Source organism: Pseudomonas typographi, from assembly GCF_014694385.1.
Lineage (GTDB): Bacteria > Pseudomonadota > Gammaproteobacteria > Pseudomonadales > Pseudomonadaceae > Aquipseudomonas > Aquipseudomonas typographi.
In genome coordinates, this window is record NZ_JAAOCA010000008.1 from 108,191 (window position 1) to 164,616 (window position 56,426).

A 56,426-nucleotide genomic window follows, 5' to 3' on the forward strand; every position below is an offset into this window, starting at 1 on the left:
CGACAAGGCCTACGGCACCCAGCGGCTTACCCTGGTGCCCGGCAAGTGAGCTAAATGGCGTACACCCTCGACCTGTTCGCCGCTGAGCCCACCACGCCCGGCGAACGCCAAGCCTTGGGCAACCAGGCTTGGCTGCTGCGCGGCTTTGCGCTGCCCTGGGCCGAACAACTGCTGCCGGCCCTATTGCAGGTTCGCCAACAGGCGCCACTGCGCCATCTGGTGACCCCGGGCGGCTTCACCATGTCGGTGGGCATGACTAACTGCGGCCCGTTGGGCTGGACCAGCGACCGCCGCGGTTACCGCTACAGCCCCGTAGACCCGAACACCGGCCGGGCATGGCCGGCGATGCCAGGCGCCTTCCTGGCACTGGCCCAAGCAGCGGCCCGTGAAGCCGGCTTCGAGGGCTTTGCGCCGGATGCCTGCTTGGTCAACCACTACCGTCCCGGCAGCCGCCTGACCTTGCACCAAGACCGCGACGAACATGACCTGAGTGCGCCGATCGTATCGGTTTCGCTGGGGCTGCCGGCAGTGTTCCAGTGGGGTGGGTTGGCCCGTGGCGATCGCACGGTGAAAGTACCGCTGCAACATGGCGACGTGGTGGTATGGGGCGGCGAGGACCGCCTGCGCTACCACGGGGTGCTGCCGCTGAAGGAAGGCGAACATCCGCGGTTGGGGCCACGGCGGGTCAACCTCACGTTTCGCCAGGCAGGCGCCCCGCGCTGAAACGCGGCGTTTATCACAGCGGCCCGGCGCTGCCTAGCACCCGCGCCGCTGCAGGCGGATGCCTCCGGTGCCAGCGTGCTGGCGCGACCAGCCGCATTATGCAACCCCTAACAGGGCCAAGCGCGGCTATGCGATTGCGCGCTGGATGGAATTCGCAGGTTTTTGGGTAATCCACTCTACACGCGCTACCCATACATACGCTTTTGTGGAGGTGAAAAATGGCACACGCTATCAGCGCCGCAGACCTGGGCATCAACCTGGGATCCGGCGGCGAAAAGGCGCTGTTCAAATGGTTGATCGCCAGTTTGCTGATGGGCAAACGCATCCAGGCGGGGATTGCCGCCGAGGCCTATCACGTGATCGTTGATAAACACGCGGTCGACACCCCGCGCAAACTCAGCCAGCGCTCGCACCGTGAGTTGGTCGGCATGCTCGGCGAGGGCCACTATAGCCGCTACGACGAGTCCACTGCCGAACGCTTGTCTTCGCTGGCCGCCAAGCTCAACAGCGACTACGCCGGCAAAGTCACCAGCATCCGCGAGGCCAGCAGCGACCTGGGCGAGTTCAAACAACGGCTGCAGGCGTTCGACGGCATCGGCCCCAAGACCGTGGAAATCTTCATGCGCGACGCTGAGAAGGCCCTGTAGTGGGCCCACTCGGTCAGGCGTATGTGGGCTGTGCCGGTTGGAGCCTGCCCCGCGAACATTGGCCAGCCTTTGCCGCCACCGGCACGCACCTGCAACGCTATGCCACCAGGCTTAACGCCGTGGAAGTGAACAGCTCGTTCTACCGCGCGCATAGGCCGCAAACCTATGGGCGTTGGGCGAGCTCCACGCCGCCCGGTTTTCGCTTTTCAGTGAAGATGCCCAAATTGATCACCCATGTTCAGCGGTTGGTGGCGTGCGAGGATTTGCTCGATGCGTTTTTCAGCGAATGCTCGGCGTTGGGTGCCCACCTAGGCTGCGTACTGGTCCAGCTACCGCCTTCTTTGATGTACCAGCCAGACGTGGCGAATGCGTTCTTCAGCCTGTTGCGGCGGCGCTTCAGCGGTGGAGTGGTGATTGAGCCCCGCCATGAGTCCTGGGTTCAAGCGCAGGCGATGCTGGTCGATGCACAAATTGGCCAAGTCGCGGCGGACCCCTCCCGGATCAGCTCCGACGCCAGCCCCGCTGGCTGGCCAGGGCTGCGCTATTGGCGGCTGCATGGCTCGCCGAAGACGTACTACAGCGCGTATTCACCTGAGCGGCTCCAACGTTTCGCTCACGATACCCAACAGGCCCTGGAAGCCGGCATACCGACCTGGTGTATTTTCGATAACACCGCCGCCGGCGCGGCCTTGCCCGATGCGCTCAGCTTTCAAGCCATGCTTCGATAAGCGCCGCTTTGCCCACACGTTTGCCCCTCAGCTTTTTTAAACTTCCTCTGGCCATGTGCACTCTCATTTGTAGCCACCTTACCGGAGAATGAACATGCAAAAGCCTGGTTGGATATTGCCATGGGGTGCCCTGCTGGCGGGCGCGATAGCCACCGCACCGTTGTTTGCCCAGGCAGACGACATAAAGCCCAGCGACTGCAAAAGCGACCAAGTGTGGATAAAATTCCTGGACAACGCGAAGTGCTACGGCAAGGGCGACAAGGTACCCGACTCCAATTCCCGTGGTGAAGTGGCCTTACGCGATTGGAAAGCGAAGCAACTGCCGCCCCCGGAGGATAACGCCCAGTGGGTGGCCTCAGGCGACCACTACTTGATGATCAACCGCGAGAACGCCACCCTCATCGAAATCCGCGACAAGCAGGGCCAAGAAGTTAAATAAAGTGCCCACACCGGCTCGATAGCGGCATTGCCGAGCCGGCCGGCCAACGCCAGCCAAAACACTGCTACAACGGTTCATGGGCCGTTCACTGTTGCACCTGAAAACATGCCTACATCCAGGCGGTGTTGCGGCCGCCCTACTGAGCGCTGGGGCGTATGTGCCCGTATTTCTCCAACCGCGCCCTGACGATATTACGGCTGATCCCCAGCAGGCGGCCGGTCTGCAACTGGTTGCCGTCGCAGTACGAATAGGCCGTTCGGTATAACGCCGCCTCGATAAAATCGTGAAGGTCCGGCAGGTTTTGTTCGTACAGCGCGAGCAATGCGGCGTCGAGGCTATGCAGGGCGCTGCCCGCGCCAGGGGCCGCCAGTTCGTGCCGCGCGGGGGCCGAGGGCAGCTCAACCAAATGCAAATCCACCGGCTGCACTCGCTGGTCACGGCAGACCAGTAGTGCATGGTGGATAGCGTTCTCCAATTCACGAATGTTGCCCGGCCACTGATGGGCGATAAGCGTGCGCTCGGCTTCGGCGCTCAGTAGCGCGTGCTGGTAGCCCTGGCGCCGGCAGTGCTCCTCCAGGAAGAACCGTGCCAACGGCAGGATGTCACCTGGTCGATCGCGCAACGGTGGTAGGCGAATGGTCGCCACGTGCAGGCGGTAGAACAAGTCTTCACGAAAGTTGCCGGCCACTACTGCGTCAGCAAGGTTCACGTTGGTGGCGGCGACCAGCCGAACATCGATGGCGGTGGGCTGCCGCGCACCCAGGCGAACCACCTCGCGCTCCTGCAGCACCCGTAACAGCTTGACCTGCAAATTCAGCGGCAGGTCACCGATTTCATCAAGGAACAGCGTTCCGCCATTGGCCGCTTCGAACCACCCCTGCTTACTGGCAAAAGCCCCGGTGAAAGCACCCTTCTCATGGCCGAACAACTCGCTCTCAACCAAGGTTTCCGGCAGTGCCCCGCAATTGACCGCCACGAACGGCGCCTTGCCGCGCCGGCTCAGGGCGTGGATATGCCGTGCGACCAGCTCCTTGCCGGTTCCCGTCTCGCCCATGATCAAGGCATTGGCCTCACTGGGGGCCAGCCGCTCGATGCGGTTGAGCAGCTCGCGTGAACGAGGGTCTTCGAATACCAACGCCGAAGCACGCAGTGACTTGTTCAGGTCACGGGCGTTGGGGTGGGAAAGCAACGACATGGCGGCGGTCCTCGATATCAGTGCGCTGATCCTGCCCTATTCAGCGTGTTAACAAAAAATTATGAATAGTAATTTGTTTATTCGATTTTAATTTTTCAGTGCCGGGGCCGGGTGCTTTGCTGCGCCAGCACCACGGCAGCAGCAATCGCTGCTGCCGTGGCAGGCACCCGGCGCCGCCGGCCCCAACAAAAAGCCTTTAATTACAATTAGTTATAATATTTCTTCAAAACGGTACGGTTGTTGCCATCCACCTTGGCGCATTTCCAGCGAAATGCCACCGATGCGCAGCGCATCGCTCACCATTCGCTTGCGCCCCCCATTTGGGGCGCGTGATGTTCACCAGGGGGAAACATGTACACACACACCGCATTGGCCACCGCGGTAGCCTTGGCGCTGGGTAGCTGGAGCAGCCTCGCGGCGGCCGACACCCAGGCCGGCCAAGCGCAGAGCAGCGACGCCCAGGCCGACGGGCCCGCCACCGGCGATTACCTGCCCAAGGTCACGGTAACCGCGCAAAAGCGCGAGGAAACCGCACAGGAGATACCGTCGGCCATCTCGGTGCTCAGCGGCGATAAGGTCCGCGACGACGCCTTGCAATCCGCCAACGAAATAACGCGGTACATTCCCAACGCCTCGGCCGGCACCACCGAAGCCCATGGCCGGCCGCGCTGGTGGATCCGCGGGCTGGGCACGGGCGACCAAGGCGCCAACACCGTCAGCCCGGTGGGCATCTATGTTGATGACGTGTACATCGCCAACATCAGCGCCACTGCTTTCCCGCTGTTCGACCTGGAACGGGTCGAGGTGCTACGGGGCCCGCAAGGCACGCTCTGGGGCAAGAACACCACCGGTGGTGCGATCAACTTCATTTCACGCAAACCGACCTTCGACCCCTCGGGCTATTTCAAGATTGGCGCGGGTAACTACAACGACCGTGTAGTCGAAGGGGCCGCCAGTGATGCGTTAGTCGACGACCGCCTGGCCGCCCGAGTGTCGTTCCACCACGAGGCGCGCGACGGTTACAACGAAAACATAGCCGACAACGACGACCGCGGCGGCCTGGAAGACGACGCCGTGCGCCTGCAGTTTTTGGCGAACATCAACGATAACTTACAGGCCAACCTCAACCTGCATGCACGCAGTTATCACGACACCGCCGGCTACAGCACGGTCAGTTACGGCCTGCAACCGAACGGTAACAACCAATTCGGTTACCACATCGACCCGAAACAAGGCAAAGTCAACTTCAACTCCAAATACGAAAGCGACGTCGACCAGGCCGGTACCAGCCTGAACCTGGATTGGCAATTGGGCGACCTGACCCTCACCTCCATTACCGCGTTCGAACACTTCACCCGCGACGGCTTCAGCGACGGCGACAACACACCGCAAGAATTGCAACGCAGCTACTCCTATGCCGATAGCCGCCAATGGTCGCAGGAAATACGCCTCGCTTCGGCAAAGGCCGACCGGCTGAGTTGGGTAGTGGGGTTCCACTACTTTAACGAAGACCTGCATTCCACGGGGGTGAACGCAGCACTGGCCAACCCCTACATCACACCGTATTACAACAACCTGAGCTATGACCAACGTACCGAAAGCTATGCGCTGTTCGGCAGCAGTACGTTTCACTTCACTGACGCCTTCAGCGTGACCGCCGGGCTGCGCTGGACCCGGGAAACCAAGGACATCGACCTGAGCCGCCTGCAAAACAGCGGCGCGGCAAACTTCACCGGTTCCGACTGGTGGAAGACCAGCAGCGTAGGCTCAGCATTGGCGGTCAATGCCGTGCAGGATGAACGCAATACCTGGAGCGACTGGACCTACGACCTCACCCCGGAATACCGGCTCTCGGATAACGCCCGGGTGTACTTTCGCTACGCCTACGGTTTCCGCTCCGGCGGCTATAACACCGGCGCCACCAACCAGGCCACGGTTGCCACGGTGGACCCGGAGTTTCTCACCGCCTACGAGTTGGGCCTGAAGTCCGAATGGTTCGACGGCAGGCTCAACGCCAACGCCGCCGTGTTCTATTACGACTACAAAGACATCCAGCTCAACATCGTCAGCGCGGTAGACAACCAGACCGTGTCGCGGCTGGCCAACGGCGCCAAAGGCGAGGTCTACGGCGGCGAATTCGAAATCGAAGCGATCCCGGTACAGAACCTGCACCTGACCGCCTCGCTAGGGTTGCTGCACACCGAGTTCACCGATTACACCTCGGGCAGCAACGATTACTCCGGCAATAAGTTCGTCCGAGCACCCAGCGTTTCGGCGGTCATCGGCGCCGACTACCGCATCCCTCTCGCCGTCGGCGGCGCGCTGGTACTGGGCACGGACTGGGACACCCGTAGCCGGCAGTATTTCTTCTCCAACGACCAGAGCGCCAGCATGCGCACGGGCGGGTACACCCTCGGCAACGCACGGGTGACCTACGAGCTGCCGGGCGACGCCACCCATGTGACGCTGTACGCGAACAACGTCACCGATAAGGAATATCGCAGCCACACCCTGCCAGGCGGCTACCAGACCGCCGGGGTGATGTACGGCGACCCTCGCACCTTCGGCGTGTCAGTGACTACCGACTTCTAAAATGCCCTGGAGAACAGTATGGCTTTAATACCCTTTTGGCGCCCGTGCCGCGCGTTGCTCGCCGCCCTGCTTGGGCTGGCCGGCATGGCCCAGGCCGCCGAGCAGCCCACCACGGTGCGCATTGCCACGGTCGCCTACACCAACGCGGGCCAGGTCACCTTCAACGGCCCGGCGTATATCATGGACCGCGACAAGTGGCTGGAGCAGCAACTGGGCGAACGTGGTATCCGCCTGGAATGGGTGCCAGCAGCCACCGCCTCGGTGGGCACGTTCGTCAACGAACAGTTCGCCAACCAGCGCATCGACTTCGCCTTTTACGGCGACTTGCCGTCGATCATCGCTAACGCCTCTGGCGTTTCCACACGGCTGATCGCGCCGGGCGGCGTGGGTAACAATGTTTACCTGGTAGTGCCGCCCAACTCACCTGCCCAGAGCCTGGCCGACCTCAAGGGCAAACGCATCGCCCTGCACCGCGGCCGGCCGTGGGAGTTGTCCTTCGCCAAGCTGGTGGCCGCCAGTGGCTTGTCGTTCAGTGATTTCCATATCCTGAACCTCAACCCGCAGGCCGGCGCGGCCGCGCTCAGTGCGGGCCGGGTCGACGCATTCTTTACCCTCAGCGATGCCTACCTGCTCGAAGACAAACAAGTTGGCAAAATCATCTGGTCGAGCAAGCAGGCGCCAGCCGACTGGAAAATGCGCGCCGAGCTGTGGGGCAGCGACGGCTTCGTCAGGCACTACCCCGAACTGACGCAGTTAGTAGTCGATGCTTACCTCAAGGCCGCCGCTTGGGCAGCACAAGACGCCAACCAGGCCACCTACCTGCAATGGCAAACCCAATCTGGCCAGCCATTGAGCGTGCTGCAGCGTGAGGTACAGGGAGAAAGTTGGGCGGCGCATTTCAGCCCGCTGTTCGACACCGCGCTCAAGCAGCACTATGCCGACGGCATCGCCTATAGCCTGAAGGCAGGCCTGATTCGCCAGCCCGTAGACGTGAATGCATTGCTGGCGCCCGAGTTCGTTGAACACGGGTTGAAAAACCTGGGCTTAGAGGCTGTTTGGCAACCGCCAGCGCAACCTAGATAGCGCCTGCCCATACAAACACCCGCACGCGGGTGTTTGTTTTTTCTGCGCACTTATTTCGGCCATAAAGTTATGCACTTTTATTAAGACGGCGTATCGATACTTGCCATTGCTTCCCTGGCAGCAGCACAAACGCAACCCAGTGTCGCCACATCAGCAATATCCCTTAAAAGAGGCGGCCAGCACCTTTATTTTGGCCACTTAAGTATTGGTACAGTCGTTGCTTTAGCACTTTAGGCGCAACTTACTACTTGAGAAAAACGAAATGAAACTGCCCAACGGGCTACACCTGGCACCGCTTGCCATCGCAATATCCAGCGCACTTTTACTGCACCCCAACATTGCCCTGGCCGACACGTCCAATATAGGCACCACCCTCGACACCGTGGTGGTGAATGGCCAAGACCCTAACAGCGCCAGCGTTGGCGATACCCACAAGGAAAAGGCGCCTGCCTCTAAGGCAACCCTGACCAAGGCGCAATTGGAAAAGTTCGCCGCGCTCGACAGCCCTGTGAGCGGCGCACTGAAGTATATGCCCGGGGTCCACGCCAGCGGCGGCGATAATAGCGGGGTGACCGAAGGCGGTTTGAACATCCGTGGTTTTTCCCAAGACCAGATCGGTTTCACCCGCGATGGCGTACCGCTGAATGACCCGCAGTTCCTGACGCCTCATGCTGACTTTTTTGGCGACCCGGAAAACTACCAGTCGGTGCAGGTGTTTTACGGCGGTGCTTCGATCAACGCACCCACCCTCACGGCCAGCGGCGGCAGCGTACAAATCCAGTCCGTGGCGCCCACTCGCGAAGCGGGCGTGTTGCTCAAGCAGAACGTCGGCAGCAACAACCTGCTGCGTACCTTCGCCCGGGTCAACACCGGCGAATACAACGGCCTCTCAGCCTGGTTCTCGACCTCACGCACCACCGCCGACTTATGGGATGACAGCGACGGTGAACTGTCGTCGAACCGCTACGAAGGCAACCTGCAGTACGAATGGGGCAACGGCAACCGCCTCAATGCGATTTTTTCCAGTTTTCTGATGCGCAGCAACAGCTACAAATACCCCACACTGGCCGAGTACCGCGCCGGCCATTATGACAGCGGCTACCCCCAAGCCAGCTACCCCACCGCCGGCGGTACCGCCGGGGTGGCCGACAGCACCACCCCTGGCAGCAGCGCGGCCGCTTCGCGGGCAGACTTCAAGATCCAGACCTACGCCCTCAACGGCCTGTTCAACCTCAGTGATAACGTCCAGTTAAAGGTCAACCCCTACTTCGTGCGCGTGGCCGATGGCACCGCAGCGGCGTCGGTAGTGTCGGTGTCCGAAGCCAGTACCGGCAGCGACCTCAACGGCGACGGCGACACCCTCGACCCGAGCGTCACCGGTGCCCTGAGCGTGTACCCCACGCAGTACCGGATCGGCGGCTCCAATACCCTGGACATCACCCTGAATGACGCCCACACCTTGCAGTTGGGGCTGTGGACCGATTACACCCACGCCGATAACCAGATGCCGGTGATCCAGATCAAGGGCAACGGCAAGCCCGCCAGCATCGATGGCAGCCACCCCCTACGCGATGGCAACGGCAATACTGTTTACTTCACCAACCAAAGGAACCAGATCACGACGCAAAAGCTGTGGCTGCAGGACACCTGGGACATCCGCCCGGACCTCACCCTCACCGCGGGGCTGGCATGGCAACATACCCGCCTTGAAGGTGACGATCGCCTCAGCGGCTTTGGCGACAGCGCTGACTACCACCACGTGCTGCCCAGCCTGAGCTTGGCCTACCAGCTCAATGCACAGCAACAGCTGTACTACAACACCACCTCCAACATGCGGGTACCGGCGGTGGCATCGGTGTACGGGCGCAGCGACGGTAGTGCCAAGCAAAAACCCGAGCAAACCTGGAACCAAGAAATCGGCTGGCGCTACACCACCGACGCGCTGCTGCTTAACGCCGCCCTGTTCTACGACCGCTTCAAGAACCGCCAAGCGGCGTATGAAGCGGTCAGCGGGGTAACGTCTTATCTCAACGCCGGCGATGTAACCAGCCGCGGCCTTGAGCTCGCGCTCAATGGCCTGTTGCCTGGGCACTTCAATTATTTCGGTTCCTGGACCTGGCTGCGCGCGACCCAGCGCGACGACTACAGCGCCGCGGGCGCCAGCCAGAACACCGCTGGCAAGCAACTGTACGACTCCCCGCGCCAACTGTTCACCGCCGGCCTCGGCTACGACGACCAGGTGTTCTATGCCAACTTCCTGGGCCGCTATACCGGCAGTTTCTATGGTGATTTGGCCAACAACGAGCGCATTGGCGGCTATACGGTGTTCGACCTGAACCTGGGCTACCGCTTCAAGCATTGGGGCGGGGCGCTGAAGCAGACCACCGTATCGCTCAACCTGAACAACGCCTTCGACAAGCAGTACCTCGCCGGCGTGAACTCCGGCGCGGTATCGGCCAACCCCGATGACAGCGCGTTCTACAGCGCGCCCAAATATTACCGCGGCGCCCCACGCTCGTTGGTGGCCGGCATTGCCGTCGAATTCTGACCCCTCACCCGCCATGCCGGCAGCCGTGCCGCCAGGAGCTTCCATGCCCGATACACCCTATGACTTTATTATCGTTGGCGGGGGCAGTGCCGGCTGTGTATTGGCCAACCGCCTCAGCGCCGCCCCGCAGCTGCGGGTGCTGCTCATCGAGGCGGGGCCCGATACACCGCCTGGCGCCACGCCCGCGGAGATCCTTGATGGCCATGACCCGTTTCGCCTGCGCCTGCAGATGCGCGAGCGTTACTTCTGGCCGGGGCTGAACGTACAGCACGGCGACCACTCGGACCCGGCACAGCGGCCTGTGCGCTTTCTAGAGCAGGCGCGCGTGCTCGGCGGCGGCTCGAGCGTCAACGTGCTGGTAGCCAACCGCGGCCTACCGCGCGACTACGACCAGTGGGCGGCCCTGGGTGCCGAAGGCTGGGCGTGGGAGCAGGTGCTGCCGTACTTTCGCAAGCTCGAACGCGACACCGATTACCGCGGGCCCCTGCACGGCCACGCCGGGCCCATACCCATTAGCCGCCCGCGCAGCGAGCATTGGAGCGCCTTTACCCAATCGGTGGTGGCCGCGTTGCAAGCTCAAGGCTTGCGCAATATCGGCGATCAGAACGGCGTGTTCGAGGATGGCTACTTCCCGCCGGCATTGAATGTGGAGCACGGCCAGCGCGTGTCGAGCGCACGCGGTTACCTCGACGAAGCGACCCGCGCCCGGCCCAACCTGCAGATCTGGACCGACAGCCAGGTGCTCGGTTTGCTCCATGAAGGTACGAAGGTCACCGGCGTACGCCTGCGCCGCGAGGGCCAGGTGCTCAGCGTGCGTGCGCGGCAAACCGTGCTGGCCGCCGGCGCCTTGCACTCACCGGCACTGCTGCTGCGCAGCGGCATTGGCCCTGCGGCGCATCTGCACGACCTCGGCATCGAGGTGCTCGCAGACCGCCCCGGGGTGGGCCGCAACCTCTATGAACACACCTCTATCGGCACAGTGGCACGCTTGAGCGACAGTGCCCGCGAGGAGGCACGCAACCCCCACGGCGGGAGCGCCCATCAACTGGGGATTCGCCTGTCTTCCGGGGTGGACCCGGCCACGCCGTCCGACCTGTACCTGGCGGTGGGGGCCGATGCCGAGCGCGACGTCGCCAGTGCATTGGTGTGGATCAACAAGCCAAGCTCCCGCGGCCACCTGCAGTTGCGAGACAGCGACCCCGACAGCCCCGTGCAGGTCGACTTCAAGTTGTTGTCAGATCCCCGCGACCTACAGCGGCTCCGTGCAGCGCTGGAGACCATCCAACACCTGTTCGCCCATCCGCGCCTGGCACGCCATCAGTTGCAACTGACGCTGACCCCATTCGCGGTCCCCCAGGGCGATGGCCCGGCGTTAACCGCGCTGCTCGCCGACGAGGCTGCCCTGGAAGGCTACCTGCGCACCCAGGTGGGGGGCGTTTGGCACCCCAGCGGCAGTTGCCGGATCGGCCGCGCCAGCGACCCGCTGGCGGTGGTCGACAGCGCGGGCCGCGTGCATGGCGTCAGTGGGCTGCGGGTGGTCGATGCCTCGATCATGCCGGTGATCCCCACCGCCAACACCAACCTGCCAACCCTGATGCTCGCCGAAAAAATCGCCGACGCCATCCTGGCCGACGCTTGAGGAGCCTACCGATGCCCGCTTATGAACTGTTGATCGATGGCCAGTTGCACCCTGCGGAACATTATCTTGACGTGTACGACCCCGCCAGCGAGGCGTGGCTGGGGCGGGCCGCGCTAGCCAGCCCAGAGCAGGTCGAACAGGCCGTGGCCGCCGCGCACGCCGCCCAAGCGAGTTGGGCCGAAGACCCCGCGCTACGCCGCCACAGCTCGGCCCGGGCCGCCGCCCTGGTACGCGAGCACGCCGAGGCGCTGGCCGAGCTGGTGACCCGCGAACAAGGCAGGCCACTGCGTTTCACCACCCAGGAAGTGGCCGGGGTGGCCGCCACCTTCGACCATTACGCGGCGCTTGAGGTGCCGGCGGCAGAGGTGCTGCAAGAAGATGCCGAGCGTGTGGTGCGTGTGGTGCGCAAGCCCTTGGGCGTGGTGGCGGCGATCACCCCCTGGAACGTGCCGTTGATCCTCCTGGTACTAAAGATCGCGCCCGCGCTGCACGCCGGTAACACCGTGGTGGCCAAGCCCTCCGAACACACACCGCTGTCGACGCTGCTGCTGGCCAGCCTGCTCAAAGATGCATTCCCTGCCGGGGTGCTGAACGTCATTGCCGGTGCCGGCGAGGTGGGTGAACAACTGGTGCGCCAGCCCCAGGTGCGCCACATCACCTTCACCGGCAGCGTGGCCACGGGCAAACGCCTGTACGGCCAGGCCGCCGCCGACCTCAAGCGGCTCACCCTGGAACTGGGCGGCAACGACCCGGCGCTGGTACTCGACGATGCCCAGGTCCCGGCCATCGCCGAAGCGTTGTTCTGGGGCGCGTTCTGGAACAGCGGCCAGGTGTGCTTCGCGATCAAGCGCGTGTATGTGCATCAAAGCCTGTTCGAGCCGCTGCTGCAGGCGCTGGTGGAACGCGCCGAGCGGACCGAGATCGGCCACGGCCTGAACCCAAACAGCGAACTGGGTCCGTTGACCACCGCCGCGCAGTTGCAACGCGTCGAAGCGCTGGTCGAAGACGCCCGCCGGCAGGGTGCCGAGGTTCACACCGGCGGCAGGCGGCTGGCCCGCCCGGGCTTTTTCTACCCGCCCACGCTGGTCAGCGGCGTCAACGCGGGGGTGGCATTGGTAGATGAAGAACAGTTTGGCCCGGTACTGCCGATTATTCCCTTCACCGACCTCGAAGACGCCATCGCCCAGGCCAATGCCAGCCCCTATGGGCTGGGCGCGTCGGTCTGGACCAGCGATCCGGCCCGTGGCGAAGCCGTCGCGGCGCGCTTGGCCAGTGGCCTGGCCTGGGTCAACCAGCACCTGCACATCCACCCGGGCGCGCCCAAGGGCGGGCAAAAATGGAGTGGCCTGGGTTACGAAGGCGGCGCACGCGGTTACGACGCCTTTAGCGAACTGCAAGTTGTGAACACCTTACGGCGTTGACGCCGCACTCACTCATCGACTCGAGGAACACCCCATGCGTGCCGGAAGCTGGCCATCGATAGCGCTCACATTGACCTTCGCCGTGCTGGTTGCGGCGTGCCATGGCAAGACCATCCTGTTGGTCGCCGACATCGCCCGCGATTTTGCGGTCAGCCCCGCCGAAGCCAGTTGGGTGGTCTCGGCGGTCGCATTGGTCGCCGCCCTGGCCTCGCCCTTGGTGAATTGGGGCGTGGCGCGCCTGGGCGAACGCCGCGCCATTGCCGCCGGTTTGGTGCTGGCAGCCGCCTGCAGCGCCCTGGCCAGCCGCAGCACTGCATTCGGCACACTGTTGGCGCTGCGTGTGGTAGAAGGCGCGGGCTACATCAGCGTGGTGTTAGCCGCCCTGGCCCTGCTGGTGCATACCACCGAAGGGCCGCGGCGTACCACCGCCCTGGCCTTCTGGTCAGTGGCCTCGCCGTTGGGCGGGGCGATTGCGATTTTCGCCGTTGCGCCCTACGTGAACGGTGGCCCGGGCGCCTGGCGCATCGCCTTCAGTGGGCATGCCGTGGTGTTGCTGCTGTTGCTCTTGGCCACGCCTTGGCTGCCGGCCCGGAACCTGGTCGCACCGCGCGAGCGCAAACCGCTGGCGCAGGTGTTCGCGCTGTACACCGAGCCGTCCTTGGTGCGCCTGGCACTGGCGCTGGGTGCGCCGCTGACGGTGGCGTTGGGGCTAGTCACGCTCACCCCGGCGTACTTCATCAACACGTTGGGGGTTGCCCCGGCCACGATTGGCTTGATCTCCACGGTGGGCATCCTGAGCAGCGTGCTGGCGGGCCTGCTGGCCGGTTTCATACTCAACCTGCGCCGTGTGGGGCCGGTGGCGGTGGTGGGCGGCGCGGTGCTTGGGGTGGCCCTGGAGGTACTGACGTTCGTGCCTGGCGTCGGGGCGAACCTGGCGGTGGCGGCGAAAATCGGCCAGGGCTTCTTCGGCAGCTTCGTCATTGCCTGGATCTTCACCCGCATCCCGCAGATGAGCCGGCACGGGGACGTGATGGGCGCCGGTGGCATTGCCGAACAGGCCCTATACCTGTCGATGTTCCTCGGCCCGGTGCTGCTGTTCCCGCTGTTCACACTGCCGTCGCGCCTGCCATTGCTGGCCGTGCTGGTGGTGGCCGGCCTGCTGCCCTTGCTGCTGGTGCCGCTGGGGCTGCGTAAAGCGGTACAAACGCCAACGCAAGCGCCCAGCCAGGCCTGAACAGTACGAAGCCCTGCAAGGAGGGCTTCGTGTCAGCGACCGCGCAGGTTATGCGGCTGCCTCCAGCAACTTTTGGCCCTCGGCCCACAGCCCGGTCATCTTCCATTGCTGCTCCAGCACGCCGGGGCCAAATTCCTTGGAACCGCCCAAGGGTTCGGCCAGGCCTTGGAAATAAGCGCCCTCCTCGATCAGCAGGATCAACTTGGCCACCTGCAGGATGCTGTGCCCCCAGAATGTCGCGCCGCCGTTGGCCTCCAGAATGGCTGGCGTGTGGGGGTTCTCCTGGATGCGCTCGACGATGAAATGCTGCTCTGGCTGGCGACGGTCTACGTACAGCGGCAGTTCACGGGCCAGGGTCACCCGTTGCGAGGCGGCGTAACGGATGGGCAGTACCCGATGGGCGCTGGCCCAGCCGCCCAGGTAGGGGGTGTGCACATGGCTGACGATATTAACCTGCGAGCATTGCTGGAAAACGGCCGCGTAGCGCTGGCCGTTCCCTCCCGCCTTACGGCCGCTGAGCGGGGAGCCATTGTCGGCGGTTTCGTCCAGCACCACCTCGCCGCTGTAGCTGGCGACAACAGCGCCAATGGTCGTGTCCTCGGCCCAGGGGCTCGGCGCGTGAAGTGCCAGCACCAGGTCGGTGTCGGGCACCCGCACGTAGGCTTGGAAGGTGTTGGTGGCGGTCAAGGTGCGGGTGTTGCTGAGCACGCTGAAGGCCTTGGCGAAATCGCGTTTGGCCTGGTCAACCTGGGCAAGCAGCGTAGGGGTAAGGCGGCTGGTCATGCGGCGTCTCCTTCGAATGGGTTCGTACCCATGCAAGCATGGATAAGCAGCACAGAGCAGGAGTTGTGCCAGCTATAAACTAGCTTATAAAACAATGGCTTGCTGCGCCTTTGAGGCCAACACGGCCTATTGCGAAGCTAGGCTGCTGCCGCTACAGCAGGGGTTGCTGGCCATGTGTTGCTCAGCCAGCAACCGGCGCCCCGTGGAGGCGGCCCATACTGCCGCAAGCCTTTAAGGCCGGGCGTTAGCGGTTTTGGGCACACGACTTGCTCAGCTAACGGTATTGCTTGGGCGGCCTTCGCCCGGCCATCGCAGACTGCTGGAGGACGATCATGAGTACCGAGTTTTTCTGGCGCTTACCCTTGGGAAGCGACGGGCCGTACCTGGCCACCGACAAGAACAACCGCGGCGCAGCGTTTCACCAGCCTGGGCATATTGCCCCCGGCCGCTTGCCCAACGGCGAGCCGGACGGCTTCACGTATATCGACTACATTGCCCAAGTTGCCAAGGCTGCCGAAATCGCAGGCTTCGAAGGGGCGCTGTTGCCCACCGGGCCAGAGCCCTGGATCGCTGCCGCGGCACTGGCCCGCGAAACCCGGCGGATCAAGTTCTTGATCGCGTTCCAGGCCACCTGGACACTGCCGGCCTATGCGGCGCAACAGGCGGCGATATTGCAGCAACTGAGCCATGGCCGGCTCGACTGGAACATCATCACCGGCGGCAACCCGGCCGCCCAGCGCGCCCAGGGCGACTTTCTCGACCACGACAAGCGCTACCAACGCACTGGCGAATTCCTCGACATCATCGATGGGCTGTGGCGCCATGAGCGTTTCAGTTACCAGGGCGAGATCTACCAACTGGAAAACGGCGGGCTGCCGCCCAGCCTTCGCCACGAACGCAAGCCGGGGGTGTACTTCTCGGGGTTCTCCGAGGCCGCCCTGGATGTGGCGGCGCGGCACGCCGACGTGTACCTGAACTGGGCTGAACCGGTAGAAAAACTGCGCCCGCACATCGAGCGCGTGCGCGAGCTGGCCGATAAGCAAGGGCGCCAGGTGCGGTTCGGCATCCGCATCGACCTGTTTGCCCGGGAAACCGAAGAAGCCGCCTGGGGCGAGCTGCGCCGGCAATACGAACGCATCGATGCACAAACCAGCGCGTCGATCCAGCATTTCGCCAGCGGCTCCGATTCGGTGGGTGCCGCACGGCAAACCGCATACCACCGGGGCGTGGAGCGTTTCGAAGACCTGATCATCGCGCCCAACCTCTGGGCGGGTTTCGGCAAGGCCAAGCCTGGCCCGACCATCGGCTTGGTCGGCAGCCACCAGAACGTTGCCGAGCGCCTTGCCGAATACCGCGACGCCGGTTTTTCGACCTTCATCCTGGCCGGCAACCCCCACCTGGAAGAAGCGCTGCGCATCGGCCAGGAGGTGCTACCGCTGGTCCATGGCCGTGACCGTTCGCACGCACACACCCCCTTGGCGCTGCAACGCGGCGCCTGAACCTTCAAGGAGCTTCCCCATGAGTCAACCGCTCGATACGCTCTGGTACACCCGTTGCCCGGTACCCACCGGCCTCGGCATCGCCGTACAAAAAGGCTGGCTGGAGCAGTCGCTGAGTCACCAGGGCACTCTCATCAACTCGTTGCGCGATTCGGCCGACCAGGCGGTGCGTGAATCGCATTTCGACCATAGCCTGCAGAATTCGGTGCGCCACGGCGGCAGCATCCCGGCCGTATGGGCGCGTGCCAGCGGCCGCCAAACACGGGTAATCGGCTTGTCGTGGGCCGACGAAGTGCAGTTGATCCTGACCCGCCCCGACACCGGCATCCGCGAGGTAAAAGACCTCAAGGGGCGCCGCTTCGGCGTGCCGGACTGGGCCCAGGCACAGATCGACTTCACCCGTGCCCAAGCCATCCGCGGCCTTGAAAACGCGCTAAAGCTCGAAGGCCTGGAAGTCAAGGATGTGGAACTGGTGAACTACCACCACGGTGGCACCTTCAGCGACACCGCGCCCGCCGAAACCGCCGGCGTTAGCGCCTTCAGCCCGCGCCGCGCCGGTGGCCAGAATGGCGAGCTGACCGGGCTGCTGCGCGGTGAGGTGGATGCGATTTTCCTAAAGGGTGCCCATGCTGTGCAATTGGCTCACCAATTCGGCTTGCACACGGTGATCGACACCGGCTCGCACCCGGACCCGTTGATTCGCTCGAACAACGGCACGCCACGCACGCTCACCGTCGACCAGCACCTGCTCGACCATCACTTCGATGCGGCGGTGGCGATTTTGGCCGCTGTGCAGCAGGCTGAACAATGGGCCTGGGCGCACCCGGAAGACACCCGCCGCTACCTGGCGCGTGAGGCCAACAGCAGTGAATACTGGGTGATCCAAGCTTACGGCGAAGACGCCCATCAGCGCCTGCGCACCCAATTGGAACCGCGCTCGATCGAGGCCCTGCAGGACTTCACCCACTTCCTGCACCGCTGGGGCTTCACCCCGGGGCCGGTGGCGGTAAATGATTGGATCGACCCGCGCCCGCTCGAAGCGTTGCAAAGCGCCGCCGCCCGCGCCAGTTAGTGAAGGGTTGAACACCCTACACTCACCGAAAGCCCCCGGCCCATCCGGGGGCCGCCCCGCCGATCGCGAGAGGAATTTTGCCCGCAATGAACACCCCGCTCGATACCCTCTGGTACACCCATAGCCCGGTGCCCACGGGGCTTGGTATTGCCGTCGAATCCGGCCGCTTGGCCGAAGCGTTCCGCCCTTACGGCACGCGCATCCAAGGGCTGCGAGAATCCTCCGACCGCGAGGTGCGCGAAGCGCATTTCGACCATCACTTGCCCAACTCGGTGCGCCACGGCGGGAACATCCCATCGATCTGGGCCAAGGCCAGCGGCCGTGCCACTCGGGTATTGGGCTTGTCGTGGAGCGACGAAGTGCAGTTGATCGTGTCGAGCCCCGAAAGCCCGGTGCGTAGCATCCGTGACTTGCGCAACCGCCGGTTCGGCGTGCCGCTGTGGGCCAATGTTCAAATCGACTTCACCCGCGCCCAGGCCATCCGCGGCCTGGAAAATGCCCTGAGCCTTGAGGGCTTGGCTGTCTCGGATGTGGAACTGGTCGACTACCCCTATGGCGGCACCTACAGCGACGACCCGGTGCGCCACGTCCATGGCGCCCAGGTGATGCTCGAAGGCAACCGCGCGCGCCGGCGCAACAACGAGTTGATTGGCCTGCTGCGCGGCGATATCGATGCGATCTTCCTTAAAGGCGCCCACGGCCTGCAATTGGCCGACGAATTCGGCCTGCACGTAGTGGTGGATGTGGGCTCGCACCCCGATCCGCTGATACGTGCCAACATCGGTACTCCGCGTACGCTCACGGTCGATCAACACCTGCTCGACCATCATTTCGACGCCGCCGTACTGATCGTTGAAACCGTACTGCGTGCCGAACAGTGGGCCTGGGCGCACCCGGAAGACACGCGGCGGTTCCTCGCTCGCGAATTGAACACCAGCGAATACTGGGTAGCAGCGGCTTACGGCGAAGACGCGCACATGCGCCTGCAGACCAACCTCGCCGAGCGCTCCGTGGCCGCGCTACAAGACCTCACCGATTTTCTTGAGCGCTGGCGCTTCATTCCCGCGCGCTTCGATGTACGCCAGTGGATAGAGCCGAGCGCGCTGGGGCATTTGCTGGAGAAATTCAATGTCGCCATCTAGGGCATTCTTGCCCGGCTTCATGATACTCACCCTGCTAAGCGGCTCCACCATTGGCATGGCCAAGATCGTGACCACGCTGTATGCCATCGACTTGGGCGCTACCCCGCTGCAATTGGGCGTGATCGGCGCCATGGAATCCTTAGGGATGCTCCTGCTGACGCTTCCGGCCGGCGTGTTCATCGCCCGCTACGGCGCACGCCGGGTGTACTTCCTGGCGAGCTTGGGGCCGATGCTGCTGAACCTGGCCATCCCGTTGTTTAGCGGGTGGGTGTGGCTGGCGATGTTTCGGCTGTTGATCGGGCTGTGCATTCCGTTTCGGATGGTGGCCATGAGCAGCGCCTTCCTCGACCGCCTGCGCCACATTGGCAATGCCAAGGCTGGCTGGTATCGCGCTGCCCTGACCTTGGGCATGGGGTTGCTCGGCCCTTTACTAGGCAGCGGCCTCAGTGCCCAAGTAGGTTTTGCCGGGTGCTTTGCAACCATTGGCATGTGCTTCGGCGCCATGGCGTTCAGCAGCTTGGGCTTTTGGCGCGACGCTGCCCCAAAACCCGCCGCGGCAGGCAGCGCATCGGGCGCTTCGCTGTGGGCTTTGCTTAACGACCGGGTGGTCAGCCAGAGCTGCCTGGTCGAAATGCTCTGTGGCGCCACCCATGCGCTGTTCAGCACCTTCATCATCCTCTTGGCCATCACCCGGGCCGGGGTTTCACAGCCGTGGGCAGCCTCGTTGTTGATGGTGCAGGGCGCCGCGTTGGTGGTGGTGTTATTGGGCCTTGGGCGGGCCGTTCAACGGCTGGGTACACGGTCTACCTATCTGTTCGCGATGGTCTCAGCGCTGGCGGCCCTGCTGCTGCTGGGCCTGGGCAGCGGCTATAGCGTTTACGCGCTCGGGGCCGTGTTATTGAGCGTGGCCATGGCCCTGCTACACCTGCTGAACATGGCCCAGCTAGGTGCCCAGCCCATGGACAAAGGGCGTATCGGCGGCCTGTTCAATTTAGCCGGGTTGTTGGGTAGCTGCGCCAGTGCCTTGCTCGGCGGCGCGGTCGCGCAACGGCTGGGCATCGCTAATGTGTTTCTCGCCTGGATCGCACCGCTGGTACTGGCCGGTGGGTTTGGTTGGTTACGCCACCTGCGCGCGGCCCCAGGCCTACAAGCGATGGAGCATTGACATGCGACGAGCGTTCAACGGGCAACCACTGCTGTGGCTACTGTCGCCGGCGGCGTTGCTGTTGGCCTGGGCGTTGGCCGCCAACAGCGGGGCGTTCCCCGTGCAGTTGTTGGTACCGCCGCAAGCCGTGTACCACAGTTTCACCGAACTGCTGGTCAGCGGGGAATTGCGCGAGCATTTGGTGGCCAGCCTTTCGCGGCTGGGCCTGGGCTTTGGCATCGGTGCGGTGGCCGGCATGGCGTTCGGCACCGCCATGGCGTTGTCGCGTAACGTCGAAGCGTTTTGCGGCCCGCTGTTTCACTGCGTGCGGCAGATCCCATCGATCGCCCTGATCCCGATGTTCATTCTGTTCTTCGGCGTGGACGACGTATTCAAGGTACTGATCGTCACCAAAGCGGCGTTCTTTCCAGTGGCACTGGCCGCCTGTGAAGGGGTGCGTGCCATCCCCCGCGCTTATTTCGAAGTGGCCTCGCTGTATCGCCTGCCGCTGCGCAGTTTGCTCACCGAGGTCGCCTTGCCGGCGGCGGCACCCACGTTGCTCACTGGGCTGCGCATCGGCTTGAGCCGGGCATGGATGGTGCTGGTGGCCACAGAGTTACTCGCCGGCGACATTGGCTTGGGGCAATTGATCGAGATGAGCCGGCAAATGCTGCGCATCGACCTGGTGATGGTAGGCGTGCTGTTGATCGGCCTGATCGGCTTCTGCCTTGAGGGTGGTTTTCACCTTTTAGAAAAGCGCCTGCTGCGTTGGAAGCCGCTATGAGCACATTCAAGAAATGCTGCGCCGGGTTACGCGGGCTGGCCTCACCGTTGCTGTTGGTCGCCGCCTGGGAAGCCGCCTCGCGCCAGGATGCCAGCCATGCCTACGCCTTCGCTTCGCTGGCCAGCATCGGCGCCGGGTTGCGAGAGTTGAGCGGCTCGGGCGAGTTGTGGCTGAGCGCGCTGGCAAGCTTGCAACGCACCTGCCTTGGCCTGCTCTACGGCGCCTCCCTCGGCACCCTGCTTGGCGCCGGCATGGCGTTGTCGCCGCTGGCCGCACGGCTGGTCGGGCCGCTGTTCCATAGCCTGCGGCAAGTACCAATTCTAGGCTTGATACCATTGTTGGCGCTGTGGTTCGGCAGCGGCGAAGGCACCAAGGTGCTGATCGTCGCCCTGGCGGCCTTTTACCCGATGGCGCTCAATGCGGTGGAGGGGTTCAGCCAGGTCGACCCACGCTATCGCGAAGTTGGCCGGCTTTTTGGGCTCGGGCCTTGGCAACACTGTTGGCATGTGCTGCTGCCCAGCGCCCTGCCCAGCTTATTCAACGGCCTATTGCATGCCTTGGCATTCGCCTGGGTCAGCTCTGTGGGCTGCGAACTGTTTCTATCCACCGGCGTGGGCCTGGGCAACATGATGATGAACGCAGAGGCAGGCGCACGCATGGACATCATCGTGATCGGCGTACTGTGCATTGGCTTGCTCGGCTACGCCATGAACCTGTTGTTTTCCCGCCTGAGCCAGCGCTTGCTGCGCTGGCGCCCGCTTCGTCGCTAGGTGTATCCATGACAGCCATCGCCCCTCCCATACCCCCCTTGGCCCTCGACACGCCCGGAGCATTGAGCATACGTGGGCTGAACAAGCACTACCCCATCGACGGGCGCCGCCTGCCAGTGCTGCAACACATCGACCTGCAGGTACAGCCCGGCGAGTTCATCGCCATCGTAGGCGCCAGCGGCTGCGGTAAATCCACCCTGCTGCGGCTGATCGCTGGCCTTGAAACGGATTACGAGGGCCAGATGCAACTGGACGGCAAGCCGATCAGGGGCCCCAGCCTGGACCGCGGCATGGTATTTCAGGATCACCGGCTATTCCCCTGGAAGACCGTATTCGACAACATCGCCTTGGCGCTGAAGCACTCCCGGCTGGATAAGGCGCACGTCGCTGCACGGGTGAACGAACACATCGCGCTGGTGGGCTTGCAGGGGTTCGAACACGCTTACCCGCACCAACTGTCCGGTGGCATGGCCCAGCGCGCCGCCATCGCCAGGGCTTTGATCACCCAACCTAAGCTGCTGTTGCTCGATGAGCCGTTCGGGGCGCTCGATGCGCTGACCCGGGTACGTATGCAGCAAGAGCTGCAACGGCTGTGGATACAGCAGCGCAGCACCATGATCATGGTCACGCACGATGTCGAAGAGGCGCTGTACCTGGGCGATCGGGTCATCGTGCTGGAGCCACGGCCCGGCCGTATCCGCCACGTGATCGAGGTAGGCTTGGCGCACCCGCGCGAACGCAACGCTGCGCGGTTGCAATCGTTGCGCCAGGAGATACTGGGGCAGTTGCTAAGCCAGGCCGGGCACTGACCCCGGCCGCCGGTGAGGGGTGGCAGGTAAAAGTGGGCTGAGGCTACCGCCCGCCGGCCCCCCCTAAAAAACTTACCGGTTACCGAATGATTCTTTGGTCGGCAACGACAAACCCATGGTAGTTATCGTCGATGAATTTTTTCACTTCAGGGCCAGTCAAGTAGCGCGCCAGCAGCGTCACCCGGTCGTCATCCAGCAGGTTATTGCGCGTATAGATGAGGTTAGCGTAGGGGTTGTCTGCTGCCTGCTCCTTGACCAGTGCCCGGGACGGGTCCACGCCGTTGGAAAGGGCCACATCGCCGTTGATGAAGCTGGCGTCAGCGTCAGGCAACGCTTTGGCACGCAACACGGTGTCTGTGGGCACCAATTTAAGATGCTTGGGGTTGTCGATGATCGACTTTTCGCTCACGGCAATAGCGGCCGGCGAGCTGTCCAGCTTATCGACGTTCAACTTGATCAGCTTGAGGTCTTGCAAAATGAACAAGGCACGCGGCAAGTTGGTTTGCTCATTGGGGATCAAGATCTGAGCGCCCTCGGGCAATGCTTGCGCGGATGTGTATTTTTCAGAATATAGGCCAAAGGCGTTGACCAACACCGCCGCTTTACCGTCGAAGTTATTCAACGCCGGATGGGCCGCTTTCCAGGCGTTGACGTAGGGCTGGTGGCCGGTAAAGGTGACATCGGTATCGCCGTTGGCCAGCAGCTCATAAGCATCGAGCGCACCGCTGCCGCCACTGGTGGTCAGTTGCAGTTTAAGGCCTGCCCCATCGGCATCGGCCAGTGCCTGCACGTACTTGATGACATCGCCTTGGGGCGAGGCGGTCGCGTATACCTTCAGAGGGGTGCTTGATACGGTGGTGCCCTTGTTCAACGTAGCCGCCGTTTGGCTTGCACCGGGCCCTTTCGATGGGTTCTGGCCAGCGCCGGTGAACCATGCCACTGCCAGCGCCGCGCCAATGGCGATAACGGCAATTCCGGCCGCTTTAGCGTTTATGTTGTTCATCCCCTACCCTTCAATGCCAGTGAAAACTTATTGACCGCCGATGTTCTCTTGCTTTGGATAAATACCTAGCGCTTATGCTTTCTCGCCCGGATCCAAACATCACCGGTAAGTTGGATCAATTGCACGATAATGACCATGGCCAACACCGAGATAAACATCAGCTCCCCATAAAAGCGCTGGTAGCCAAATTCGATGGCAAAGTCCCCCACCCCACCCGCGCCTACCGCACCGGCCACCGCGGTGCCCTCTACGGTGCCCACGAGAATAATCGTGATTGCGTTCAATAACCCCGAGAACGATTCCGGCAACAGCACCCTGAATACGAACTGGGTTTTGCTCACGCCCATCGTGCGCGCGGCGTCGATACGGCCTTGGTCAAGTTCCCTCAATGCCGCTTCGACCAACCGGGAAAAAAATGGGCTGAACCCTAACACCAACGGAATGATCGCCGCAGCGGGGCCTAACGTGGTGCCGACCAGCGCCCGGGTGATGGGGATAAGCAGCACGATAAGAATCAAAAACGGAATGGAACGCCCCATATTCACTACGGTGGTCAGCAAGTAATAAAACACCGGCTTAGGCGAAAGGGAGTGCGGTGCGGTCAGGTACAGCGTGGTGCCAACGGCCAAACCGACAATAATGATACAAGGGCCGGCAATGGCGACCATGTAGAGCGTTTGAGCTAAGGCCAGCCAAAAGTCTGGAAGGTACGTTTGCCAACTGAGGGTGTTCATGGCATGCCCCAAAAGGGTTTAGAGGGTGACCGCACTCATGGCCTCGGCGAGCAACCGTTTAACCTGCTCAACGTCGACCATCGCCGGCGGGTGGCGCGGCCGAAACCTGACTTTGAACCGAGCAATCGGCCGCTTGCCTACGTTGTCTACCCGGCCAGACAAAATCGAGAAATCCATACTCAGTGCATTGGCCACCTTGGCCAGCAGGTCCGTCTGCGTTTCAGGGTTTTCGAAAATCAGGTCGAGGGTATCCGGGCCTTTCTGCCAGGCCGCGTCCCCGTTCAGCGGCAGAATGTGATCTTTGAGCACCGAGCGCTCGCGCTGGATAACCTCCCGCAGCAAACCGGCTTCGGTCACCTTTCCGTGTTCGAGCAGCACCGCCGCATCGCACGCATAGCGAATCACCTCCCAGGAATGGGTAATCAGGATCACGGTAAAGCCATACAACTGCTTCAATTCGGCCAACAGGTCGAGAATCGTCTGGGTTGTCTGTGAGTCCAGTGCGCTGGTCGCCTCATCGCACAGCAAAACCTCCGGGCGGGTGATCAACGCCCGGGCGATACCAACACGTTGCTTTTGGCCACCCGACAATTGCGACGGATAATGACCCTCACGCCCTTCCAGGCCCACCCGGTTGATCAGCGCCCGTGCCCGTTCGGCCCTTTCCTTGAATGGCACGCCCCGAATTGCCAGCGGGAACGTGATGTTGTCAAACACCGTCTTGCCATGGAACAGGTTGAAATGCTGAAAAATAGTGGCCACTTTCGAAAGGTATTCCCGCTGCCCTTTCGCATTCAGCTCGGCCAAGTTGCGACCATTAAACTCGATGGTACCCGACGACGGTGTGTCCAATAAGTTGAGCACACGTAACAAGGTACTTTTGCCCGCCCCTGACGTACCCACAATGCCCAAAAAAGAACCGCGGGCGACGTCCAGATCTACGCCATCGAGTGCTAGAACGGGTGCGGCGTTATCATCGAATAGCTTGGTGACGCGTGACAGGCGGAAAATCGGCTCATTCATTCATTTATCCTTTCAACCACGCGCCTTCGCCTGCATTCAGCCACGCCTGCGCATTGCAGGCCGGCCAACTAACAATTCAGCCTGCCGAACAGTGGCCGGGTATGTGAAGCGTACCCAGCCTCTCCACACTGCTGCCAAGTTTACATACCTACAAACGGATAAATAACCAAGCGGCCAGAGCATAGGGGGGTTCTATTACAACACCAACGAATGATTAGAAATATTCTTATAACAAACTAATGGTTGTTATATACGGCCCAGTCAGCCTCGCGGGGCGAAGTGCGCCGCCCATGCCTAGCGCGCCTGGGCCACCCCGGTGTGTGATGCCTCAAAAGTTGACGGCACCGTTTGGGCGGTGCCTTTTGCGCACAGGCGGCGTTGCCACGTCGCGCCGTACCCCTATGGCTCGCCATAGCGGGGCGCTTGATCGCGGCGCCTTTCTCTCGTAAATTAGTTGTGCTTACAACTAATTGGGATGGTGCTTGATGATAGCCCGTGCAGAACTGGAACTGGCCTTTTCCAGCAGCATTGCTCCGCTGGCCCAGTTATGGCGCAGTGCAGCCAACCAGGCGATCCCCGACGCATTGGGGCTTTCCCATTCACTTGCATGGCCGCTGGTGGTCATCGACACCGCCCGCGGTGAAATCAGGCAAAACGATCTCGCCGCGAGATTGGGCATCGAAAAATCCACGGTGGTGAGGCTGGTCGATCAGTTATTCAATGCAGGCTTGGTCATTCGCCAACAGGCGCCGGACGACCGCCGGGCCAATACATTGAAGCTCACCGAGGCCGGGTTGCGTTGGAGCAGAATCCTAGCCCCCGCAGTGGCCAGCTTCCGCCGCGAGGCATTAGCGGGAATTTCGGACGATGAATTGGACACCTGCCTTCAGGTGTTCAACCGGATACGGCAGGCTCAGGAAACAGCTCGCGCCAGTGATGCCGGGGCGTGATGGCATCCATTCGGTGGCCAGGCGGTAAAGCCTGGCTGTATTCGGCGAAAACCTGCGCTGCCGCGTTGCTGGCATTGTTTTTGGCCCTTTATTTAAATCTGGACCGCCCGGGTTGGGCAGTGACCACCGTATTCATTGCGTCGCAGCCGTTCGCCGGTGCCACGCAATCGAAGTCTGTCTATCGGTTTCTAGGGACCTTGATAGGGGCGGTGGCTACCGTGCTGATGGTCCCCAACCTCGTTCAGTCGCCGGAAATGCTAAGCCTTGCCCTTGCGGCGTGGGTTTCGGCTTGCCTTTACCTGTCACTGCAAGACCGCTCGCCGCGCAGCTATGTTTTCATGCTGGCCGGTTACAGTGCCGCCTTCATAGGGTTTCCCAGTGTCGAAACGCCCATTTCCATTTTTGACACTGCCGTGTCCCGGGTCGAGGAGATCATGCTGGGCGTTACCTGCAGCAGCCTTGTGCACGCCATTGTCTTTCCCAACAGCGTGCGCAGTGCGGTTATCCATAGCATCGATGACTGGCTGCGCGATACTCGCCTCTGGTGCGCGCAGGCGCTGGCCTACGTTCCCACCGGCTCGGAGGAAAACCACTCACCGTTGCTGACGCAGGTGGCGGCTTACCCGCTGAACATCGAGATGCTAACCGCGCATATTGCGTTCGAGGGTAACAACGGGCGCCAAACGGCCGATCTGGCCAACGCGCTGTTGCAGCATCTTTCCTTGTTATTGCCGATACTCGCTGCGGTTGAACAGCGGCTGGCTATCGCACGCAGGCAACAGATTCCGATACCGGACAGCCTTGGGGCCGTGTTCGAACACATAGTCGCTTGGCTTAACGCGCCGGGCCTGGCCAAGCCCACGGGTGCGCTGCGCCAAGAACTGCGCAGGGTTGAGGCCGAACTGGGACGCAACGGCGCCAACTGGGACTCACTGTTGTGGTCCAGCACGGTCGCCCGGCTTCACGAACTGTTGAAGGTTATGCAAGCCTGCGAGCATTTACGAGAAAGGCTGGGCGACGGTCGATACGCGAAGCCGCGCAAACGGTTACCGACGGTTCGGCATATCGACAGGGGGCTGGCCGGGTTGTCCGCGATGACCGCTTTTATTTCCGTGCTGGCCGGCTGCGCCTTTTGGATAACCACGGGCTGGCCTGATGGCGCATCGGTGCCGATGATTGCGGCCGTGGCATGCTCGTTCTTTGCCACGCTCGATAGCCCGCTGCCGTCCATGAAGTTGTTTGCCAAGTACGTAGTGGTATCGGTGGTGATCACGCTGATTTATTCATCGTTGATTTTGCCCAGAGCCAACAGTTTTGAAGTGGCCGCCCTGATGCTGGCCCCAGCTTTTCTCGCCTTGGGCCTATTAATGGCGGCGCCCTCTACCACTTTCATTGCCATGGTGCTGTCAACGAATATCGCCACCCTGCTGGGTTTGAGCAATCGATACGCCGGTGATTTCATCGGAACGCTGAACAACGCGGTGGCGACGGTGCTCGGTATTGCCCTCACCATGGTGACCATGTCTATCGTGCGAGCACGCACCCCGGCGTGGACCGGCCAACGGATTCTGCGTGCTGGCCTGCGAGACCTACAAGCGACCCTCGAGGGTGGGCAGGCACCCCATAGCCACCTACAACGCCAAGCGTTCGTGCAGCGCATGCTCGATCGCTTGCATATCCTGATGCCGCGGGTAAAAGCCAATGCCCTGGCCAATGTGGCGCTCGACAGTACGTTGCTGGCCGAACTGAGGCTTGGCGCCAACATCCTGGACCTGCGGCGCAAATGGCAGCAGCTTGCTGTTTCTGACGTAACTACAGGGGTGGGTGTAAATGCCGTGATCGCCGACATTGGCCAATACCTTCGGGTTAGAGCACGCGACCTCAGCGCATCGCCGCCTCGGGTTATTCAACAGCATATCGATGGGCTGTTGGACCATGTTCGAAACGCGTTCCCGCACCACCGTGAATTATTGATACTGCTGGTCAACATTAGGCTGGTCTTGTATCCCCACGAGCCCTGCGAGATTTTGCAGCGCGCCTGAATACATGCGCGGGGCGTATACAACGGCACCGGCCAGTGCTCGCGACCTGAAGAAACGCCCCCTGCCCGCCTGGTTTTCCCGCAGTGGGTGTTTCAAACGTTGGCCCGCGGGAACCGATTCAGAAAACCCGACACTCAGAGTGGCTAGGCTCGAGCTGAGCCCTACAATAATAATGACTGTGAGGTTTTTATGGCTTCCTCTGCTTATTGCACGCTGATCGACCAGTTGTGCGAGCTCACCCTGATACCCAACCCTTCTGCGTTCTATGAACGGGCCAATCTTTCCGTCAAAGAGGTCGACTTCAACCTCACCCATAACCCCGGCGTGGGTGAAGGCGATATTTTCATCTATTGCGGCTTCGGGCCGTTGCCCCGGGGCAACCGGGAAGCTGTGCTCCAACGCCTGCTGGAAACCAACCTATACCTCTTCAGTGGCCCATTCAGCCCTTCGCTGGCTTACAACTCAGAAACGGGGCAAGTCGTATTGACCAGCAACGTCATGGTCGACAACCTCACGGCCGAGCGGTTACTCGGGCTGATGGGTGGCTTAGCCGACATGGCCTTGGTATGGCGAGGCAATCACTTCCTCGACAACGATGCGCGCAGCAAGGCTGCCAAAGCGACCCCAATCCCCCAACCCGGCACGCGCCCTGCCGGGTTGAGCGCCGCGTTCAAGCGCTAGGGAGGCCGCCATGATACCGTCTACCACCGGGCTTCATATCCCCCCCCAGACGCAATTAACGAGCCCCGACCCACGCGACGAAATAACGCCTGTACGGTCGGCGTTGGCCGCACAGGTTCGCCCGTCAACTTCATTGCCGCTGGTGCCACATCATTTCACCCAGGCGGCGACCAACGACGAACAGCAGAGCCTGTTTGAAAGTAAGCGAACACGCTTGAGACAGGACGCCCGGCGGATCGCCAACATGAACATCGATGAAGCCCCCCTGGCCTACGCTCAGCAGCATATGGCGCTGGAAGGTAAGCTGTTGAACATCATCCCGCAGGCCAGTTTCGAAGAGATCCAGCAGCATCTGAATGAACTGGGCCGCCCACCGCACCCAATGCTTTCGGGCGCAGAAGAGAACGATGCGCTGATTGCAGACTTGAACGCCTATATGGCCAAGAGCCCGGAGGCGGCGCAAGCGGACGGGGGGTTCAAGGCCGTCTGGGAAGGGCACTGCGATCGGATCGGTAAGATGCTGGGCGCGTACCATTCGCTTTACACCGAAGCCCGGGCTAGCGCAACGGCGGCCGAGGGCGAGCAGATAGAACGCAGCCAACGCGCGTTCCACAGCTATGCACAAAGTGTGATGGCGCCTATGGTTGAAGAACTACCTGCTCGCTTGGATACGTTCCTGCAAAGCCGTATCGAGCATGCCGCAGCCGCGGCGGCGGATGACACGCTCGCCCCGGCCCAGCGGCAGGTGGCGGCAGACCAAGCCGGCCAATGGCGGGCAGCCAAGCACGAATTTGGGCTTTTCCATGAAGGCCGGGGTGAGGACAACAACCTAAAAGACTCGACGGCCAAGAATGATATTTTGAACACCACGTTGAAGAACGTTGGGCGCGAAGATTACGTGGCCAGCCTCAAAGCCGCCGCCGCCAACCCTGTGGCCGCCGCACGGGTATTTGCCGGCGCGGGCCTTCCCCAAGGCTTCGCCTCCTATTTGCACTTTGGCTATACCCGTTCAGGCGTAGATGCCGCCATGGCAGATAAGAACTTCGCAGCGCATGTGGCGGCCACGTCCGGGGCATTGGGCGCCAGCCATAAGGTGGTCAGCGACGGCCTTCGGCCTTTTGTTCAGTTGGCCGTCGATAAGACTGTTGGCCTGGGCGTCAAAAAAGCCGATGCCCTGTCGGTATACCCCAAGGCGCTGCACGACGTGACCGAGCATGGCCGCAGAGTGCACCGCACTGCCGATCAACGCGAAGCGGTCGACGCCTCGCAGGCAGAGCTGCGTGCAGGGTATCAGCGCGCGCAGAATGCCTGGAACTTCGGCACCGTGAGCGGTGACTTCACGGGCTTCACCGCCTTCGGCGCAGCCCATGCGGTGAGGGATTTGTTGGCCCAATTCACCGCGTTGAATGCCGACAATGTTCATTGGCGGGCTCTTTTTTCCGGCATAGGCGGCACGCTTATGGCCGGTACGCAAGCTACCGCGAAGTACCTGCAAACCCATGGGGATGAACATATCCCGACGCATACACTTACCACGGAAACCAAGGGGTGGGGAGCGTTGGGGGTGGCCGCCGGGAAGGACGCGCTGAAAAAGCTCAATCCGGCTGACCGGGCCGCCCTTTCTGATCTGGCTGGCCGAATTCTGAGCCTGGGCGAAGGGGTAGCGCTCAGCACCGCGTTAAGCCAGGGAACGGCCATAGAGAAAAACAGCCCTTTGCGAGAGAAGCTCGTTCATACACTGGCAACGTATTTCCAATCCGGCCTCACGCTTCAGCCGTTCTTCTCGAACAACCAGGCGCCTGCCGAAGCGGACGCCTTGGCCAAGGCCGAAGGAAAACCGAAAGCGAGCCAAGCGGAGCGCCCTAAGGCGGCGCTGAACAATCTAAGGCATCCCGACAGAGCCTCCCTGCCCCATACTCAAAAACCGGGCTCAAGCGCCCGTGTAGCGGAAAACACAATTCACTTCGCCCGTGGCGCCGTGCAACTAGGGCCCCAGGTGATCATCGGTCTCGCGAATGCGGCCTTCGATGCGGCCAGCGCGCGAGCCGCTAAGAAACAGGCCAGCACAACCGACCCGGCCGGCATCCGAGAACTACGCAACCTGGAGGAAGGCCAGGTTCCTGCCGATAACACTACGGGAGAGCCCAGTACCGAGCCGTCTTGATGTGATGAGCCGCCGCCAAGGCGGCTCTGCGCTCCATATCGCCCGGTGAGGCGGGGCGGGGCGGGAAACGAAAAGCGGTGCAGGGCACCCGGCAAAACGACCGTTCGGGCGCCCCGCGAAGGTGTTCTACTCGTTAACCTATACACATCCTGGCAACCCCGGCACCCCGGTATAAACTGGGCGACACCGCGTGCACCTTTTTGAAGTGCCTGCTGAAGTGCGAGTTACTGCTATAACCCCAGCCCAAGGCTATTTCTGTAACCGACAGGTGGGTTTGTTGAGGGTCGCGCAAAGCCGCCGCATCGCTACTCGCGGCGGCTCAGTGCCTCATTAGTGGCCGAGGAACTGTGGGGGCTCGACCCGCCCCCTCGGGATGACCAAGTCAATGATGCGGTAGGCGCTGCGGTAGCCGCCTTTTTAAGGGCTTATCAACCGGGTTGAGGGGCCAGCCGTGCCCGCACGGGCTGTGCGATACGCCGAAAACGCATTACAACGACAGTGCAGAGCACAAGGCCTAGCAAATAGGCTGCGGCCGCGAGCCACCCCACCGCGCGAAGTTGCCCACCACCGACGGCTAACGCTGCGCCGAATGGGCCGAGCCCCTGGCCAATAAAAATCGCGGCGTTACCTAGGCCGGCCAAACGCCCGGATGGATCTAGCTCGGCCGCCATGGACAGTAGGTAAGGAAGGCTAAAGAACCAGACCATATGGATCAAACAGGCGGTCACGGTAAAAGCGATGGGGCTGCTGCCATACACCATCACGACCGTCGCAATCAGCGCCGTGCCAAAGCTGAGCAATTGTGGAAGTAACAACCCAAGGCGCCGACCGATGACGCCGGCCAGGCCCGCACCCAATGCACCCGCGAGGATGCTCCCGCCCAAAATGGCGCCCACCTGTTGCGGCGCCAGGCCGATGCTTTTCCCGATGCGTTCCTGGTACACCCAGAGTGCGGAATGCCCGAAAAACAACAATGCAAAAAGTATGAACAGCAAGGCCGAGGTCAGGCCAAATGGCTGCGCCTGCAGGGCAGCCGCGCGCTCACCGCCCGGGTAGCCTCTTGGCACCTTCCAGCAGCCCCAAATAGCGAGTGCGCTGGCGCCAGCCAACAGCAAAAATGCGCCGTTCACCCCGTGCCACTTCAGTACCGCCGGCATTGAAGTCACGAGCAGCATGCCCCAAAACAGGTTGCCAATATTAATGACCGCGAACGTCGAATCTTTAGCGGTACGTAACGCCGCGGTAGCATAAACCACCGCCATCAACGCGCCGCCACTGGCACCGCAGAGTGCTCGGCATATCAACAATGGCAGTTGAGCGTACAGCTGGGTGCTCGCAAGGTTACCTAGGGTCAGGCCAAACAAGGCAATCAACGCAAAACGGCGACGGTCTACCCGCGTCATCAGCATCGCACTGAATGCACACGCCACCGCCATGGCAATAAGCTCTGCGGCGAATATGCCACCTATCGCACTGAGCGGCAGACCTAACTGGTCAATAAACGCACCGCCCAGGATCGGTTGAACTTGAAGCGTTCCTAGAGAAACGACCACCATCAGGCACAGGGCCGCCAACGATTTCTTGCTGTCGATTGATGCCAGTGCGTTCATAAGCGTCACCTCGGGGTATAGAACCCTTGCATGTATACGGCCGGTATCGATCAAAAGCTGTGAGCGTACCGAACCTGGATTGCCATATTCGTTCGCGATCGATTCTTAACGTCCACCTCTTTAAAGGTGTTAAGCCAAAACCCTTGTGCTTCGCTGACTTTCCAGAACGCGCCAGGGCCTATGCCCAAGACGGTTTCCCGAGAGCTGGGCAAGCGGCTGCCATTGACTTTGTCATCGGACAGTTGTTTGAAGTAGTAGCCATTAATACCCACTGATAGGTTCGGTATAACCGCGTAGGAAACCGTGAAGTTACTCCATGCGGCCTGGCCGGCCTGGGTATGGCGTACGGGCTGCCCGTTGAAAAACTGGGCTGAACTGCTAGCAGGGTCTTTATTCTTGAAATTATAGAGGTAATGAAGCCGCCCGCTAACTTCCCAGCGCGGTGCGGACATCCAGGTGGCCGCCCAATACGGGTTTAATGAATAGAAATTCGAACCTTGGTTCAAGTCCTTATGCTTGTCGTATTTGCCAGTTGGCAGCACCGTGTCGAACGCTACACGCTGGACGAAAACCGGGCGCCCGTGGCTGTCGACAATCGGATCAAACTGTACCTGGGGCCCTACGGTGATGTCGCCGAGGCCTGTTCCGTTATCTTTGAGCTTGGCACCGTTATCACCAAAATCACCGTCAAGCGATATGATCGGAACCAGTAAGCTCCAGCCCAAATGCGCTCCACCTGCCATCGTGTTCGCAGAGTAGTAGCTCAACTGGTTGATCAAGGTGACGACATTGATTTTCGGGTTATCGAAGGCTTCGTTATTTTTGCCACGGTTATCCTTCATGCTCCTCGCCGTGCTGAACTTCAGGTAGGTCAGATGCGACAGCCCGGGAGGCCCTGCGAAGCCATCGTAAAAGCTGGTGCCGCCGAGGTTGATGCCACTGGGCTCACTCACTGAGGGGGGCGCTGGGCCGTCGGCGGCCTGGGCGGTGAACGATGCGAAGCTGAGTACCAGGCATGCGGGTAGGGATTTGGTCGGACTCATCGAGGTGGCTCTATTCTTGGAATTGTGAGCTAGGGTTTTTCCCATTACCCCCGACTTTAAGCGCTCGCCGTTCGGAATACTTGCGCGAGGCAGCCAACGTTGACTGAGCGCGCCAGCACGCTGAGCGAACGCGAGGCTGCCGGTAGAAACACCCTGGCCGCCCCCTACACCCGGTCGTTTTGACGTTCGTGCCGGCGGCGCTGCCTATGGTGCAGATGAGTAAACCGGCCATGGCGTGCGCGCGCCGCCTATTCGCACAAAGAAAGCCATGCAGCACGCCGGAATTCGCGCCAATAGCAGCTCGAGATCGGTTGTATCACTAAATAGTCAGCCGCCCCGTTACCCACACAGCGGCGACAGCTCTCGCAACATCACTTCACGGGCACATTGCGCAAAACGGCTAACTAACCTTGACTGCGGGTGGTGCGACGGAAACAGAAGGCCAATCACCACCGGAATGCTTTCAGTGAATGGGCGAGATTCGATGCTATTAATGATCGCCTCCTCAAATGCGGCGACCGGGTTTATCAAGCTTACGCCCATACCGGCACCCACCAGCGCGCATATCGACGAACCAAGGCTCGCTTCGGCAACGATGAGCCGGTTGACCCCCGCTTCGGCGAAGATGTGATCGATACGCCCCCGCACTGGGCTTGCGCTGGGGAATGAGACATAGCGTTCGTTGGCGAAATCCTGTGGTGCAATGCGCTCCAAATGTGCGAAGCGATGGCCTTTGGGGAACACGGCCACGCAGTTTGACGTGATCACAGGGTCGACGAAGATGCCGGGTGTCTGATCGTAGAGCATGGCCAGGCCGGTACTGCACATTCCGGAACGGATCCATTCGTTGACGGTGCTTTCGTTGCCGGACTGGATCGTCACCATCACGTCTGGGAACTCCACTTTGAACCGCGCCACCGCCCTTGCCATCAACCCGCCTGCGAGCCGGGGCATCGCCGCGAGCACTAAGCGATCCTTGCCGAAAGAGCGAATCACCGCCGCGGCTGATTCCAAGCTGCTCAGGCCGGCAAAGGTTTTTTCAACCTCCGCATAGAATCGCTCCCCGTCCAATGTCGGCTTGAGTTTGGAGCCATGCCGCTCGAATAACGGGAACTGGGTGAGGCCTTCGAGTTGGCCGATCAGGCGGCTGACTTGCGGTTGGGAGGTGTGTAGCTTGCGCGCCGCAGTCGTCATCGAACCGGTCAACATAATCGCGCGAAATGCTTCGATCTGGCGGAGCTTCATGTGACCTTCGTTCATATCAAACCGGTATCTAGGAATACGTAAGAGGTATTGGGCTTAACGATATTCTTCGCGGATACTTTTGGCCACTACCGATCTCCTGCTCTCGGTCAGTTCGCGACACCAGATGAAGCTGTTCTATGTTTCGATTACCGAGGAAGGAAAATGAAAACGCTATTTGCTGCTGCCGCACTCGCGGCATCGATACTCAGTGCGCATGCGTTCGCCGATGGGCGAATCGACAGAATCCGAGAGTCGGGCGCCATTACCCTGGGCTATCCCGAGAGCTCGGTGCCTTTCGGGTTTCTTGATGCCCAGCAGAAACCCGTGGGTTATACCGTTGAAATCTGCGAAGCCGTTGCCAAGAAAATACAGGCCTCGCTCGGGCTGAAATCGCTACAGGTGCACTACAATCCCACGGCCTCGGCGACGCGTATTCCGTTGTTGGCCAATGGCACGATTGATCTTGAGTGCGGCAATACCACCAATAAAGCTGACCGCCATGCCCTGGTGGCCTTCGCCCCCACGACCTTCGTTGCCCAAGTCGTATTGCTGGCTCGCAAGGATGGCGGTGTAGACGTCAACGACTTGGCCTCGTTTCGTGGCAAGACTATTGCCGCACAAGCAGGCGGCCAGACATTCAAGTTGATTTCGATGCTCAACGCCGAGCACGGCTATGGTATTTCCGTCGCTGCGGCCAAGGACACGGCAGAAACCTTTCTGATGGTATCCAGTGGGCGAGCAGCCGGCTCTGCCAACGATGATGGATTGGCCTACGGTGCTGTTGCGGCGTCCAAGAACCCTGAGGATTTTGTAGTCGGTACCAAGGGCCTGGAGCTCGCACCTTATGGCATCCTGGAACCCAAGGACGACCCTGATTTCAAGAAGCTGGTAGACACCGCCGTGGTCGAGCTGATCAAAGATGGCACCGTTGCCGCACTGTACGACAAGTACTTTACCTCGCCGATTCCGCCCCGCGGCATCAACCTGAATTACCCCATGAGCGACGCACTCAAGAAGGCATTGGCCAACCCTACCGATTCGCCTGACCCTGCGGCTTACGAGTAAGCGCCCCCATGAACTACGACTGGAGCTGGACGGTCTTTGTTGATCTGTCTTCCAATGGCGTTGACACGTACTTATACACCCTACTGATGGGCGTCGGCTGGACGTTGGCCCTTTCACTGTCCGCGGGGGTTATTTCGCTGTTCTTCGGTTCGATCGTGGCCGTTCTGCGAACGGCGCCGTCCGTATGGCTTCATTTCATCGGCACGGTTTACGTAGAGATATTTCGTAATATCCCACTGCTGGTGCAGATGTTTCTGTGGTACTTCGTCCTTCCGGAAGTATTGCCCAAAGACTGGGGTGATGCCTTGAAGCAGATGGGGCAACCTTGGGGGCAGTTCATACCCGCCGTGCTGTGCCTGAGCTTTTACGGCACCGCGCGATTGGCGGAAACGCTGCGTGCCGGCATCCAGTCGTTGCCGCGCGGGCAAGGGCAGGCCGGCACGGCAATGGGCCTGACGCCCCTTCAAGTGTATCGCTACGTGATCATGCCGCAGGCCTATCGGATCGTGATACCGCCGCTGACCTCGGAGTTCATGGGGATCGTCAAATACTCGTCCGTAGCGTTGACCATTGGCCTTTTGGAGCTAACCGGCCAGGCGCGAGCAATGCAGGAGTTCAGTTTTCATATCTTCGAAGCCTTCTCGGCGGCCACGGCCGGTTACCTCGCAATCAATGGTTGTGTGGTTATGGCCATGCATTACCTGGAGCGGCATTTCGCCCTGCCGGGAAGGATTGGCTGGAAGGCGCGGATGAAACTGAGTGGGAGCGCGTCATGAACTTCGATTTCAATGCCGTCATTCAGGCCATCCCCTATCTGTTCGGCACGGGTATGACCTTCACCCTGACGTTGACCCTGGCCGCCGCCAGCATGGGGCTGGTGTTGGGGACACTGCTGGCAGTGATGCGCCTGTCGCCTTATCGGCTGGTGTCCGTACCCGCGGGCATCTATGTAAACACCCTGCGGTCGATTCCGCTGCTATTGGTGATTTTCTGGTTTTATTTTCTGATGCCGTACATAGGTGCCTGGGTAACGGGCGCTTCACGGCCTATAAATATAGGTGCTTATAAGTCAGCGATTATTACATTCACGCTGTTCGAGGCCGCGTATTTTTGCGAAATCATGCGCGCCGGCATTCAGTCTGTATCGCGCGGCCAAATGGCCGCCGGGCTGGCCATCGGCCTGACGTATCGGCAGGCGATGCAGAGCATCATCCTACCACAGGCCGTTCGCAATATGCTGCCGTCATTGGTCACGCGGGTGATTATCCTATTCCAAGATACTTCGCTGGTGTATGTGCTGTCGTTGACAGACTTCCTCGGCGCCGGCGCAAAAATCGGGCAGCGCGATGGCCGCCTGGTCGAGTTGTATCTGTTCGTCGCGCTGGTCTACTGGGTGATCTGCTTCAGCGCCTCGCGGGTCGTTAAATTTCTTGAGCGAAGAACACGTGTCGCGCGCTGAACCATACATAAGTAATGCCAACCCAGCGGATGAAGCAGATGATTGAATTCAATAACGTGAGCAAATGGTACGGCGAGTTTCAAGTGCTGGATAATTGCACCACGCATGTCAGTAAAGGTGAAGTGGTCGTGGTGTGCGGCCCCTCCGGCTCGGGTAAGTCGACCCTGATCAAGACCGTTAATGCATTGGAGCCGTTCGAAAAGGGCACCGTATGGGTGAACGGCATTAGCGTCGGCGATGCAAAAACCGACCTGCCGAAATTGCGTGCGCGGGCGGGCATGGTCTTCCAGCATTTCGAACTGTTCCCGCACCTGTCGGTAACTGAAAACCTCTGCATGGGGCAGATCAAAGTCCTCAAGCGCAACCCCGAAGAGGCCAAGGCCAAAGCGCATGCGCTGCTGGATCGCGTTGGCCTGCTGGCGCACAAAGACAAACACCCCGGCATGCTCTCGGGCGGGCAGCAACAGCGTGTGGCCATCGCCCGTGCCTTGTCGATGGACCCAATGGTGATGCTGTTCGACGAGCCGACTTCGGCGCTCGACCCCGAGATGGTCAATGAGGTGCTCGATGTGATGAGCGACCTGGCCCGTGAAGGCATGACCATGATGGTGGTGACCCATGAAATGGGCTTTGCTCGCCGTGTGGCCGACCGGGTGATTTTCATGGATGGCGGCAAGATTATTGAAGACTGCGCCACCTCTGAGTTTTTCGATAACGCCGACGCGCGTAGCGAGCGCACCCGGCTGTTCCTTTCCAAAATCCTCCAGCATTAACAGGGTTTCTCATGTCTGCTTTGAATGCTCACGACGGTGGGGCCGGCATAACGACGCCGGTCGATTTGCGCAGCGATACGGTCACCCGCCCCACCCAGGAAATGTACGAGGCCATGCGGGCCGCGCCAATCGGTGACGATGGCCTGGACTTCGACCCCTCAGTGCGTGCGCTGGAAGAAGGCGTTGCTGGCCTGTTGGGTAAAGAGCAAGGCTTATTCGTGCCAAGTTGCACCATGGCCAATTTGCTGGCGGTGTTGGCACAGACCGGCCGCAGCGAACAGGTTCTGTTGGAGTCGACCGCGCACATGTTTACCTCCGAGCGTGGCGCAGCCACGTTTACAGGGTTGTTTTATCTCGGCGTCCGTGGGCAGCGCGGTGCGATGAACCTTAACGAGGCCGAAGACGCGCTCAAAGGCGGCACGCACAAATTGCACACCGGGCTACTGGCCATGGAGACCTCACACAACAATGCCGGCGGTACCGTACCTGCGTTGGACCACATGGCGGCGGTGTACCGAATGGCGGAATCGCGCGGGGTGCCCGTGCATCTTGATGGCGCGCGGTTGTTCAATGCGGCGGTGGCCTTGGGCGTGGCTGCCGAGGAAATGGCGGCAAGCGCCGATACGGTTTCGGTGTGTTTGTCCAAAGGGCTGAGCGCCCCTGTCGGGGCCGTGTTGGTTGGCCCCTCGGCTACGCTGGCACGCGCGCGCCGGCTGCGGCGTATGCTGGGTGGCACCCAGCGCCAGGCTGGAATCATGGCGGCGGCGGGGCTGTATGCGGTGCAAAACATGGTAACGCGCCTGAGCGATGACCACCGGCACGCGTTAATGCTCAGCACCCAGATCAACCAGTTGGGCCTTGCGATCAGCGCTTCGCAGCCGCAGACCAATATCGTTCAAGTGGATATTTCCAAAACCGGGCTCGATAGCCTCACGTGGGTCGATAACCTAGAACGCGCGGGCTTGCGGGTGCGCCCTTGGGGGGCCGATCGGCTGCGCTGTGTGACCCATCGGCATATCGACGATGACGATATTCACAGGGCGGTGCAATGCTTCCGAGCCGTATTGAAGACGGGGCCCGATGCGTGACGGACCCTTGGCTTATGGCGAGAGATGCTTGTGTACCGCCTTCAAATCCTTGGCCAATTGAATACGCAACGCCGCGATCAACTTGCGAGCATTCTCGGCCAGTGGCCGCCCCGGCCTGAACAGCAAAAGGCTTCTGAATTTTACATCCAGTTCGAAGGGGCGTATGGCCAACCCGCGGTCGATGAAGTCCACCACCGCCAGCGGGTTGACGAAGCCGATGCCGATACCGCGCAATGCCATCTCGCAGATCGTGTGGGCATAAGCGGTTTCGACACGGATATCGAGCGCGATGCCTTGTGGCTCCAAGGCCATTTCCAGGCGCCGGCGGCTGCTGTCTTCGGGGTTCAACGCGAGGAAGTCATGCTCTGCCAAATCGGCGGCAGTGATGGTTTTACGCGCTGCCAGAGGATGCCCCGGCGGCAGCGCAATAACACCGGGTACATCAAGAAACTCCGAATGCTCCAGCCCCATGACCGGCATCTCATCGGCCATCAGGCCGAAGTCGCAGTGCCCGGCGGATACCTCCTGATGCACCTCACGGGAGCTGAGCACTCGCAGCGATACCCGCACATCACGCTGCTTCAGGCCGAACGCAGCCAATGCCCGAGGCATGAAGGCATTGCCGATCACCGGGTGGGTAGCCACTGCCAGGCTGCCGGTACCGAACTGTTTAAGGCTCTTGATACGGTGCTCGATCGCCTCCATGCCCACGAACAGCTTATCGACGTCGACCATCAGCGCGTGGGCTTCCTGGGTCGGTATCAGGCGGCCGCGTATTCGCTGGAACAGCTCCAGGCCCGCGCTGGTTTCCAGCTTGCGAATCGACTGGCTCACCGCCGGTTGGGAGATACCCAGCACGTTGGCGGCCTTACTGGTGCTACCGGCATTCATCACCACGCGGAACACCTCGATGTCGCGGATACCCATGTCGAACCTATAAGCCTGGCTTATCGAGTTAATAATCCTAAAGCTAGCCGGCGGGTTGGGTCTACACAACAATGGACCTATCTTCTCGAACAGCACCCAGGCAGCCGCTCATGAAAACCAAGGCCCCCGCCGGCAACCCTTATGCAAGCTTGTCCACGCCGGTATGGCGCGGCTCGACCGTGGTATTCGACAACTTCGAAGATTTCGTTGGGCGCAAAAGCCGCCAGCCGGATGGCTATAGCTACGGCATCACCGGCACCCCGACCGCGCGAGGCCTGGAAAAACACATCGCCGCACTGGAAGGCGCCCACCATTGCGTGGTCATGCCCTCGGGCGCATCGGCGTTGATCACCACCGTAATGGCCTTCGTCCGTGGCGGCGACCACCTGCTGATTTCCGAATCCTGCTATGGCTCGCTGAAAACCTTTGGCCGCCTATGGCTGGCGAAAATGGGCGTAGAGGTCGAGTTTTATCCACCGACCATCGATGCTGGCATCGGAGCGCTGATCCGCTCCAATACCAAGATGATCTGCATGGAAGCCCCAGGCACGGTGACGATGGAGATGCAGGACATCGATGCGATCACCGCCATCGCCAAACGCCGTGGTGTATTGACCATGATGGACAATACCTGGGCCAGCCCGCTGTTCTTCAAAGCCATCGAGCACGGCGTGGATTTCGTGGTACAGGCTGCCACCAAGTACTTCGGCGGCCATTCCGACCTGCTGATGGGCAGCGTTAGCCTCAATGACGTCGAACACTACGGCGTACTGCGGGAAACCCAGAGCATCTTCGGCCAGGCCACCAGCCCCGAGGACTGCTTCCTGGTCGACCGCGGCCTGCAAACGTATGAGCTGCGCCTCAAGGAACAAAGCCGTAAGGCCCTGAACGTGGCGCGTTGGCTGGAACAGCAAGCGCTAGTGAGCGAGGTGCTGTTCCCGGCGCTGGAGAGCCACCCCGGGCACCGCATCTGGCGCGAACAGTTCCAGGGCAGCGGCTGCCTGCTGTCGATCATCCTGCAAGCGCCAGCGCAAGAGGCCACCTTCGGTGCGTTCTTCAATGCATTGGAGCACTTCCCCATCGGCGCGAGCTGGGGCGGTACCCATAGCTTGATCGCCTATTACCCGGCTTCGCAGCAAACCTCGCGGCTGTATTCGCCCACCGACCAACCCATCGTCCGTATCTCGATTGGCCTGGAAGACGAAGCACTGCTGATCAGCGACCTGGCCAAAGCCTTGGAAGCGTATGGCCGCGCCCTTTGAGCTATTCGGTAAGCGCTGCGAAAGACCGCGCTGCCCTCCCCTTTTAGCCCTGCCGTTATTCCAGTGAGCCTGCCCCGCAGGCCGCACATCAACTCGAGGATGGATAACAATGAAACCCAACGGCATTCGTACGGCGCTGGCCCTGTTCAGCGTGCTTGGCCTGGCTACCGCCGCCATGGCCCAGGACAGCCTGCAAACCCTGCGCGAGCGCGGCGTGATCCACATCGCCAATACCCAGTCGAGCCCGCCTTGGAGTTACCTGGGCAACGACAACCAGCCCGCCGGCTACGATGTCGCGATGGCCAAGGAAGTTGCCAAGCGCATCGGCGTGGCAAACGTTGAGTTCATCGCCGATAACTTCAAGAACTTTGTCGAGGGGCTAAAGGCCGGGAAATACGACCTGGTGATGAACGATCTGACCCCGACGCCGGAACGCGAGAAGCAGGTGGACTTCGCCAGCGCCTACGGTGTGGAAGAATTCTTTATTTTCGTGCGCGAAGACAACGGCAGCGTTAAGAGCATCAAGGACATGCCCGGTCACTCTATCGGCGTGACCTCAGGCACCAGTAACGAGTTCTGGGCCCGCAAGCACATGGCCAACTCGGATATCCGCACCTACGAAAACGGCGGCCTGGTGTTCAACGACCTGGGTATCGGCCGCGTCGACGCCGTGCTTTCTTCACTGTTCGGCGGGGAGAAATACAAGAACGTGCAGAACCTGCCCATCAAGGCCGTCGGCGAGCCGTTAACCTACCAGTTGTCTGCGCCGGCAATGGCCAAAGGGCAGGACGCGCTGCGTGAGGCGGTAAGCAAGGCCGTCGACGACATGATCAACGACGGCACCGTGGACGCCCTGGCCAAGCAGTGGATCGGCCCCGACTACCCAATGACCAAGGGTATCGCCGCCGCGAAGGCTGAGCTGGCCGAGGAGTAACGCCATGTGGGAGTTGTTCCTGCGCGCCCTGCCCCTGTTGCAACAGGCCATCGTGGTCACGCTGGGGTTGGGTATCAGTGCGTTCATTCTCGGTAGCGCCCTGGGCATGCTGATCGCGCTGCTGCGAAATTCGAAAGCACGGGCACTAAAGGCCATCGCCTTTGCCTACGTCTCGATCTTTCGCGGTACCCCGCTGTTGGTGCAGATCCTGCTGATCTACTTCGGCCTGCCGCACTATGGCATCGTGCTGGCACCAATCCCGTCGGCATTGCTGGCCCTGACGCTGTTTTCCGCTGCCTACCTGAGCGAGATCTTCCGCGCCGGGATCAACTCGGTGGACCCCGGTCAGTGGGAAGCCGCGCAGTCGATGAGCATGGGCTACTGGACCTGCCTACGGCGGATCATCCTGCCGCAGGCCCTACGCATCGCCCTGCCGCCCATGGGTAGCCGGCTGATTGCGCTGGTCAAGGACACCTCGCTCGCCTCGACCATCACCGTAATGGAAATGACCCGGGTGGCCGAGCAGGTCGGCGCCGCCACCTTCCGCTACCTGGAAATGTTCCTGATGATCGGCGCCATCTACTGGGCGATCAACCAGGTCTTGACCATTCTACAAACCTGGCTTGAGGGCCGCTGGACGAGGCACATGCGATGAACACCCCCCAAGTGCGCGTGACCGGGCTGAGCAAACGCTTCGGTGAGCTGGCTGTGCTCAAGCAAGTAAACCTGGCGGTGAATGCAGGCGAGGTGGTGGTCATTCTCGGGCCTTCGGGCTCCGGTAAAACGACCCTGCTGCGCTCGCTGAACCTGCTCGAGCAGCCCGACAGTGGCGTGCTGGAAGTTTGCGGCCAGCGCGTGGAGATCCCCGCCAACGGTCGCTTCGACCGCGCTGGCCGAAAGCAGGTGGCGCTGCTGCGGCAGAAGACCGCCATGGTGTTCCAGGCGTTCAACCTGTTCCCGCACATGACCGCGCTGGAGAACGTCATCGAGGGCCTGGTGAGCGTGAAGAAAGTGCCCAAGGCGGCAGCCATCGAGCGCGGCCAGCAATTGCTGGCCCGTGTTGGCTTGGCAGAAAAAGCCAATGCCTACCCCGCCAAGCTCTCCGGCGGGCAAAAGCAACGGGTAGCGATTGCCCGCGGCCTGGCCATGGACCCCGATGTCATTTTCTTCGACGAACCCACCTCCGCGCTCGACCCAGAGCTGCGCGACGAGGTGCTGGGGGTGATGCGTGAGGTGGCCAACACCGGCATGACCATGCTGGTGGTGACCCACGAGCTGCGCTTCGCCCGTGAGGCCGCCGACCGGGTCGTCTTCATGGAACATGGGGTGGTGGTGAAGGACTGCCCCGCCGCCGATTTTTTTGGTGACAACAGCGGTGAGCGCATCCAGCAGTTCTTGCGGCGCTACTGATTCCGCAGCGTGACCGGGGGCGTGGTTTGTGTTGCGCACGCCCCTCTCTTTTGCCGCCCAATGGGCGGTTTTTTTCTGCTGCGCTGCGGTAGGCGTTTGGCTTGAGCTGCCCTAGGCCGTCGGCACTGCAGCGCGACGCCTAGCGAGCCTGCACATTGAAGTCATCCAAGGCAAGCGGTTCGTCTATAAAGCCATCATCAGCACCGCGCCGAAAAGCCCCTGTAAAATCAATGAGATGGCGCCTATCAACTGCGACCTAGCCTCAAGGCAGAAGTGTACCAAGGAAAGAAACCTGCGAATCTACCGCTTGTTCCTGATCTATGCCAAAACAAATCCGGACATCATTAAGTCTTCATCGCTGAACGACTTCTACAGTGGCTTCCTAGCAACTGCTTATAATGATACAAGCCTGGTGAGCCCTGGTTCGGCCCTTCGCTTTAACTGGTAATTAACCCGCCGGGATCATCCGCTCCCTGATACTGGCCGGCTCCGGCAGCCTTTTCAGAAGAGGACGATGCTGATGACCTTTTGTACCTTGATATTGGATGCGCCTGGCCCACCACTGCTCTTTGAAGAAATAGACCGTTTTCTAGAATACGACCTGGCGATAACGCTCAACCTTCACTACCTCGCTGACCACGACAGCATCCTCGGGCGCTACGGCGACCGCCTGCGTTATGCCAACATCAACTGCCACGATAAACAGGCATTGATTGCCGCCATCCAAGACGCCGGTGGCTACAGCGTATTGAAGACTCGATTGAATATCCCGCTCGATGCCGAGCTGGTTCGGGCCGCGGCGTCTTCCGCACTCTCCAGCCCTTTGCGCGCCATCGCACAGGCCGGAGTTGGGCTCAACCATATTGATCTGCAGGCGGCCGCGCGATGGGGCGTCGCCGTGCTCAATACGCCGGGCGCCAACGCCACAGCCGTCGCCGAATACGTTTTGGCACAAACTCTGTTTTTGTCCCGAGACCTCGACCAGTACAACGCTCAAACCCACAAAGGCCATTGGTCAAAAGGCAACCTGGCCCCCGCTGCGCAAATCGCCGAGTTGACGCTGGGGTTGGTGGGCACCGGCGGTATTGCCCAAACCGTCGCGCGCAAAGCCCAGGCGCTGGGCATGAGCGTGATCGCCACCGGGTCTGAGCGTTTTACCGAACAGCGCGCCTGCGATCTCGGCCTGCACAGGCGGGCAACCCTGGACCAACTACTAGGCGAGGCTGACGTGGTGTCCATTCACACCCCGCTCACCCCACTGACCCGCGGTTTGTTCGGCAGCGCTGCCTTTGCCCAAATGCGGCCTGGCTCGATCCTGATCAACACTGCCCGTGGCGGCATTGTCGACGAAGACCAGTTGGCAACTTTCATGACCCGGTTTCCCGGGCATCTCAAAGCCGTTGCCATCGACACCTTCGCCCAGGAAAAAGACCGGTTCAACTCACCGCTGGTGGGCATCGCTAACGCGGTACTAACGCCCCATATCGCCGGCAATACCCGCGCGGCGATCAGCCAGGCATCCCGGCAAATCATCGACAAGATCCGAGTTCTCAGCACGGGCAGTACGGACCATTGAACGATATCAAGACTCGTCCGATATCGCCTGATAGGGCGGTACCCCTTCAAACCGCGAACCTGTGGCCACATCAACTTGGCAGGCTCGATAGCCCCGTCGCGAACACCTTCGCAACCTCCTAAGGCACGTTGTACCCCACGCCGGGCAATACCTGCCTTCGATAAGGCCCCGTAAAATGGCTGGCATTGGGGTCTGCTGTAGCAGGTGGGTCAACCGCGTCATCAGCGCCTTGCAGGGCCACTGTCGGCACTGCGATGTTGGGCTGGGCTGCCAGTCGGGATTCGATGCAGAATGACCTAGCGTCATTGGTCTTCGCTGGCCTCGGGGGTGCGACTATGCGATCTCCAGCCAGGAAGTGGACGTGGGCTCAGTTACACCACTTCCCAGAACACGATCCGTTACACAGCGTGCACAAGGATTTGTGCGCCCCGTGACAACAGCCTTGCCGAGCGCTTCCCCCACAATTGACGTGTGCCGTGTAACCACGCGCGGCGGTAAGACAATTGCGCTGTTGCCTGGGAGAGTTCATGTCCATCAACCATCACTTGCCTGTCTCAGCTCTCACCGTGCATTGGGGGTATTTCAGCAAGCTCCTAAAACCGGTGCTTAGCGTCAAATCCGGAGATATCGTCACGATCGAAACGCTCACCCACCATGCGGGTGATGATTTTGATCGCATGATCAAAGGCGATGAGGCGGCCGAATCCATCTACAAATGGGATTGCGACCACCAGCACATAGCACGCCGCGGGGCGGGCCCCACCGAAGGCAACCTCATGCGGGGCATCGGTGAAGGCCATGGGGTGCATATTCTGACTGGACCCATTTATGTTGAAGGCGCCGCGCCTGGCGATGTGTTGGAGGTGCGCATCCTTGATGTCTACCCGCGACCGAGCGGTAACCCGGAATACGACGGCAACGCTTACGGGTCCAACGTCGCCGCTGCCTGGGGCTTTCACTACCACGACTTGATCGAGGCGCCGAAACCCCGCGAGGTGGTGACCGTTTACGAGTTCGGCGGTACCGGGAATAGCAACTGGGCCAAGGCCGTTTACAACTACATCTGGACTCCGCAGACCGACCCCTCAGGTGTCTATCACCCGACTTACAATTATCCTGGCGTCGTCGTCGACCCTTCAACGGTAAATAAAAATTTCGGCATCCTTGAGGGCATCAAAGTCCCTGCTCGGCTGCACTTCGGGGCCATGGGCGTGGCACCCAAAGAAGTCGATTTCGCAAGCTCGACGCCGCCCAGCTACACCGGCGGTAACGTCGATGACTGGCGCGTCGGTAAAGGCGCGCGCATGTATTACCCAGTAGCCGTTCCAGGCGCGATGTTTTCCGTCGGTGATCCACATGCCGCGCAAGGGGACTCGGAGCTGTGCGGCACGGCTATCGAAGCCTCACTCACTGGCGTTTTCCAACTGGTGCTGCACAAGGCGAACACGCTGGCGGGCACCGCCTTGCAAGCCCTCGACTACCCGCTGCTGGAAACCGATGAAGAGTGGGTGGTGCACGGTTTCAGCTTCCCCAACTACTTAGCGCAACTTGGCGAAAATGCAGATCAAAAAGTTTCCGAGAAAGCCACGATCGATCTCGCCATGCGCGACGCCTTCCGAAAAATGCGCCGCTTTCTGATGCAAACCCGGATGTTGACCGAGGACGAGGCGATTTCTCTGCTCTCAGTCGCCGTGGATTTCGGCATCACTCAAGTCGTAGACGGAAATTGGGGCGTGCACGCGACCTTGAAAAAAGCGTTGTTCGCAGAACACCGCAATGGGGCGAAAACCCAAATCATCTAACCCAACGACCCCGGGGGCAACGGCCTGGCGCTGAGGCCCTGGGCCCGATGCTGAGGGTGGCGCTATATCTGACCCATCTTTCTTATCGGCATTTATGTGGAGGGCGACATGACCAAAACCAGACGCGACTTTATAAAGACTTCACTCGCTGTCGCAGTGGCGAGCGCGATGCCTGCCGGCCTGCTGTCCAGCACCAGCTTCGCCGCGGCCAGCGACCCGGTGAAAGTCGGAATACTGCACTCGCTTACAGGCAGTATCGCCATCGCTGAAGTGGGCGTCGCCGACGCTGAAAAATTGGCAATTGAGGAAATCAATGCCGCCGGAGGGGTATTGGGGCGCCAGATCGAAGTCGTCCAGGAAGATGGCGCCAGCGATAACCCAGTGTTTGCCGAGAAGGCGCAAAAGCTTTTGGTCAGTGACAAAGTCGCGGCGGTGTTCGGCTGCTACACCTCGGCATCGCGCAAAGCGGTGCTGCCCGTATTCGAACGGTACAAAGGGCTCTTGTATTACCCGACTCATGACGAAGGCCTCGAGTTCTCGAATAACATCATGTACACCGGCGCCGACGCGGTACAGTCGGCCATCCCCGCGATCCAGTGGCTCGCCGAAAACAAAGGCAAGACATTTTTCCTCATCGGCTCGGACTTCATCTACCCACGCACGACCAACCGGATTGCTCGGCCAACCATCGCCAAGCTGGGCGGCACCGTGGTCGGCGAAGATTATTTCCCACTTGGCAGCACCGAGTTTTCCTCGGTGATCAACAAGATCAAAGCAGCCAAACCCGACGCTATCCTCTCGACGATCGTCGGAGACTCCAATGTCTCCTTTTACAAGCAACTGAATTCGGCGGGCATCACCGGCGACAACCAAGCGATTCTCGCGCTGGCGGTGAGTGAGGAAGAAGCCATTGGCATCGGCCGCGAAAACCTCGTGGGTGTGCATTCCTGCATGGGCTACTTCCAAAGCATCGACTCGCCAGAGAATCAAAAATTCGTGGCCGCCTTCAAGGCCAGATACGGCGCAGACCGGGTGCTCGGTGACACCATGGCGGCAGCGTATGCCTCAGTATTTCTATGGAAGCTTGCTGTCGAGAAAGCCGGTTCATTCGATGTACCTCAGGTTGTCGCTGCTTCCTCCAACCTTGAGTACACAGCGCCTGAAGGCCAGGTGCGTCTGCACGCGTCTAATCATCGGCTCTGGAAGCACGCACGTATTGGCAAGTTCAAACCCGATGGCCAGATCGACATTCTGTTTGAATCCCCGCTGATCGAGCCAAATCCATTCCCCAAACTATGACCTGGTACCTGTCTTTGATGAATAGCGTCGGGGCATCCGGCCTTGCGCGCGCCTTCGGAGAGCCATGAGATGAGCGTAGATATGCTTCTGTCTCAAATATTCAACGGCCTTTCGCTGTTCACGATCTTGGCACTGATGGCGATCGGTCTTGCCATCGTTTTCGGGTTGATGGGGGTCATTAACATGGCCCACGGCGAACTCATGGCTATGGGCGCATACATGACGTATCTCACCTCGGTCATATTCTCTCGATGGCTTCCCGGCGTGATGGGGGCGAGTTTTCTGGTGGGTATTGTCGTGGCCTTCCTCACGACAGCAGCGTTCGGCCTGCTGCTAGAAACCGTCATGATCAGGCACCTTTACAAACGCCCCTTGGATACGCTGCTTGCCACCTGGGGCGTGTCTTTAATCCTGCAACAAGTGTTTCGCCAGGTTTTTGGCCCTATCAACGTCAGCGTGCCCACCGCCAGTTGGTTGCAGGGCGCATGGAGCCCCATGCCTGGTCTCGATCTGCCACTGGCGCGTGTGTTCATCATTGCCCTGACCCTCGCGGTCGCGCTCGGTGTGTACCTCTTTCTGTTCAAGAGCCGTTGGGGTCTTCGCATTCGCTCGGTGATGCAGAACCGGGCAATGGCCGGCGCCGCGGGGATAAACACCGCACGCGTCGACGCCGTGACGTTTGCGGTCGGCTGTGGCCTGGCAGGCGTGGCGGGAAGTGCATTGACGATGATCGCCTCCACCGGGCCCGCGACGGGCCAGCAATACATTGTCGATGCCTTTATCGTCGTTGTGTTCGGTGGCGTGGAAAGTCTCATCGGCACTTTCGTTTCGGCATTCATGATCGGCCAGATGCAGTCCCTGTTCGAAATGCCATTCAGTGGTTCGATGGCCAAGGCCGCGATTCTACTTTTAGTCATCGTGGCGCTGTATTTCCGGCCCAGCGGGTTGTTCTCGATCAAGGTCAGGAGATGACGATGAAAGGTTCAAAACTGCCCATTGCCTGTGATGCCGATAACAGGCTGGAAGTCGTGCTTCCTGACAATGTACATCCGACATCCATTAGCCGAACTGTACGCCTTGGAACCGAGCGGCTGCGCCGCCTATATCCCATCGTTATTTTGGCCATCGTGCTGTTGCTGGTCATCCCGGCGGCGCTGGAGCCCTTTCGCCTGGGGCTGGTGGGCAAATATCTGTGTTTCGCTTTCTGCGCTGTCGGGTTGGTGCTGGCCTGGGGCTACGGGGGAATATTGAGCCTGGGCCAAGGGATTTTCTTTGGCCTGGGCAGTTACATCATGGCGATGTACATGAAACTGGAGGCCACCTCTGCCGATCCGGCAGCGGCGGTATTTGGCGCCGGAGGCCCGCCAGTTCCCGACTTCATGACCTGGAACAGCGTCGACACCCTGCCCTGGTGGTGGGCGCCCTTCGAGCACGTATGGTTCGCGCTGCCCGCCATTGTACTGCTACCGTCCGCCGCAGCCTTCGCGCTGGCTTACGCGATCTTCAGGAAGCGCATCGGCGGGATCTATTTCTCTATCGTCACCATGGCGCTGGCCTCCATTTTCGTGTTGGTCATCATCGGCCAACAAGGTTATACCGGCGGCACCAACGGCATCACCAACCTGCCGACGTTTCTCGGCTACAGCGTACAAAGCGACCAGGCGGTTTACACGCTCTATTACGTCAGCGCCGGCCTGCTGATCCTCACCATTCTGGCGGGCACATTCGTATTAAAAAGCCGCTTGGGCAAGGTACTGATCGCCATTCGCGACCAAGAAGACCGCGTACGTTTTTCGGGGTATGACCCGGCGATGTTCAAAGCCGTGATATTTGCCATCGCCGCCGCTTTTTCGGCAGTGGGCGGAGCATTGTTCACGTTACAACTGGGCTTCGCTTCGCCCTCGATCAGCGGCATCGCGCCTTCGATTGAAATGGTGATCTACACCGCCGTTGGCGGGCGGCTATCGCTGATCGGTTCGGTCTATGGCGCCCTGTTGATCGGCGGTGCGAAAAGCCTGTTTTCCGAACAGTTCACCAATGGCTGGATGTATTTCATGGGGGCCCTGTTCATTGTCATTCCGATGTTTTTACGGACAGGCCTGGCTGGCTTGGTCAGCCTGGTGAGCCATAAAAAGGTGCGAGCATCATGAGCCAGAGAATGATTCTGGGGGTGGAAGACCTCAGCGTCTCGTTCGACGGATTCAAAGCCATTGATGCTTTGAATTTTTACGTCGAGGAGAAAGAAATCCATGTTGTCATCGGCCCCAACGGCGCGGGTAAGACGACATTGCTGGACATGATCTGCGGCAAGACCAAACCCTCGGCGGGCAGTATCCGCTTCAAAGGCCTGAACCTGGAACGGATGCTGGAATACCAGATCACCCGCGCCGGGGTGGGTCGAAAGTTCCAAAACCCCACAGTGTATGAGGACCTCACGGTTGCTGAGAACCTTGAAATTTCGTACCCACACAAACGCAATCCCCTCGGCTGTCTGTTCTTCCGCCGCGACGCTGTGGTACTCGAAGAGATGCGGCGAATCGCCGACCTGGTTTTCCTGACCGACGAAATGAATCGCAAGGCGGGCCAGCTCTCTCATGGCCAGAAGCAGTGGCTGGAGATCGGCATGCTGCTGATGCAAGACCCTCAGTTGCTGTTGCTGGATGAACCGGTCGCGGGCATGAGCGCGCGCGAACGCGAGCGAACCGGCGAGTTGCTCAAGCGAATTGCCGAAGGCAGATCGATGGTGATCATCGAGCACGATATGGAGTTCGTGAAGTCAGTGGCGCATAAGGTCACGGTGTTGCACCAGGGCAAAAAACTGGCGGAGGGGTCGATGGACCGGGTCCAAAACGATCCACGGGTCATTGAAGTGTATTTGGGGAGCTGAAATGTTTGCCGTCGAAAACCTCAACGTTTATTACGGCGAAAGCCACATTCTGCATAATCTGCAGCTCACGCTCGGTGCTCACGAAACGCTGGCGATTATGGGGCGTAACGGCATGGGCAAGTCTACGTTGCTCAAGGCGCTGATCGCGATGATCCCAGCGAAAACCGGCAGCATCCAACTGGACGGGCGCGAACTGGCACCGTTGAAGAGCTACGCGCGCGTGGCAGCTGGCCTGGGCTATGTACCGCAGGGGCGGATGATTTTCCCTTACCTTACCGTGCTCGAAAATATCCTCTCTGGCATGGATAGTGCTACCAACTCCGTGGTTCCCGAATACATTTACGAAACATTTCCTGTGCTGTGGGACATGCGCGCAAGGCGAGGAGGCAACCTATCCGGTGGCCAGCAGCAGCAACTGGCTATTGCCAGGGCCTTGGTCTCCGAGCCGCGGGTGTTGATTCTCGACGAGCCCACCGAGGGCATTCAGCCGTCCATTATCAAGGAGATCGCCCGCAGCTTGAACACGCTGAAAAAGGAGCGAAATTTTTCGCTGATCGTTTCCGAGCAGGTCCTGTCATTCACGTTGGACATAGCAGACCGGTTCTTGATCATCGAAAAAGGCCGATTTGTGCATGAGGCGGTTCGGGAATATGTCGACGCCGATAAAATGATGGGGTACCTGACAATCTGATGACGAGGTGCCGCATTACAGGTTTTTGTGCGCACTGCGACAACTGGCTGTGCATCGCCGTGCCCGATACTCACGCAGGGTTGCAGGGCAAAAGCGAGCCCTATTCTGAAGCACGACCGGAGGTAACTGACATGAACAGTATCCATGACGTCGGAGGGCTTCATGGCATGGGGCGAATCGTTATCGAAGCTGACGAGCCCCCCTTTCATGAACCCTGGGAGGGGCGCATGCACGGGATAGCGGTAAGCTGCCAGATCTCGGGCGTCAATTTCACCGCAGAGCAGCGCTCGACCATCGAGCAAATGGGTTATATCGCCTATCTCAGCACCTCTTACTATGAGAAGTGGCTGTACGCCTACGAAACGCTTTTGGCTGATAAAGGCATCATCTCGAAGGCCGACATTGACCGTCGTGTAGCGGAGCAGGCGCAAGCGCTGATGCCTGCTCATCCGCAGGAGCCGCCGAGGCTAAGCGAATACGGGCAAAAACTGAAGGCGGTTCTCTACCAGGGCACGCCACATGACCGCCCACTTGCTCGCCAGCCGAAATTCAAAGTCGGCGATTTAGTCCACACGCTCAACCGCAACGCGTTGCGCCACTCGCGGCTGCCGCGTTTTGCCCGAGACAAAGACGGCGTCATCGAGGCCTACCATGGCGCACATTGCCACCCAGAGCCCCATGCTGCCGGGATCGGCGACGTACCCGAGCACCTTTATTGCGTCCGCTTCGATGGCGAAACATTGTGGGGACCCGACGCGGAGGCAGGTGCTTCGTGCGTGTATGTGGACCTGTTCGAAGATTACCTGGCGGCACGCGCAACGTAATAAAACTCTTCACCGGCAATATCGAGGTGCCTTTACATGGCAGAACGTCCGCACGACCACGACCACGACCACGATGATCACCCATGGACCCCGCCCAGCGATATCGAAGCCCGAGTGCGCGCGCTTGAATCACTGCTCGTCGAAAAGGGCCTGACCACCCACGATGCCATCGACACGCTGATTAGCGCATTCGAAAACGATCTAGGCCCCATGCATGGCGCAAGGGTGGTGGCGAAGGCCTGGTCGGACCCCGCGTATCGCCAACGCCTGGAGGCCGACGGCACCAATGCGATCGCGGAACTGGGCTATCGCGGTTTACAGACCGAGCATGTGAAAGCGCTCTTCAACAGCGCAACCGATCATCACATGTGGGTATGCACCTTATGCTCCTGTTATCCATGGACACTGCTGGGGATCCCCCCGGTATGGTTCAAATCAGCGCCTTACCGCTCTCGCGTCGTCAGCCATCCCAGAGAAGTACTGGCCGACTTCGGCGTGACGCTTGACCCCACGGTAAAGGTCCACGTTTGGGACACTAGCGCGGAGCAGCGTTACATCGTCATCCCCGAACGCCCAGACGGCACCCAAGGCTTCACCGAAGAGCAACTCGCGGCGCTGGTCACCCGAGATTCCATGATTGGCACCGGCTTTGTGAAACGCCCAGGAGCGACCGATGAGTAACGATTCGAGAGCAACTATCCCAACGATGGACGGCGTGGTGGCCTACCCACGCAAGAATGGCGAACCGGTGTTCGACGCGCCATGGCAAAGCCGGGCATTCGGCATGGTCGTCAACTTGCACACCCAGGGCGCGTATCCGTGGGACGAATTCAAGCAGCGCTTGATTCAGCACGTAGCGCAAGGTGACCGTGCGGCAGCCTGCGCGGCAGCGCCTGCAGCCAACCCCGGTTATTACGATCAATGGGTCGCTGCGTTTTGCGACCTGCTGATCGATAAGCATCTGATCAGCCCAGACGAAATGGACCAGCGCGTAAACGACTTCAAAACTGGCGTGCGCCAGCAGGTGTATTGATGAAGTGACCTTATTGACGCCGTTGGCTGGGATCTTCTCCTCCTAAGGGGCATGCGCCATGCTTGACGATATTCGCCGTTTCGCCACCGATGATTTTCCGGAAAAGCTGCGAGAAAAGGCATGGTCGGAAGTGCTGCAAAAGGTGCTTATGACCTCGCAGGCAGGACCTTCTCACCACCGGTTGCCTCTGGAGGGCTACGTTTCTTCCAGAAGGTCATCGCTGGACTCCGTTTTCGTGCGCGTGCAGTCTTCACCGCACACGCTTATGCCGCACCCAGAGAATGCTCGGCGCTACGGTAGCGCGTTGATCGTGGTCGCGATCCTGGAAGGCGCAGGTTGTGTCGCCGATGAAGCGGAAACGGTAAGCCTGCATGCGGGCGAGATCATTCTTCTGGACCCTACTCGCCAGTGGCGAATGGACATGCATACAGATTACCGGGCTGTATTCGTAAAGCTCGAAGCGGCAAGTTTCGTATTACGGCTGGTGCGTACCAGCGGCCAAGACCTTAATAAGATTTCCGCCGCCACCGGGGTCGGTGCAGTGTGCGTCAACCTTGTTCGGTCGATAGCAGACCAACTTGACCAGCTCGACACCCACGAGTTGTTGCCAATGGAAGCCACGCTGACCGAACTGTTGATAACTTGCCTTTCTCACGTTGATGATGCGGCAGCGGCCGACACGACCTCCGTCCAACTTGGGCACCTTCGGCGTGTATGCCGCACGATTGAAGCCAAATTGGTAGATGCAGAATTCACCATTGAAGACATTGGCCGACTGGACTCGCTGTCGACGCGCTACATTCAAAAGCTGTTCAAGGTCGGCGGCACCACGTTTGGCGAATACGTGAAAATGCGCCGCCTAGAACGCTGCCGTATCGACCTTTCCAATCCGTCGCTTGCGCATTTCTCCATCTCGGAACTGTGCTTTCGATGGGGTTTCGGCGACGCCGCCAATTTCAGCAGAGCATTCACCGCCAGGTTCGGCATCTCACCCAAGCAGTACCGCGCCGGGCCGCCAAAAGAACTCGCACCACTGGTTCAACGCGGGCGCCCGGCGGTCGACCCTGCCTCGGTAAGGCCTCGTATTGCCTCGCAAACAGCACTCGCAGCGAGGGTAGACGGCAACGAAGCCCATTTGCGCCAGCACCATTTTGAGAATGTGCTCGGTGATCATGCCCGTTATGCTCTCGCCCTGGCACTGGCCCCCAAGCGTGCGGCGGCGACCGCCGCCAGTGAAACCACCCACGCGACACAGCAGGCCATAGGTACGGGGAAACCACCGCCGAATCACTATTACGTACCTGCCTCGGATAAGACAGTGCACTGGGGATATTTCAGCCGCGCCATCAAACCGATCCTCTCGGTGCGCTCAGGCGATATTCTGACGATAGAAACCCTGACTCAACACGCCACCGATGACCGCGAGCGGATGATCGAAGGCGACCCTGGCGCAGAAAGTGTCTTTCACTGGACTGCCGAGCAGAAAAACGTCGATCGTCGGGGTGCCGGGCCCATCGATGCATCCATTTATGGCCGCGGGGCAGGAGAAGGTTTTGGCGTGCATATCTGCACAGGGCCGGTTTTCGTACAGGGCGCCGAGCCTGGGGACATTTTGGAGATCAGGATTTTGGACATCCAACTACGGCCCAGTTGCAGCACTGAACATTACGGCCGGAGTTATGGAAGCAATGCTGCAGCGTGGTGGGGGTTTCACTATCACGACTTGATCACCGAGCCGCGCAAACGCGAAGTAGTGACTATTTATGAAATAGATCGCTCCACTACAACCCCGTGCGCCAAAGCAGTTTACAGCTTTAAGTGGACGCCGCAAACCGATCCGTTTGGCGTACTTCATCCCACCATTGATTACCCCGGCATACCGGTAGACCCTGCAACCATTGAACGTAAATATGGCGTATTGAAAAATGCAAGGGTGCCTGTCAGGCCCCACTTCGGCGTGCTAGCCGTGGCACCGCGAGAAACAGGCAACGTGGACTCCGTTCCGCCAGGTTACTTCGGCGGCAATCTCGACAATTGGCGCGCGGGCAAAGGGTCGACGTTGTTCCTGCCGGTGTCGGTCGACGGTGCGTTGTTTTCAGTGGGCGACCCTCACGCCTCCCAAGGAGACTCAGAGTTGTGCGGCACGGCAATCGAGTGCTCGTTGACCGGCACTTTTCAGTTGGTTCTGCACAAGAAGCAGGCGCTGGTCACAAGCTTCTTCGCCAATCTGAACTATCCGTTTCTGGAAACAGCGACTGAATGGGTCATCCAGGGGCTCAGTTTTCCGAATCACTTTGCCGAGTTGGGCCCCCAAGCACAGTCGCAGATTTATGGAAAATCCAGCCTTGATGCGGCCATGCGTGACGCCTTTCACAAAACCCGGGTGTATCTGATGGAGGCGCACACATTAGACGAAGATGAAGCGATTTCACTGATCTCGGTCGCCGTTGACTTTGGCGTAACCCAAGTGGTGAACGGCAACTGGGGCGTACATGCGGTCATCAGGAAAGCGATTTTTCCCAACTATTTGCCGACACAGCCATGAGGGTGCCACTTTGTATGCCATAGCCTATTGTTGATCGACACACAATCAGAGGCCACCATGACAAACCCCACTTCACACGCCCGCGATGCGACGATATCCGACAC

53 protein-coding genes (1 of these 53 cut by a window edge) are annotated in these 56,426 nt (G+C 60.5%); 43 read left to right on the forward strand and 10 right to left on the reverse strand.

Translation table 11 applies throughout. The features are described 5' to 3' along the window. The 5 genes from HAQ05_RS08300 to HAQ05_RS08320 form a co-directional block, all read left to right on the forward strand. A protein-coding gene (locus HAQ05_RS08300; RefSeq protein ID WP_190419297.1) for a penicillin acylase family protein crosses the window boundary here: on the forward strand, positions 1-49 show its end. The gene continues 2,486 nt to the left of window position 1, outside the view; 49 of the gene's 2,535 nt are visible here — the last part of the coding sequence; its start codon lies beyond the left edge, outside the window; it ends in the stop codon at positions 47-49. 5 nt (positions 50-54) lie between these two features. After that, positions 55-723 (forward strand): DNA oxidative demethylase AlkB, encoded by a 669-nt coding sequence (gene alkB / locus HAQ05_RS08305; protein WP_190419299.1) that lies wholly within the window; start codon positions 55-57, stop codon positions 721-723. A gap of 218 nt (positions 724-941) precedes the next feature. Next, complete coding sequence (locus HAQ05_RS08310) at positions 942-1,370, forward strand: HhH-GDP family DNA glycosylase (protein WP_190419301.1); 429 nt, start codon at positions 942-944, stop codon at positions 1,368-1,370. After that, positions 1,370-2,098 carry a DUF72 domain-containing protein gene (locus HAQ05_RS08315; protein WP_190419303.1) on the forward strand — a complete coding sequence of 243 codons (729 nt, stop codon included), beginning with the start codon at positions 1,370-1,372 and terminating at the stop codon, positions 2,096-2,098. Before HAQ05_RS08310 ends, HAQ05_RS08315 begins: the two co-directional genes overlap by 1 nt. Before the next feature lie 94 nt (positions 2,099-2,192). After that, positions 2,193-2,537 (forward strand): RcnB family protein, encoded by a 345-nt coding sequence (locus HAQ05_RS08320; protein ID WP_190419305.1) that lies wholly within the window; start codon positions 2,193-2,195, stop codon positions 2,535-2,537. A gap of 136 nt (positions 2,538-2,673) precedes the next feature. Here HAQ05_RS08320 and HAQ05_RS08325 read toward each other — a convergent pair whose 3' ends face one another. Beyond that, on the reverse strand, positions 2,674-3,732 hold the full coding sequence (locus HAQ05_RS08325) for a sigma-54 interaction domain-containing protein (RefSeq protein ID WP_190419307.1): 1,059 nt from the start codon (positions 3,730-3,732) through the stop codon (positions 2,674-2,676). Between the two features lie 351 nt (positions 3,733-4,083). Between HAQ05_RS08325 and HAQ05_RS08330 the strand changes: the two genes are divergently transcribed. From HAQ05_RS08330 to HAQ05_RS08355, 6 genes are all read left to right on the forward strand, one after another. Beyond that, on the forward strand, positions 4,084-6,324 hold the full coding sequence (locus tag HAQ05_RS08330) for a TonB-dependent receptor (protein ID WP_190419309.1): 2,241 nt from the start codon (positions 4,084-4,086) through the stop codon (positions 6,322-6,324). Between the two features lie 18 nt (positions 6,325-6,342). Next, positions 6,343-7,407 carry an ABC transporter substrate-binding protein gene (locus HAQ05_RS08335; RefSeq protein ID WP_202988049.1) on the forward strand — a complete coding sequence of 355 codons (1,065 nt, stop codon included), beginning with the start codon at positions 6,343-6,345 and terminating at the stop codon, positions 7,405-7,407. Between the two features lie 262 nt (positions 7,408-7,669). Further along, positions 7,670-9,955 (forward strand): TonB-dependent receptor family protein, encoded by a 2,286-nt coding sequence (locus HAQ05_RS08340; protein WP_190419311.1) that lies wholly within the window; start codon positions 7,670-7,672, stop codon positions 9,953-9,955. Between the two features lie 43 nt (positions 9,956-9,998). Continuing rightward, a complete protein-coding gene (locus tag HAQ05_RS08345) occupies positions 9,999-11,594 on the forward strand; it encodes a GMC family oxidoreductase (RefSeq protein WP_190419312.1) in 1,596 nt (531 codons plus the stop codon). 11 nt (positions 11,595-11,605) lie between these two features. Further along, positions 11,606-13,015 carry an aldehyde dehydrogenase family protein gene (locus HAQ05_RS08350; RefSeq protein ID WP_190419314.1) on the forward strand — a complete coding sequence of 470 codons (1,410 nt, stop codon included), beginning with the start codon at positions 11,606-11,608 and terminating at the stop codon, positions 13,013-13,015. A 34-nt stretch (positions 13,016-13,049) separates the two neighbouring features. Beyond that, positions 13,050-14,249, forward strand: a complete 1,200-nt coding sequence (locus tag HAQ05_RS08355) for an MFS transporter (RefSeq protein WP_190419316.1) — start codon at positions 13,050-13,052, stop codon at positions 14,247-14,249. 48 nt (positions 14,250-14,297) lie between these two features. Here the strand turns inward: HAQ05_RS08355 and HAQ05_RS08360 are convergent, their stop codons facing one another. Beyond that, positions 14,298-15,032: a class II aldolase/adducin family protein gene (locus HAQ05_RS08360; RefSeq protein ID WP_190419318.1), complete on the reverse strand. Its 735-nt coding sequence runs from the start codon at positions 15,030-15,032 to the stop codon at positions 14,298-14,300. A gap of 332 nt (positions 15,033-15,364) precedes the next feature. Here HAQ05_RS08360 and HAQ05_RS08365 point away from each other — a divergent pair, with 332 nt between their 5' ends. From HAQ05_RS08365 to HAQ05_RS08395, 7 genes are all read left to right on the forward strand, one after another. Continuing rightward, positions 15,365-16,531, forward strand: coding sequence for an LLM class flavin-dependent oxidoreductase (locus tag HAQ05_RS08365; RefSeq protein ID WP_190419320.1), 1,167 nt, complete (start codon positions 15,365-15,367; stop codon positions 16,529-16,531). 19 nt (positions 16,532-16,550) lie between these two features. Beyond that, positions 16,551-17,603, forward strand: a complete 1,053-nt coding sequence (locus HAQ05_RS08370) for an ABC transporter substrate-binding protein (protein WP_190419322.1) — start codon at positions 16,551-16,553, stop codon at positions 17,601-17,603. 86 nt (positions 17,604-17,689) lie between these two features. Continuing rightward, entirely contained in the window at positions 17,690-18,745 is a 1,056-nt protein-coding gene (locus tag HAQ05_RS08375) for an ABC transporter substrate-binding protein (protein ID WP_190419324.1), read from the forward strand. Continuing rightward, positions 18,732-19,910 carry an MFS transporter gene (locus HAQ05_RS08380; protein WP_190419326.1) on the forward strand — a complete coding sequence of 393 codons (1,179 nt, stop codon included), beginning with the start codon at positions 18,732-18,734 and terminating at the stop codon, positions 19,908-19,910. The genes HAQ05_RS08375 and HAQ05_RS08380 overlap by 14 nt, the downstream gene beginning before the upstream one ends. A gap of 1 nt (position 19,911) precedes the next feature. Beyond that, entirely contained in the window at positions 19,912-20,673 is a 762-nt protein-coding gene (locus HAQ05_RS08385; protein WP_190419328.1) for an ABC transporter permease, read from the forward strand. Next, positions 20,670-21,443, forward strand: a complete 774-nt coding sequence (locus HAQ05_RS08390) for an ABC transporter permease (protein ID WP_190419330.1) — start codon at positions 20,670-20,672, stop codon at positions 21,441-21,443. Before HAQ05_RS08385 ends, HAQ05_RS08390 begins: the two co-directional genes overlap by 4 nt. Before the next feature lie 8 nt (positions 21,444-21,451). Then, positions 21,452-22,252: an ABC transporter ATP-binding protein gene (locus tag HAQ05_RS08395; protein WP_190419332.1), complete on the forward strand. Its 801-nt coding sequence runs from the start codon at positions 21,452-21,454 to the stop codon at positions 22,250-22,252. 79 nt (positions 22,253-22,331) lie between these two features. On the opposite strand, the gene HAQ05_RS08400 is transcribed toward HAQ05_RS08395, so the two are convergent. From HAQ05_RS08400 to HAQ05_RS08410, 3 genes are all read right to left on the reverse strand, one after another. Beyond that, entirely contained in the window at positions 22,332-23,255 is a 924-nt protein-coding gene (locus HAQ05_RS08400; RefSeq protein ID WP_190419334.1) for a MetQ/NlpA family ABC transporter substrate-binding protein, read from the reverse strand. Positions 23,256-23,320: 65 nt separating this feature from the next. After that, on the reverse strand, positions 23,321-23,989 hold the full coding sequence (locus HAQ05_RS08405) for a methionine ABC transporter permease (protein ID WP_190419336.1): 669 nt from the start codon (positions 23,987-23,989) through the stop codon (positions 23,321-23,323). Positions 23,990-24,007: 18 nt separating this feature from the next. Beyond that, positions 24,008-25,012 (reverse strand): methionine ABC transporter ATP-binding protein, encoded by a 1,005-nt coding sequence (locus tag HAQ05_RS08410; RefSeq protein ID WP_190419338.1) that lies wholly within the window; start codon positions 25,010-25,012, stop codon positions 24,008-24,010. 485 nt (positions 25,013-25,497) lie between these two features. On the opposite strand from HAQ05_RS08410, the gene HAQ05_RS08415 reads away from it, so the two are divergent. From HAQ05_RS08415 to HAQ05_RS08430, 4 genes are all read left to right on the forward strand, one after another. Beyond that, on the forward strand, positions 25,498-25,962 hold the full coding sequence (locus tag HAQ05_RS08415; RefSeq protein WP_190419340.1) for a MarR family winged helix-turn-helix transcriptional regulator: 465 nt from the start codon (positions 25,498-25,500) through the stop codon (positions 25,960-25,962). Further along, positions 25,962-28,004 carry an FUSC family protein gene (locus HAQ05_RS08420; protein WP_190419342.1) on the forward strand — a complete coding sequence of 681 codons (2,043 nt, stop codon included), beginning with the start codon at positions 25,962-25,964 and terminating at the stop codon, positions 28,002-28,004. Before HAQ05_RS08415 ends, HAQ05_RS08420 begins: the two co-directional genes overlap by 1 nt. A 189-nt stretch (positions 28,005-28,193) precedes the next feature. Then, complete coding sequence (locus tag HAQ05_RS08425; protein WP_190419343.1) at positions 28,194-28,685, forward strand: CesT family type III secretion system chaperone; 492 nt, start codon at positions 28,194-28,196, stop codon at positions 28,683-28,685. Between the two features lie 244 nt (positions 28,686-28,929). After that, positions 28,930-30,849 (forward strand): type III effector, encoded by a 1,920-nt coding sequence (locus HAQ05_RS08430; RefSeq protein ID WP_190419345.1) that lies wholly within the window; start codon positions 28,930-28,932, stop codon positions 30,847-30,849. 133 nt (positions 30,850-30,982) lie between these two features. On the opposite strand, the gene HAQ05_RS08435 is transcribed toward HAQ05_RS08430, so the two are convergent. Next, the gene (locus HAQ05_RS08435) at positions 30,983-31,141 is read right to left on the reverse strand and encodes a helix-turn-helix domain-containing protein (RefSeq protein WP_190419347.1); all 159 of its coding nucleotides are present in this window, start codon (positions 31,139-31,141) and stop codon (positions 30,983-30,985) included. Between the two features lie 41 nt (positions 31,142-31,182). Between HAQ05_RS08435 and HAQ05_RS29410 the strand changes: the two genes are divergently transcribed. After that, entirely contained in the window at positions 31,183-31,290 is a 108-nt protein-coding gene (locus tag HAQ05_RS29410; protein WP_190419349.1) for a TetR/AcrR family transcriptional regulator C-terminal domain-containing protein, read from the forward strand. On the opposite strand, the gene HAQ05_RS08445 is transcribed toward HAQ05_RS29410, so the two are convergent. The 3 genes from HAQ05_RS08445 to HAQ05_RS08455 form a co-directional block, all read right to left on the reverse strand. After that, positions 31,278-32,459 carry an MFS transporter gene (locus HAQ05_RS08445; RefSeq protein WP_190419452.1) on the reverse strand — a complete coding sequence of 394 codons (1,182 nt, stop codon included), beginning with the start codon at positions 32,457-32,459 and terminating at the stop codon, positions 31,278-31,280. The two genes, HAQ05_RS29410 and HAQ05_RS08445, sit on opposite strands and share 13 nt — an antisense overlap. A gap of 50 nt (positions 32,460-32,509) precedes the next feature. Beyond that, positions 32,510-33,502, reverse strand: coding sequence for a SphA family protein (locus HAQ05_RS08450; RefSeq protein ID WP_190419352.1), 993 nt, complete (start codon positions 33,500-33,502; stop codon positions 32,510-32,512). Between the two features lie 339 nt (positions 33,503-33,841). Next, positions 33,842-34,747, reverse strand: coding sequence for a LysR substrate-binding domain-containing protein (locus tag HAQ05_RS08455; protein ID WP_190419354.1), 906 nt, complete (start codon positions 34,745-34,747; stop codon positions 33,842-33,844). A gap of 162 nt (positions 34,748-34,909) precedes the next feature. On the opposite strand from HAQ05_RS08455, the gene HAQ05_RS08460 reads away from it, so the two are divergent. Genes HAQ05_RS08460 through HAQ05_RS08480 form a run of 5 tightly spaced genes read left to right on the forward strand, consistent with a single transcriptional unit; the run spans position 34,910 to position 39,132 of the window. Further along, positions 34,910-35,812, forward strand: a complete 903-nt coding sequence (locus tag HAQ05_RS08460; protein WP_190419356.1) for an amino acid ABC transporter substrate-binding protein — start codon at positions 34,910-34,912, stop codon at positions 35,810-35,812. A gap of 8 nt (positions 35,813-35,820) precedes the next feature. Beyond that, on the forward strand, positions 35,821-36,588 hold the full coding sequence (locus tag HAQ05_RS08465; protein WP_190419358.1) for an amino acid ABC transporter permease: 768 nt from the start codon (positions 35,821-35,823) through the stop codon (positions 36,586-36,588). After that, positions 36,585-37,271 (forward strand): amino acid ABC transporter permease, encoded by a 687-nt coding sequence (locus HAQ05_RS08470; protein ID WP_190419360.1) that lies wholly within the window; start codon positions 36,585-36,587, stop codon positions 37,269-37,271. The genes HAQ05_RS08465 and HAQ05_RS08470 overlap by 4 nt, the downstream gene beginning before the upstream one ends. Before the next feature lie 38 nt (positions 37,272-37,309). Beyond that, positions 37,310-38,044, forward strand: coding sequence for an amino acid ABC transporter ATP-binding protein (locus HAQ05_RS08475; RefSeq protein WP_190419361.1), 735 nt, complete (start codon positions 37,310-37,312; stop codon positions 38,042-38,044). Positions 38,045-38,055: 11 nt separating this feature from the next. Beyond that, positions 38,056-39,132: a threonine aldolase family protein gene (locus HAQ05_RS08480; protein WP_190419363.1), complete on the forward strand. Its 1,077-nt coding sequence runs from the start codon at positions 38,056-38,058 to the stop codon at positions 39,130-39,132. 12 nt (positions 39,133-39,144) lie between these two features. Here HAQ05_RS08480 and HAQ05_RS08485 read toward each other — a convergent pair whose 3' ends face one another. Continuing rightward, positions 39,145-40,059, reverse strand: coding sequence for a LysR substrate-binding domain-containing protein (locus HAQ05_RS08485; RefSeq protein ID WP_190419365.1), 915 nt, complete (start codon positions 40,057-40,059; stop codon positions 39,145-39,147). Positions 40,060-40,169: 110 nt separating this feature from the next. Between HAQ05_RS08485 and HAQ05_RS08490 the strand changes: the two genes are divergently transcribed. The 15 genes from HAQ05_RS08490 to HAQ05_RS08560 all read left to right on the forward strand — a co-directional run bounded on the left by HAQ05_RS08490 (position 40,170) and on the right by HAQ05_RS08560 (position 56,322). Continuing rightward, a complete protein-coding gene (locus HAQ05_RS08490; RefSeq protein WP_190419367.1) occupies positions 40,170-41,321 on the forward strand; it encodes a trans-sulfuration enzyme family protein in 1,152 nt (383 codons plus the stop codon). 109 nt (positions 41,322-41,430) lie between these two features. Continuing rightward, positions 41,431-42,255, forward strand: coding sequence for a transporter substrate-binding domain-containing protein (locus tag HAQ05_RS08495; RefSeq protein ID WP_190419369.1), 825 nt, complete (start codon positions 41,431-41,433; stop codon positions 42,253-42,255). A 4-nt stretch (positions 42,256-42,259) separates the two neighbouring features. Beyond that, complete coding sequence (locus HAQ05_RS08500) at positions 42,260-42,910, forward strand: amino acid ABC transporter permease (RefSeq protein WP_190419371.1); 651 nt, start codon at positions 42,260-42,262, stop codon at positions 42,908-42,910. Further along, the gene (locus HAQ05_RS08505; protein ID WP_190419373.1) at positions 42,907-43,665 is read left to right on the forward strand and encodes an amino acid ABC transporter ATP-binding protein; all 759 of its coding nucleotides are present in this window, start codon (positions 42,907-42,909) and stop codon (positions 43,663-43,665) included. Before HAQ05_RS08500 ends, HAQ05_RS08505 begins: the two co-directional genes overlap by 4 nt. A gap of 520 nt (positions 43,666-44,185) precedes the next feature. After that, positions 44,186-45,241, forward strand: a complete 1,056-nt coding sequence (locus HAQ05_RS08510) for an NAD(P)-dependent oxidoreductase (protein ID WP_190419375.1) — start codon at positions 44,186-44,188, stop codon at positions 45,239-45,241. 527 nt (positions 45,242-45,768) lie between these two features. Further along, on the forward strand, positions 45,769-47,043 hold the full coding sequence (locus HAQ05_RS08515) for an acetamidase/formamidase family protein (RefSeq protein ID WP_194718524.1): 1,275 nt from the start codon (positions 45,769-45,771) through the stop codon (positions 47,041-47,043). 108 nt (positions 47,044-47,151) lie between these two features. Then, positions 47,152-48,342, forward strand: a complete 1,191-nt coding sequence (gene urtA / locus HAQ05_RS08520) for an urea ABC transporter substrate-binding protein (protein WP_190419377.1) — start codon at positions 47,152-47,154, stop codon at positions 48,340-48,342. 69 nt (positions 48,343-48,411) lie between these two features. Then, on the forward strand, positions 48,412-49,314 hold the full coding sequence (gene urtB, locus HAQ05_RS08525) for an urea ABC transporter permease subunit UrtB (protein WP_190419378.1): 903 nt from the start codon (positions 48,412-48,414) through the stop codon (positions 49,312-49,314). A 2-nt stretch (positions 49,315-49,316) separates the two neighbouring features. Beyond that, entirely contained in the window at positions 49,317-50,492 is a 1,176-nt protein-coding gene (urtC, locus tag HAQ05_RS08530; RefSeq protein WP_190419380.1) for an urea ABC transporter permease subunit UrtC, read from the forward strand. Further along, positions 50,489-51,229 carry an urea ABC transporter ATP-binding protein UrtD gene (gene urtD, locus HAQ05_RS08535; RefSeq protein ID WP_190419382.1) on the forward strand — a complete coding sequence of 247 codons (741 nt, stop codon included), beginning with the start codon at positions 50,489-50,491 and terminating at the stop codon, positions 51,227-51,229. The genes urtC and urtD overlap by 4 nt, the downstream gene beginning before the upstream one ends. 1 nt (position 51,230) lies before the next feature. Next, positions 51,231-51,920 (forward strand): urea ABC transporter ATP-binding subunit UrtE, encoded by a 690-nt coding sequence (gene urtE, locus HAQ05_RS08540; RefSeq protein WP_190419384.1) that lies wholly within the window; start codon positions 51,231-51,233, stop codon positions 51,918-51,920. A 131-nt stretch (positions 51,921-52,051) separates the two neighbouring features. Next, the gene (nthB, locus tag HAQ05_RS08545; protein WP_190419386.1) at positions 52,052-52,744 is read left to right on the forward strand and encodes a nitrile hydratase subunit beta; all 693 of its coding nucleotides are present in this window, start codon (positions 52,052-52,054) and stop codon (positions 52,742-52,744) included. 36 nt (positions 52,745-52,780) lie between these two features. Beyond that, positions 52,781-53,425, forward strand: a complete 645-nt coding sequence (nthA, locus tag HAQ05_RS08550; RefSeq protein WP_190419388.1) for a nitrile hydratase subunit alpha — start codon at positions 52,781-52,783, stop codon at positions 53,423-53,425. Further along, entirely contained in the window at positions 53,418-53,777 is a 360-nt protein-coding gene (locus tag HAQ05_RS08555; protein ID WP_190419390.1) for a nitrile hydratase accessory protein, read from the forward strand. The genes nthA and HAQ05_RS08555 overlap by 8 nt, the downstream gene beginning before the upstream one ends. 58 nt (positions 53,778-53,835) lie before the next feature. After that, the gene (locus HAQ05_RS08560; RefSeq protein WP_190419392.1) at positions 53,836-56,322 is read left to right on the forward strand and encodes an acetamidase/formamidase family protein; all 2,487 of its coding nucleotides are present in this window, start codon (positions 53,836-53,838) and stop codon (positions 56,320-56,322) included. The last annotated feature ends 104 nt before the right edge of the window (positions 56,323-56,426 follow it).

What these genes read in the sequence shown, in the direction of transcription:
- alkB (WP_190419299.1), top strand. Translation starts at nt 55, where the DNA reads ATGGCGTACACCCTCGACCTGTTCGCCGCTGAGCCCACCACGCCCGGC.
- HAQ05_RS08310 (WP_190419301.1), top strand. Translation starts at nt 942, where the DNA reads ATGGCACACGCTATCAGCGCCGCAGACCTGGGCATCAACCTGGGATCC.
- HAQ05_RS08320 (WP_190419305.1), top strand. Translation starts at nt 2,193, where the DNA reads ATGCAAAAGCCTGGTTGGATATTGCCATGGGGTGCCCTGCTGGCGGGC.
- HAQ05_RS08325 (WP_190419307.1), bottom strand. Translation starts at nt 3,732, where the DNA reads ATGTCGTTGCTTTCCCACCCCAACGCCCGTGACCTGAACAAGTCACTG.
- HAQ05_RS08330 (WP_190419309.1), top strand. Translation starts at nt 4,084, where the DNA reads ATGTACACACACACCGCATTGGCCACCGCGGTAGCCTTGGCGCTGGGT.
- HAQ05_RS08335 (WP_202988049.1), top strand. Translation starts at nt 6,343, where the DNA reads ATGGCTTTAATACCCTTTTGGCGCCCGTGCCGCGCGTTGCTCGCCGCC.
- HAQ05_RS08340 (WP_190419311.1), top strand. Translation starts at nt 7,670, where the DNA reads ATGAAACTGCCCAACGGGCTACACCTGGCACCGCTTGCCATCGCAATA.
- HAQ05_RS08345 (WP_190419312.1), top strand. Translation starts at nt 9,999, where the DNA reads ATGCCCGATACACCCTATGACTTTATTATCGTTGGCGGGGGCAGTGCC.
- HAQ05_RS08350 (WP_190419314.1), top strand. Translation starts at nt 11,606, where the DNA reads ATGCCCGCTTATGAACTGTTGATCGATGGCCAGTTGCACCCTGCGGAA.
- HAQ05_RS08355 (WP_190419316.1), top strand. Translation starts at nt 13,050, where the DNA reads ATGCGTGCCGGAAGCTGGCCATCGATAGCGCTCACATTGACCTTCGCC.
- HAQ05_RS08360 (WP_190419318.1), bottom strand. Translation starts at nt 15,032, where the DNA reads ATGACCAGCCGCCTTACCCCTACGCTGCTTGCCCAGGTTGACCAGGCC.
- HAQ05_RS08365 (WP_190419320.1), top strand. Translation starts at nt 15,365, where the DNA reads ATGAGTACCGAGTTTTTCTGGCGCTTACCCTTGGGAAGCGACGGGCCG.
- HAQ05_RS08370 (WP_190419322.1), top strand. Translation starts at nt 16,551, where the DNA reads ATGAGTCAACCGCTCGATACGCTCTGGTACACCCGTTGCCCGGTACCC.
- HAQ05_RS08375 (WP_190419324.1), top strand. Translation starts at nt 17,690, where the DNA reads ATGAACACCCCGCTCGATACCCTCTGGTACACCCATAGCCCGGTGCCC.
- HAQ05_RS08380 (WP_190419326.1), top strand. Translation starts at nt 18,732, where the DNA reads ATGTCGCCATCTAGGGCATTCTTGCCCGGCTTCATGATACTCACCCTG.
- HAQ05_RS08385 (WP_190419328.1), top strand. Translation starts at nt 19,912, where the DNA reads ATGCGACGAGCGTTCAACGGGCAACCACTGCTGTGGCTACTGTCGCCG.
- HAQ05_RS08390 (WP_190419330.1), top strand. Translation starts at nt 20,670, where the DNA reads ATGAGCACATTCAAGAAATGCTGCGCCGGGTTACGCGGGCTGGCCTCA.
- HAQ05_RS08395 (WP_190419332.1), top strand. Translation starts at nt 21,452, where the DNA reads ATGACAGCCATCGCCCCTCCCATACCCCCCTTGGCCCTCGACACGCCC.
- HAQ05_RS08400 (WP_190419334.1), bottom strand. Translation starts at nt 23,255, where the DNA reads ATGAACAACATAAACGCTAAAGCGGCCGGAATTGCCGTTATCGCCATT.
- HAQ05_RS08405 (WP_190419336.1), bottom strand. Translation starts at nt 23,989, where the DNA reads ATGAACACCCTCAGTTGGCAAACGTACCTTCCAGACTTTTGGCTGGCC.
- HAQ05_RS08410 (WP_190419338.1), bottom strand. Translation starts at nt 25,012, where the DNA reads ATGAATGAGCCGATTTTCCGCCTGTCACGCGTCACCAAGCTATTCGAT.
- HAQ05_RS08415 (WP_190419340.1), top strand. Translation starts at nt 25,498, where the DNA reads ATGATAGCCCGTGCAGAACTGGAACTGGCCTTTTCCAGCAGCATTGCT.
- HAQ05_RS08420 (WP_190419342.1), top strand. Translation starts at nt 25,962, where the DNA reads ATGGCATCCATTCGGTGGCCAGGCGGTAAAGCCTGGCTGTATTCGGCG.
- HAQ05_RS08425 (WP_190419343.1), top strand. Translation starts at nt 28,194, where the DNA reads ATGGCTTCCTCTGCTTATTGCACGCTGATCGACCAGTTGTGCGAGCTC.
- HAQ05_RS08430 (WP_190419345.1), top strand. Translation starts at nt 28,930, where the DNA reads ATGAACATCGATGAAGCCCCCCTGGCCTACGCTCAGCAGCATATGGCG.
- HAQ05_RS08445 (WP_190419452.1), bottom strand. Translation starts at nt 32,459, where the DNA reads ATGAACGCACTGGCATCAATCGACAGCAAGAAATCGTTGGCGGCCCTG.
- HAQ05_RS08450 (WP_190419352.1), bottom strand. Translation starts at nt 33,502, where the DNA reads ATGAGTCCGACCAAATCCCTACCCGCATGCCTGGTACTCAGCTTCGCA.
- HAQ05_RS08455 (WP_190419354.1), bottom strand. Translation starts at nt 34,747, where the DNA reads ATGAAGCTCCGCCAGATCGAAGCATTTCGCGCGATTATGTTGACCGGT.
- HAQ05_RS08460 (WP_190419356.1), top strand. Translation starts at nt 34,910, where the DNA reads ATGAAAACGCTATTTGCTGCTGCCGCACTCGCGGCATCGATACTCAGT.
- HAQ05_RS08465 (WP_190419358.1), top strand. Translation starts at nt 35,821, where the DNA reads ATGAACTACGACTGGAGCTGGACGGTCTTTGTTGATCTGTCTTCCAAT.
- HAQ05_RS08470 (WP_190419360.1), top strand. Translation starts at nt 36,585, where the DNA reads ATGAACTTCGATTTCAATGCCGTCATTCAGGCCATCCCCTATCTGTTC.
- HAQ05_RS08475 (WP_190419361.1), top strand. Translation starts at nt 37,310, where the DNA reads ATGATTGAATTCAATAACGTGAGCAAATGGTACGGCGAGTTTCAAGTG.
- HAQ05_RS08480 (WP_190419363.1), top strand. Translation starts at nt 38,056, where the DNA reads ATGTCTGCTTTGAATGCTCACGACGGTGGGGCCGGCATAACGACGCCG.
- HAQ05_RS08485 (WP_190419365.1), bottom strand. Translation starts at nt 40,059, where the DNA reads ATGGGTATCCGCGACATCGAGGTGTTCCGCGTGGTGATGAATGCCGGT.
- HAQ05_RS08490 (WP_190419367.1), top strand. Translation starts at nt 40,170, where the DNA reads ATGAAAACCAAGGCCCCCGCCGGCAACCCTTATGCAAGCTTGTCCACG.
- HAQ05_RS08495 (WP_190419369.1), top strand. Translation starts at nt 41,431, where the DNA reads ATGAAACCCAACGGCATTCGTACGGCGCTGGCCCTGTTCAGCGTGCTT.
- HAQ05_RS08500 (WP_190419371.1), top strand. Translation starts at nt 42,260, where the DNA reads ATGTGGGAGTTGTTCCTGCGCGCCCTGCCCCTGTTGCAACAGGCCATC.
- HAQ05_RS08505 (WP_190419373.1), top strand. Translation starts at nt 42,907, where the DNA reads ATGAACACCCCCCAAGTGCGCGTGACCGGGCTGAGCAAACGCTTCGGT.
- HAQ05_RS08510 (WP_190419375.1), top strand. Translation starts at nt 44,186, where the DNA reads ATGACCTTTTGTACCTTGATATTGGATGCGCCTGGCCCACCACTGCTC.
- HAQ05_RS08515 (WP_194718524.1), top strand. Translation starts at nt 45,769, where the DNA reads ATGTCCATCAACCATCACTTGCCTGTCTCAGCTCTCACCGTGCATTGG.
- urtA (WP_190419377.1), top strand. Translation starts at nt 47,152, where the DNA reads ATGACCAAAACCAGACGCGACTTTATAAAGACTTCACTCGCTGTCGCA.
- urtB (WP_190419378.1), top strand. Translation starts at nt 48,412, where the DNA reads ATGAGCGTAGATATGCTTCTGTCTCAAATATTCAACGGCCTTTCGCTG.
- urtC (WP_190419380.1), top strand. Translation starts at nt 49,317, where the DNA reads ATGAAAGGTTCAAAACTGCCCATTGCCTGTGATGCCGATAACAGGCTG.
- urtD (WP_190419382.1), top strand. Translation starts at nt 50,489, where the DNA reads ATGAGCCAGAGAATGATTCTGGGGGTGGAAGACCTCAGCGTCTCGTTC.
- urtE (WP_190419384.1), top strand. Translation starts at nt 51,231, where the DNA reads ATGTTTGCCGTCGAAAACCTCAACGTTTATTACGGCGAAAGCCACATT.
- nthB (WP_190419386.1), top strand. Translation starts at nt 52,052, where the DNA reads ATGAACAGTATCCATGACGTCGGAGGGCTTCATGGCATGGGGCGAATC.
- nthA (WP_190419388.1), top strand. Translation starts at nt 52,781, where the DNA reads ATGGCAGAACGTCCGCACGACCACGACCACGACCACGATGATCACCCA.
- HAQ05_RS08555 (WP_190419390.1), top strand. Translation starts at nt 53,418, where the DNA reads ATGAGTAACGATTCGAGAGCAACTATCCCAACGATGGACGGCGTGGTG.
- HAQ05_RS08560 (WP_190419392.1), top strand. Translation starts at nt 53,836, where the DNA reads ATGCTTGACGATATTCGCCGTTTCGCCACCGATGATTTTCCGGAAAAG.